Source organism: Streptomyces sp. NPDC093149, assembly GCF_044754145.1.
Taxonomy (GTDB): domain Bacteria; phylum Actinomycetota; class Actinomycetes; order Streptomycetales; family Streptomycetaceae; genus Streptomyces.
In genome coordinates this window covers 1-57205 of record NZ_JBIVON010000010.1, presented here as the reverse complement: position 1 = coordinate 57205, position 57205 = coordinate 1, and the positions used below count along the sequence as shown (strand labels likewise).

Annotated in this window: 52 protein-coding genes, 1 pseudogene and 1 riboswitch (1 of these 54 cut by a window edge); of the genes and pseudogenes, 20 read left to right on the top strand and 33 right to left on the bottom strand. The window is 68.9% G+C overall.

What is annotated here, in order from left to right; translation table 11 throughout:
• The 8 genes from ACIQCZ_RS27555 to ACIQCZ_RS27520 form a co-directional block, all read right to left on the bottom strand.
• On the bottom strand, positions 1–836 hold the 5' portion of the coding sequence (locus tag ACIQCZ_RS27555; RefSeq protein ID WP_402285766.1) for an ABC transporter substrate-binding protein. 745 nt of this gene lie to the left of the window's left edge; the window shows 836 of its 1581 coding nt (coding positions 1–836); the start codon lies at positions 834–836; its stop codon lies off the left edge, out of view.
• Positions 837–954: 118 nt separating this feature from the next.
• Positions 955–1710, bottom strand: a complete 756-nt coding sequence (locus tag ACIQCZ_RS27550; RefSeq protein ID WP_351072872.1) for an SDR family oxidoreductase — start codon at positions 1708–1710, stop codon at positions 955–957.
• Between the two features lie 20 nt (positions 1711–1730).
• Positions 1731–2492, bottom strand: coding sequence for a 3-oxoacyl-ACP reductase FabG (gene fabG, locus ACIQCZ_RS27545; RefSeq protein ID WP_402285764.1), 762 nt, complete (start codon positions 2490–2492; stop codon positions 1731–1733).
• A 236-nt stretch (positions 2493–2728) separates the two neighbouring features.
• The gene (locus ACIQCZ_RS27540; RefSeq protein WP_402285761.1) at positions 2729–3112 is read right to left on the bottom strand and encodes a DUF3037 domain-containing protein; all 384 of its coding nucleotides are present in this window, start codon (positions 3110–3112) and stop codon (positions 2729–2731) included.
• Complete coding sequence (locus tag ACIQCZ_RS27535) at positions 3109–3963, bottom strand: HipA family kinase (protein WP_402285760.1); 855 nt, start codon at positions 3961–3963, stop codon at positions 3109–3111. The genes ACIQCZ_RS27540 and ACIQCZ_RS27535 overlap by 4 nt, the downstream gene beginning before the upstream one ends.
• 604 nt (positions 3964–4567) lie before the next feature.
• Positions 4568–5389: a cytochrome c oxidase assembly protein gene (locus tag ACIQCZ_RS27530; protein WP_402285757.1), complete on the bottom strand. Its 822-nt coding sequence runs from the start codon at positions 5387–5389 to the stop codon at positions 4568–4570.
• 11 nt (positions 5390–5400) lie between these two features.
• Positions 5401–5964 carry a DUF2243 domain-containing protein gene (locus ACIQCZ_RS27525; RefSeq protein WP_402285755.1) on the bottom strand — a complete coding sequence of 188 codons (564 nt, stop codon included), beginning with the start codon at positions 5962–5964 and terminating at the stop codon, positions 5401–5403.
• A 331-nt stretch (positions 5965–6295) separates the two neighbouring features.
• On the bottom strand, positions 6296–8347 hold the full coding sequence (locus ACIQCZ_RS27520; protein WP_402285754.1) for a phosphocholine-specific phospholipase C: 2052 nt from the start codon (positions 8345–8347) through the stop codon (positions 6296–6298).
• Positions 8348–9000: 653 nt separating this feature from the next.
• On the opposite strand from ACIQCZ_RS27520, the gene ACIQCZ_RS27515 reads away from it, so the two are divergent.
• From ACIQCZ_RS27515 to ACIQCZ_RS27505, 3 genes are all read left to right on the top strand, one after another.
• Positions 9001–11067: a discoidin domain-containing protein gene (locus tag ACIQCZ_RS27515; protein ID WP_402285752.1), complete on the top strand. Its 2067-nt coding sequence runs from the start codon at positions 9001–9003 to the stop codon at positions 11065–11067.
• Between the two features lie 218 nt (positions 11068–11285).
• Complete coding sequence (locus ACIQCZ_RS27510) at positions 11286–13346, top strand: alpha-galactosidase (protein WP_402285750.1); 2061 nt, start codon at positions 11286–11288, stop codon at positions 13344–13346.
• A complete protein-coding gene (locus tag ACIQCZ_RS27505; RefSeq protein ID WP_402285748.1) occupies positions 13343–14605 on the top strand; it encodes an MFS transporter in 1263 nt (420 codons plus the stop codon). Before ACIQCZ_RS27510 ends, ACIQCZ_RS27505 begins: the two co-directional genes overlap by 4 nt.
• Before the next feature lie 78 nt (positions 14606–14683).
• Here the strand turns inward: ACIQCZ_RS27505 and ACIQCZ_RS27500 are convergent, their stop codons facing one another.
• On the bottom strand, positions 14684–15307 hold the full coding sequence (locus ACIQCZ_RS27500; RefSeq protein ID WP_402285747.1) for a TetR family transcriptional regulator: 624 nt from the start codon (positions 15305–15307) through the stop codon (positions 14684–14686).
• Positions 15308–15368: 61 nt separating this feature from the next.
• Between ACIQCZ_RS27500 and ACIQCZ_RS27495 the strand changes: the two genes are divergently transcribed.
• Positions 15369–16703, top strand: coding sequence for a GH1 family beta-glucosidase (locus tag ACIQCZ_RS27495; protein WP_402285745.1), 1335 nt, complete (start codon positions 15369–15371; stop codon positions 16701–16703).
• 764 nt (positions 16704–17467) lie between these two features.
• Here ACIQCZ_RS27495 and ACIQCZ_RS27490 read toward each other — a convergent pair.
• Positions 17468–17743 (bottom strand): annotated as a pseudogene (locus ACIQCZ_RS27490) (transposase family protein); the annotation flags it as partial.
• Positions 17744–18037: 294 nt separating this feature from the next.
• Here ACIQCZ_RS27490 and ACIQCZ_RS27485 point away from each other — a divergent pair.
• The 4 genes from ACIQCZ_RS27485 to ACIQCZ_RS27470 all read left to right on the top strand — a co-directional run bounded on the left by ACIQCZ_RS27485 (position 18038) and on the right by ACIQCZ_RS27470 (position 22732).
• The gene (locus ACIQCZ_RS27485) at positions 18038–19450 is read left to right on the top strand and encodes a family 2B encapsulin nanocompartment shell protein (RefSeq protein ID WP_402285743.1); all 1413 of its coding nucleotides are present in this window, start codon (positions 18038–18040) and stop codon (positions 19448–19450) included.
• Between the two features lie 55 nt (positions 19451–19505).
• Complete coding sequence (locus ACIQCZ_RS27480) at positions 19506–20834, top strand: family 2 encapsulin nanocompartment cargo protein terpene cyclase (protein ID WP_402285740.1); 1329 nt, start codon at positions 19506–19508, stop codon at positions 20832–20834.
• Between the two features lie 5 nt (positions 20835–20839).
• A complete protein-coding gene (locus ACIQCZ_RS27475; protein ID WP_402285738.1) occupies positions 20840–21739 on the top strand; it encodes a geranyl diphosphate 2-C-methyltransferase in 900 nt (299 codons plus the stop codon).
• A 288-nt stretch (positions 21740–22027) separates the two neighbouring features.
• Complete coding sequence (locus tag ACIQCZ_RS27470) at positions 22028–22732, top strand: TetR/AcrR family transcriptional regulator (RefSeq protein ID WP_402285737.1); 705 nt, start codon at positions 22028–22030, stop codon at positions 22730–22732.
• A 218-nt stretch (positions 22733–22950) separates the two neighbouring features.
• Here ACIQCZ_RS27470 and ACIQCZ_RS27465 read toward each other — a convergent pair whose 3' ends face one another.
• Entirely contained in the window at positions 22951–23331 is a 381-nt protein-coding gene (locus tag ACIQCZ_RS27465; RefSeq protein ID WP_402285735.1) for a hypothetical protein, read from the bottom strand.
• A gap of 647 nt (positions 23332–23978) precedes the next feature.
• Here ACIQCZ_RS27465 and ACIQCZ_RS27460 point away from each other — a divergent pair.
• On the top strand, positions 23979–24428 hold the full coding sequence (locus ACIQCZ_RS27460; RefSeq protein ID WP_402285733.1) for a Rieske (2Fe-2S) protein: 450 nt from the start codon (positions 23979–23981) through the stop codon (positions 24426–24428).
• On the opposite strand, the gene ACIQCZ_RS27455 is transcribed toward ACIQCZ_RS27460, so the two are convergent.
• Positions 24418–25065 carry a cysteine hydrolase gene (locus ACIQCZ_RS27455; RefSeq protein WP_402285730.1) on the bottom strand — a complete coding sequence of 216 codons (648 nt, stop codon included), beginning with the start codon at positions 25063–25065 and terminating at the stop codon, positions 24418–24420. The genes ACIQCZ_RS27460 and ACIQCZ_RS27455 overlap by 11 nt on opposite strands.
• Positions 25066–25176: 111 nt before the next feature.
• On the opposite strand from ACIQCZ_RS27455, the gene ACIQCZ_RS27450 reads away from it, so the two are divergent.
• A complete protein-coding gene (locus ACIQCZ_RS27450) occupies positions 25177–25653 on the top strand; it encodes a pyridoxamine 5'-phosphate oxidase family protein (protein WP_402285728.1) in 477 nt (158 codons plus the stop codon).
• A gap of 16 nt (positions 25654–25669) precedes the next feature.
• Here the strand turns inward: ACIQCZ_RS27450 and ACIQCZ_RS27445 are convergent, their stop codons facing one another.
• The gene (locus ACIQCZ_RS27445; protein WP_402285725.1) at positions 25670–26584 is read right to left on the bottom strand and encodes a LysR family transcriptional regulator; all 915 of its coding nucleotides are present in this window, start codon (positions 26582–26584) and stop codon (positions 25670–25672) included.
• Between the two features lie 74 nt (positions 26585–26658).
• On the opposite strand from ACIQCZ_RS27445, the gene ACIQCZ_RS27440 reads away from it, so the two are divergent.
• The gene (locus ACIQCZ_RS27440) at positions 26659–27690 is read left to right on the top strand and encodes a DMT family transporter (RefSeq protein WP_402285722.1); all 1032 of its coding nucleotides are present in this window, start codon (positions 26659–26661) and stop codon (positions 27688–27690) included.
• Here ACIQCZ_RS27440 and ACIQCZ_RS27435 read toward each other — a convergent pair.
• On the bottom strand, positions 27681–29012 hold the full coding sequence (locus ACIQCZ_RS27435; RefSeq protein ID WP_402285720.1) for an aminotransferase class I/II-fold pyridoxal phosphate-dependent enzyme: 1332 nt from the start codon (positions 29010–29012) through the stop codon (positions 27681–27683). The two genes, ACIQCZ_RS27440 and ACIQCZ_RS27435, sit on opposite strands and share 10 nt — an antisense overlap.
• A gap of 35 nt (positions 29013–29047) precedes the next feature.
• Between ACIQCZ_RS27435 and ACIQCZ_RS27430 the strand changes: the two genes are divergently transcribed.
• Positions 29048–29743: a pyridoxamine 5'-phosphate oxidase family protein gene (locus ACIQCZ_RS27430; RefSeq protein ID WP_402285717.1), complete on the top strand. Its 696-nt coding sequence runs from the start codon at positions 29048–29050 to the stop codon at positions 29741–29743.
• A gap of 58 nt (positions 29744–29801) precedes the next feature.
• On the opposite strand, the gene ACIQCZ_RS27425 is transcribed toward ACIQCZ_RS27430, so the two are convergent.
• The 3 genes from ACIQCZ_RS27425 to ACIQCZ_RS27415 form a co-directional block, all read right to left on the bottom strand.
• Positions 29802–30758: a DMT family transporter gene (locus ACIQCZ_RS27425; protein ID WP_402285715.1), complete on the bottom strand. Its 957-nt coding sequence runs from the start codon at positions 30756–30758 to the stop codon at positions 29802–29804.
• Between the two features lie 156 nt (positions 30759–30914).
• The gene (locus ACIQCZ_RS27420; RefSeq protein ID WP_402285713.1) at positions 30915–31943 is read right to left on the bottom strand and encodes an EamA family transporter; all 1029 of its coding nucleotides are present in this window, start codon (positions 31941–31943) and stop codon (positions 30915–30917) included.
• Between the two features lie 270 nt (positions 31944–32213).
• A complete protein-coding gene (locus ACIQCZ_RS27415) occupies positions 32214–32783 on the bottom strand; it encodes a Clp protease N-terminal domain-containing protein (protein WP_402285711.1) in 570 nt (189 codons plus the stop codon).
• 247 nt (positions 32784–33030) lie between these two features.
• Between ACIQCZ_RS27415 and ACIQCZ_RS27410 the strand changes: the two genes are divergently transcribed.
• Entirely contained in the window at positions 33031–33240 is a 210-nt protein-coding gene (locus ACIQCZ_RS27410) for a hypothetical protein (protein WP_402285709.1), read from the top strand.
• A 78-nt stretch (positions 33241–33318) separates the two neighbouring features.
• Positions 33319–33750: an SRPBCC family protein gene (locus ACIQCZ_RS27405; RefSeq protein ID WP_402285707.1), complete on the top strand. Its 432-nt coding sequence runs from the start codon at positions 33319–33321 to the stop codon at positions 33748–33750.
• 66 nt (positions 33751–33816) lie between these two features.
• Here ACIQCZ_RS27405 and ACIQCZ_RS27400 read toward each other — a convergent pair whose 3' ends face one another.
• On the bottom strand, positions 33817–34425 hold the full coding sequence (locus tag ACIQCZ_RS27400) for a PadR family transcriptional regulator (RefSeq protein ID WP_402285706.1): 609 nt from the start codon (positions 34423–34425) through the stop codon (positions 33817–33819).
• Between the two features lie 99 nt (positions 34426–34524).
• The gene (locus tag ACIQCZ_RS27395; protein ID WP_402285704.1) at positions 34525–34836 is read right to left on the bottom strand and encodes a hypothetical protein; all 312 of its coding nucleotides are present in this window, start codon (positions 34834–34836) and stop codon (positions 34525–34527) included.
• 535 nt (positions 34837–35371) lie between these two features.
• Here ACIQCZ_RS27395 and ACIQCZ_RS27390 point away from each other — a divergent pair.
• Positions 35372–35536, top strand: coding sequence for a hypothetical protein (locus tag ACIQCZ_RS27390; RefSeq protein WP_402285703.1), 165 nt, complete (start codon positions 35372–35374; stop codon positions 35534–35536).
• Between the two features lie 149 nt (positions 35537–35685).
• Here ACIQCZ_RS27390 and ACIQCZ_RS27385 read toward each other — a convergent pair whose 3' ends face one another.
• Complete coding sequence (locus ACIQCZ_RS27385; RefSeq protein ID WP_402286241.1) at positions 35686–36123, bottom strand: VOC family protein; 438 nt, start codon at positions 36121–36123, stop codon at positions 35686–35688.
• Between the two features lie 212 nt (positions 36124–36335).
• On the opposite strand from ACIQCZ_RS27385, the gene ACIQCZ_RS27380 reads away from it, so the two are divergent.
• Positions 36336–37157 carry a PhzF family phenazine biosynthesis protein gene (locus tag ACIQCZ_RS27380; RefSeq protein WP_402285701.1) on the top strand — a complete coding sequence of 274 codons (822 nt, stop codon included), beginning with the start codon at positions 36336–36338 and terminating at the stop codon, positions 37155–37157.
• Positions 37158–37351: 194 nt separating this feature from the next.
• Here the strand turns inward: ACIQCZ_RS27380 and ACIQCZ_RS27375 are convergent, their stop codons facing one another.
• Complete coding sequence (locus tag ACIQCZ_RS27375; RefSeq protein ID WP_402286240.1) at positions 37352–38146, bottom strand: CPBP family intramembrane glutamic endopeptidase; 795 nt, start codon at positions 38144–38146, stop codon at positions 37352–37354.
• Between the two features lie 169 nt (positions 38147–38315).
• Between ACIQCZ_RS27375 and ACIQCZ_RS27370 the strand changes: the two genes are divergently transcribed.
• Positions 38316–40106 carry a substrate-binding and VWA domain-containing protein gene (locus ACIQCZ_RS27370; protein WP_402285699.1) on the top strand — a complete coding sequence of 597 codons (1791 nt, stop codon included), beginning with the start codon at positions 38316–38318 and terminating at the stop codon, positions 40104–40106.
• Positions 40107–40295: 189 nt separating this feature from the next.
• Here ACIQCZ_RS27370 and ACIQCZ_RS27365 read toward each other — a convergent pair whose 3' ends face one another.
• Positions 40296–41801 (bottom strand): glutamate-cysteine ligase family protein, encoded by a 1506-nt coding sequence (locus ACIQCZ_RS27365; protein ID WP_402285696.1) that lies wholly within the window; start codon positions 41799–41801, stop codon positions 40296–40298.
• Between the two features lie 484 nt (positions 41802–42285).
• Between ACIQCZ_RS27365 and ACIQCZ_RS27360 the strand changes: the two genes are divergently transcribed.
• Both ACIQCZ_RS27360 and ACIQCZ_RS27355 read left to right on the top strand, forming a co-directional pair.
• Positions 42286–42879 (top strand): hypothetical protein, encoded by a 594-nt coding sequence (locus tag ACIQCZ_RS27360; protein ID WP_402285693.1) that lies wholly within the window; start codon positions 42286–42288, stop codon positions 42877–42879.
• A 322-nt stretch (positions 42880–43201) separates the two neighbouring features.
• Complete coding sequence (locus ACIQCZ_RS27355) at positions 43202–43408, top strand: DUF5999 family protein (RefSeq protein WP_351083398.1); 207 nt, start codon at positions 43202–43204, stop codon at positions 43406–43408.
• Positions 43409–43495: 87 nt separating this feature from the next.
• Here the strand turns inward: ACIQCZ_RS27355 and gcvP are convergent, their stop codons facing one another.
• Complete coding sequence (gcvP, locus tag ACIQCZ_RS27350; RefSeq protein WP_402285692.1) at positions 43496–46381, bottom strand: aminomethyl-transferring glycine dehydrogenase; 2886 nt, start codon at positions 46379–46381, stop codon at positions 43496–43498.
• 194 nt (positions 46382–46575) lie between these two features.
• A riboswitch (glycine riboswitch) is annotated at positions 46576–46672 on the bottom strand.
• Positions 46673–46785: 113 nt separating this feature from the next.
• On the opposite strand from gcvP, the gene ACIQCZ_RS27345 reads away from it, so the two are divergent.
• Complete coding sequence (locus tag ACIQCZ_RS27345; protein WP_402285690.1) at positions 46786–47154, top strand: PRC-barrel domain-containing protein; 369 nt, start codon at positions 46786–46788, stop codon at positions 47152–47154.
• Here ACIQCZ_RS27345 and ACIQCZ_RS27340 read toward each other — a convergent pair.
• The 10 genes from ACIQCZ_RS27340 to ACIQCZ_RS27295 form a co-directional block, all read right to left on the bottom strand.
• Positions 47079–48539: a DNA polymerase IV gene (locus tag ACIQCZ_RS27340; RefSeq protein ID WP_402285688.1), complete on the bottom strand. Its 1461-nt coding sequence runs from the start codon at positions 48537–48539 to the stop codon at positions 47079–47081. The genes ACIQCZ_RS27345 and ACIQCZ_RS27340 overlap by 76 nt on opposite strands.
• Positions 48540–48596: 57 nt before the next feature.
• Positions 48597–49142 carry a MerR family transcriptional regulator gene (locus ACIQCZ_RS27335; protein WP_376325267.1) on the bottom strand — a complete coding sequence of 182 codons (546 nt, stop codon included), beginning with the start codon at positions 49140–49142 and terminating at the stop codon, positions 48597–48599.
• Between the two features lie 240 nt (positions 49143–49382).
• Entirely contained in the window at positions 49383–49856 is a 474-nt protein-coding gene (locus ACIQCZ_RS27330) for a bifunctional nuclease family protein (protein WP_402285687.1), read from the bottom strand.
• 53 nt (positions 49857–49909) lie between these two features.
• Positions 49910–50653, bottom strand: a complete 744-nt coding sequence (locus tag ACIQCZ_RS27325) for a MerR family transcriptional regulator (RefSeq protein WP_402285686.1) — start codon at positions 50651–50653, stop codon at positions 49910–49912.
• Between the two features lie 17 nt (positions 50654–50670).
• Complete coding sequence (locus tag ACIQCZ_RS27320; RefSeq protein WP_402285683.1) at positions 50671–51459, bottom strand: FHA domain-containing protein; 789 nt, start codon at positions 51457–51459, stop codon at positions 50671–50673.
• Positions 51460–51649: 190 nt separating this feature from the next.
• Positions 51650–52438: a DUF881 domain-containing protein gene (locus ACIQCZ_RS27315; protein WP_402285680.1), complete on the bottom strand. Its 789-nt coding sequence runs from the start codon at positions 52436–52438 to the stop codon at positions 51650–51652.
• Between the two features lie 5 nt (positions 52439–52443).
• Positions 52444–52776, bottom strand: a complete 333-nt coding sequence (locus tag ACIQCZ_RS27310; protein ID WP_003970459.1) for a small basic family protein — start codon at positions 52774–52776, stop codon at positions 52444–52446.
• Positions 52773–53696: a DUF881 domain-containing protein gene (locus tag ACIQCZ_RS27305; protein ID WP_402285678.1), complete on the bottom strand. Its 924-nt coding sequence runs from the start codon at positions 53694–53696 to the stop codon at positions 52773–52775. The genes ACIQCZ_RS27310 and ACIQCZ_RS27305 overlap by 4 nt, the downstream gene beginning before the upstream one ends.
• A 98-nt stretch (positions 53697–53794) precedes the next feature.
• Positions 53795–56290 carry a sugar phosphate nucleotidyltransferase gene (locus ACIQCZ_RS27300; protein WP_402285675.1) on the bottom strand — a complete coding sequence of 832 codons (2496 nt, stop codon included), beginning with the start codon at positions 56288–56290 and terminating at the stop codon, positions 53795–53797.
• 113 nt (positions 56291–56403) lie between these two features.
• Positions 56404–57012 (bottom strand): CDP-alcohol phosphatidyltransferase family protein, encoded by a 609-nt coding sequence (locus ACIQCZ_RS27295; RefSeq protein WP_351083380.1) that lies wholly within the window; start codon positions 57010–57012, stop codon positions 56404–56406.
• Between the last annotated feature and the right edge of the window lie 193 nt (positions 57013–57205).

Here is a 57205-nt window from a genome sequence, read left to right as displayed (position 1 = left end):
TCCGCACCGACCGTCTCCACGATCTGCAGATCGCTGTCCGGGTCCTTGTTGTCCTCGAGATTGACGACCTCCTCGGCGGTGAGGCCTCGGTAGATCGCGTCGATCTCCTTCTTCTTCAGTGCCGCGACCACGGGCGCCGATTCCTTGAAGTACCGGATGGTCAAGGCGTCGTTCTTACGGTTGGCGAAGCCCTTGTAGTCCGGGTTCTTCACCAGATCGGCCCGATTCCCCGGCTTGTACGAATCAAGCAGATAGGGTCCGGAACCGGTGACCTTTCCATCGCTGCGGATCTTGTACTTCGAATAGTCACTGGGCGCCACGAGCGACATCGCGGGGGTGGCCAGGATGAAGGGAAAGGTGGCGTCCGGTTTGGTCAGATGGAAGACGACGACGTCGTCCCCCCTGGTCTCGACCCGGTCGAGCGAGCCGAGCATACCGAAGGGCCCGCCCTTGACCTTGATGTCCCTGATCCGGTCGATGGAGTACTTCACGGCCTCGGCGTCGAGTTTGTCGCCATTGGAGAATTTCAGGCCCTTGCGGAGTTTGCACCGGTAGGCCGTGCTGCTGGTATCGGTGAACGCGCACGATTCCGCGGCATCGGGCTCAGGACTGGTGCTGCCCGAGGGAAAACTCACCAGGGTCTGGAAGACATTCCGCATCAGCTCCCAGGAGTTGTCCCACGCCGCCGCCGGATCGAGGGTGGAGGGCTCACTGGTCGTACCGACGACTATTTTCTGCTCCTCTTTCGAGCTGCTGTCGGAGAGAAGTCCGCAGCCTGCCAGCAGAGAAAGGGAAGCAAGGATTGCAGCGGCCTGCACACTGGCCCGGTAGAACACGTGAACGCTCCTCGATCAGCCATGGGTCGGCAGACCTTACCGCAGTGCCCCGTCGGGTCAATCCGTAGGCCCGACAGGGCACTTGAGTCAATCAGGGCCAAAACCGCTCAGGCCGTGCTCAGCTCACGCCGGCATTCAGGAAAATCCCGCCGTCGACGACCAGGGTCTGTCCGGTGATCCATTCGGACTGGCTCGACGTGAGGAACGCGGCGGCGCCGCCGATGTCCTCGGGAGCGCCCAGTCGGCCGAGCGGATAGGCGGCGGCAGCCTCCGCCTCACGGCCCTCGTACAGTGCCCGGGCGAATTTCGTCTTCACCACCGCGGGTGCGATCGCGTTGACCCGGACGACCGGCGCGAACTCATGCGCCAACTGGAGGGTCAGATTGACCATGGCGGCCTTGCTCATGCCGTACGCGCCGACGAAAGGCGAGGCGGAGATCCCGGCGATCGAGGCGATGTTGACGATCGCCCCGCCGTTCTCCCTCTGCCAGGCCTTCCAGGTCTGCTGGGCGAAACCGAGCGCCGAGATCACATTGGTCTCGAACACCTTGCGAGCGACATTGAGATCGAGGTCCGCGATCGGACCGAAGACCGGATTCGTCCCCGCGTTGTTGACGAGGAAGTCGACCCGGCCGAACGCCTCCATGGTGCGCTCGACGGCCGCCGCCTGATGCGCCTCGTCGTGTGCCTTGCCCGCCACGCCGATGACCCGGTCGGAGCCGAGCCGCTCGACGGCCTCCTTGAGCGCCTCCTCGCCGCGTCCCGTGATGCACACCCGGTCACCGCGGGCCACGAGCGCCTCGGCGACGCCGTAGCCGATGCCCCGGCTCGCGCCCGTGATGAGCGCGACCTTCCCGCTGTCCTGCACAGTCATGACGTCCGTCTCCCTTCGGATCAGTTGAGCGGTCCGCCGGCGACGTACATCACCTGGCCGGAGACGAAGCCCGCCGCGTCGCCCGTGAAGAAGGCGATGGCGTTGGCGATGTCCTCGGGACGGCCGACGCGCTGCACCGGGATCTGCGTGGCGGCAGCGGCCTGGAACTCCTCGAAGCCCATGCCGATGCGGGCCGCGGTCTGCGCGGTCATCTCGGTGACGACGAAGCCGGGAGCGACGGCGTTGGCGGTGATGCCGAACTTGCCGAGCTCCTTGGCGAGGGTCTTCGTGAAGCCCTGCAGACCCGCCTTGACGGCGGAGTAGTTGGCCTGACCGCGGTTGCCGAGCGCCGAGGAGGAGGAGAGCGAGACGATGCGGCCGAACCCGGCGTCCACCATGTGCTTCTGGACGGCCTTGGCCATCAGGAACGCGCCCTTGAGGTGCACGTTCATGACGGTGTCCCAGTCGGACTCACTCATCTTGAAGAGCAGGTTGTCGCGGAGCACGCCCGCGTTGTTGACGAGGATCGTCGGAGCCCCGAGCTCGGCGGCGACCCGCGCGACCGCGGCTTCCACCTGGGCGCTGTCCGACACATCGCAGCCGACGGCGAGGGCGGTGCCCCCGTCGGCGGTGATCTTCTCGACGGTGTCCTTGCAGGCCGCCTCGTCGAGGTCGAGTACGGCGACGGCGCGGCCCTCGGCCGCCAGGCGTACCGCGGTGGCGGCGCCAATGCCCCGCGCCGCTCCGGTCACGATGGCGACGCGCTGCTCGGTGGTGGACATGCTTGGTTCTCCTCGCCCTTGGATCGCCGCTCAGCGGACGTCGGGGCACCCCCGGCACGCGATCCTCGTGTGCGCGGAACCTTCCCGATGACTGAGCAACCGCTTAGTACCTTCAGCAGACGAGACGCTAGAAGCCCTGGCACCCGGTGTCAACGGCCCACGGCCACAGGGATGCATGTCACACCCGACGGCGCCGCCGCCCCAGTGGTCAGGTGCGGCGCCGCAGGGCTGGAGGATCAGCGGACGAGCAGGTCGAGCAGCCGCGTGACCTCGCCTTCCGGGTCGTCCGTGAGGCCGCTGTGCACGGGGCTCGGCTGAATGACGGTGGAGCGCGGAGCGATCAGCCAGCGGAAACGGCGGCCGGCGTCGTCACCGGCTGCCTGGCCCGCGTCCGCACCACCGCGGCAGACTCCCTCCACCGCATGCAGGGCGGCCCGCACACCGACCACGTCGGCATTCGGGTCCAGGGCCTTCAGCTTGGCCTCGTCGAGATGGGTGCGGGCGGCGACGAACCCCCGCGCGCGGCAGTAGACGACCACGCCCGCGTTGAAGAACTCGCCGCGCTGCACCCGCGGCACCACGCGCAGCAGCGCGTACTCGAAGACATCGCGCTCACTCACCGCTGGCCGTCCTTGTCGTTCTTCTTGGTGGGGTGCGGCCACGGGGTGAGGTGCTCGGTGAGCCAGCCGGGGGCCTGGGAGGGCTTGGGTCCGGTGGGGGCCTCCATCGTGATGCGCTCATGGATGGTCGCGGCGCGCGGCAGCAGCGCCTCCACGTAGGCGCGGCGCAGGTCGTCCGTGGAATCGAAGCCGGGCTCGTCCACCAGCCACTCGTCGGGGACGTCGGCCGTGACCTCGGTGAGCAGTTCCTCCGTGACCAGCGGAGCGAGTTCGGCGGCGGCCGCCGCGACGTCGGGGGCGAAGGGGGCGAGCGCGTGGTCCGAGGCGTTGTACGGCTTGGCGGCGGAGGCCTGGGCTCCGGGCCAGTTGTGATGCCAGATCATGGTGGCACCGTGATCGATGAGCCACAGGTCGCCGTGCCAGATCAGCATGTTCGGATTGCGCCAGGAACGGTCGACGTTGTTGATCAGGGCGTCGAACCAGACGACCCGTCCGGCTTCCCGGGAGTCCACCTGGTAGGCGAGCGAGTCGAAGCCGATCGATCCCGGCAGGAAGTCCATCCCCAGGTTGAGCCCGCCGCTGGCCTTCAGGAGTTCCTGCACCTCCTGGTCGGGCTCGGCGAGCCCGATGACCGGGTCGAGCTGGATCTGCACCAGATCGGGGACGCGCAGACCGAGCCGGCGGCCGAGCTGTCCGCAGATGACCTCCGCGACCAGGGTCTTGCGCCCCTGTCCGGCGCCGGTGAATTTCATGACATAGGTGCCGAGGTCGTCGGCCTCGACGATTCCTGGCAACGATCCACCCTCCCGCAAGGGCGTGACGTAGCGGGTCGCTGTGACTTCGGTGAGCATTTTCCCAGGCTATACGGCTCAGATCCCTGGGGATCCATGACCGAGATCGACGCGGTGATGAGGCGGCAGTCGGCGACGGTGATCGTGGACGGCAGGACCATCACCATCACCCGCGCCCCGGCAGCACCCCACCCCGGCCACTGGAGCCCAGCACCATGCACAGGACCGCGCCGAACCTCCCACCACAGCGACGGCCCGGACGGCTTCGTCCCCGGCGCGGGGCTCGGTCTGTTCCAGTGCACCCGGCTCGCACAGTGCCTGGAGCTCATCGGTGCAGGCCGCGATCCGGGCGGCTTCGCGCAACTCGGCTTCCCGCGCGTCGGCCCCGCACGGGGTGGGAAGCCTGCTGAGACAGCACGGCCTGCCAGTCCTCAGCGCCAGGAACACTGCCGTGATCGAGGCAGTCACCACGCTCCCGCCCATCGTCATCGCCGACCTGTTCGCTTCCACCGCGGAGGCCTGGGCGAGGTGCGCGAACGACAGCTGGACCCACTACCTCGCAGCCCGGGAACGGCCCCGTGGCCAGTGGGTCCGTGCAGGAATGCCAGATCTTTCGACGGTGGCCCTGAACGTGCGACCTGTGGCGGTGAGGCGGTTCGGGTACTCAGGCGGACGCTGCCGATCGCCGTGAAGCAGGCAGGTCGCCGGCCACGCGGCGACGGGAGTCGGGGCGCCACGTGGCGACCAGGGCAGCGGCCAGCAGCAGTTCGGCGATGTCGCCGCCGTAGTACATGATCTCCGCGCCTTCCTGGACCTGAGAGATAGGGGCATGGATGTCGACCCAGAAGCCGCCGTACATCAGCTGGGCGATCACCGCGTGCGCCGCGATCGCGACACCGAGGCAGACCAGCCGGGCAGGCGCGCCCGGCCGGGAGGGGGCGGGGTCGGGGCCGGCGATGACGTAGGCGAACAAGCATCCGGACAGCAGGAAGTGCGCGTGCAGCAGCCAGTGCGCGCCCGGGTTGCCCATGGTCGCGTTGTAGAGGGGGGTGAAGTAGAGGGCCGCGAGGCTACCGGCGGACAGAGCCAGCGCGACCACAGGATGAGCGATCACCCGGGCGGGTGGGCTGTGCAGAACGGCGGTCAGCTGCCGTCCCCGCGCCGCGGGCAAGGTACGCAGCAGGAGGGTGACCGGGGCGGCGAGGACGAGCGCGAGGGGCGCGTACATGCCGATGAGCATGTGCTGGGCCATGTGGCCGCGGAAGTCATGCGCGAAGGAGGCCACGGGCGGCAACAGCGCCGCGCCGAGCAGGACGATGCCCGTCAGGAACCATGCGGTCCGCCACCGGCTCCAGCCCAGGGCGGGATTGCGGTGGCGGGCCCGGCGAGCGAGCAGCAGGTAGGCGCCGACGGCGGCCGGCAGGACGAGTGCGGGCAGCAGCCACCCGAGAAGGCTGCTGCCCGCGTCGTGTCCGTGTGCGGGCATGTCGAGATCCATCAGGCGTGCCGACTTTCACGCCGCCCGACCGGGGCGTTCGGGTCGAAGGGCCGGCCACTGCGCTGGAGCAGGTAGCCGCCCGCGACCAGCAGGGCGCCCAGGACGAGGAAGCCGATGTCCCACCACACCTGGCCATCTCCGGCGTAGACGTGGTGGATGCCGAGGATGTGGTGGTCCAGGACGCCCTCGACCAGGTTGAACAGGCCCCAGCCCACCAGCATCCAGCCCCACAGCACCCGTGAAGTCCATACCCGCAGCCGGTTGTGGGTGACCCTTGAGTACAGGATGGCGAGCCCGAGCAGTACCGCCAGCCAGCACACGGTGTGGAAGATGCCGTCCCACAGGGTGTTCATCTCCAGGCCGGAGACCGTGTCGGGGTTGTAGTACTTCACCCCGATGTGGTCCTGGTTGGTGCTGGAGAGCATGTGGTGCCACTGGAGCAGTTGATGCAGCACGATGCCGTCGACGAACCCGCCCATCCCCACCCCGAGCACGATGCCCGGCAACTGGATACTCCTCGGCTGCGAGAGACCCGCCCGCGTCTCGCCCATCGTGGTGGCCATCGCTCGTCTCCGCTCCTGCTGGAAGATGCCTCAGCCGCAGGTTCCCCTCTCCACGGCACTCACGCCGCGCGCATGCCCCCATCCGGAGCAATGGCTGTATCGAACCGCCTCCGCTCACGGCGTTCGGGCCGGGGAACATACGCACACCGGCCCCGCCGGTCGCCGAACGGACGGCGGGCGAGTCACCCCCGCTCGTGGACCAAGCAGAACGGTCGGCAGGGGTGAGGTGGGATTGGTCGTGGTGGAGCAGTACTCCGGCTCCCGGCCAGCTGAAGCCTCGTCACCCGCCGAGTGTGTGCCACTCCGCCCGCCGGGTGGTGGGGTGCGGGTCTCACACGGTTGCGATGCCCGGGTCACTCACGCCGGCTTGGCCGTTCTCGACGTGCCCGGCCAGGCGCCGCAGGTATCCGGCGTTGCCCTCGACGACGACCGTCAGGTCGTACCAGCGCTTGGTGGCGCGCAGGTCGATGCTCTGCTCGACGGTGGCGCCGGCGCGGACCATGTAGGTTTGGCGCTCGCCGCCGTACGCGTTGGTCACGGTGAGGTGTGCGTCGACGGCCGACAGGTTGGTCAGGGTGAGCTTCAGGTTGCCGGCGTCGTGGCGTGCCGTCACCTCCGGCTCGGCGGCTTTGTTGTTGCCCTTGAAGGTGCGCAGGAAGCCGTTGGGGCCGTGGACCGTGAGGTCGTAACTTCCGCCGGAGTACACCGAGTTCCAGCTGTCGGAAACGGGCTTCCCGGCTGCCGCGGTGTACGTCCACGGGCCGTCGGTGCGCTTCTGCGAGCGCACCTGGAAGGCGGCGCCCGCCTGGTCCCCTGCGCTGAACGTCAGCTTGTACTTGCCGGTGGTGAGGTCAGCGGCCCCGTCGACGTAGGGAACGTAGGAGAGCGGGCGGCTCGGCCGCGCCCCGGCCTCTTGCCGAGGCAGGGTGCCCTGGGCGGGTGGCCTCGGTACGTAGCTGTTGTGGCGGTCGCGGTCCGGCGGGGCATAGCCTGCGGTGTCCGGCAGGTCAGCCGGGTCTGTGATCTTGAGGGAGAAGTCGAAGGCGGATGTGAGGTCACCGCAGATGGCGCGCCGCCATGGCGAGATGTTGGTCTCCCTCACTCCGAACCGGTTCTCCATGAAGCGCAGGATCGAGGTGTGGTCGAAGGTCTCGGAGCAGACGTATCCGCCGGTGGACCATGGCGAGACGACGATCATCGGGACGCGCTGTCCGAGGCCGTAGGGGCCTGCGGCGTATCCGATACTCCCCTTGTAGTGGTCGAGTGTGGTGTCGACTGTGGACAGGCCTTGGCTGGCGGAGGCCGGCGGGTAGGGCGGCACGATGTGGTCGAAGTAGCCGTCGTTCTCGTCGTACGTGATGAACAGGGCGGTCCTGCTCCATACGTCGGGGTTCGAGGTGAGCGCGTCGAGGACGTGCGAGATGTACCAAGCACCGTAGTTTGCCGGCCAGTTGGGGTGTTCGGAGAACGCTTCGGGGGCGGCGATCCAGGAGATCTGCGGCAGTCTTGCGGCCTTGACGTCGGCTTTGAGGATGTCGAAGTATCCGTCTCCTGCCTTGGCGTTCGTGCCGGTGCGGGCCTTTTCGTACAGGGGGTCGCCGGGCTTGGCGTTGCGGTAGTTGTTGAAGTACAGCAGGGAGTTGTCGCCGTAGTTGCCGCGATATGCGTCGTTGATCCAGCCCCAGCCGCCGGCCGCGTCGAGGCCGTCGCCGATGTCCTGGTACACCTTCCAGGAGATGCCCGCCCTCTCGAGGCGTTCGGCGTATGTAGTCCAGCCGTAGCCCGCTTCCTGGTTGCCGAGGACCGGGCCGCCGCCGGTGCCGTCGTTGCCGACGTGTCCGGAGAGCATGTAGTAGCGGTTCGGGTCGGTCGCACCGATGAACGAGCAGTGGTAGTCGTCGCAGATGGTGAATTTGTCGGCGAGGGCGTAGTGGAACGGGATGTCGTCCCGTGTCAGGTACGCCATGGTGCCGGTGCCTTTGGCGGGGATCCAGTTGTCGTACTTGCCGTTGTTGAAGGCGCTGTGGCCACCGGCCCAGTCGTGGTCGAGGCCCGCGATGAACTGCATGCCCAGGTCGTCGGCGTCCGGGTGGTAGGGCAGGGTTTCCTTGCCGCCGCTTGTCTGGTGCCATACCGGTTTGCCGCTGGGCAGTGTCACCGGGCGGGGGTCTCCGAAGCCCCTGACGCCCTTCATCGACCCGAAGTAATGATCGAAGGAACGATTCTCCTGCATGAGAACGACGATGTGTTCGATGTCCTTGACGGTTCCGCTGCGGCGCGCCGCGGGGATGGCTGCGGCGCGGTCGATGGAGCCGGACAGGGCGGCGAACCCCGAGGTGGCTCCGGCGATTTGAAGGAAGCGACGCCGATTGATTTCGGTCATGGGTGTGGGAGTCCTCCTGCCACGTCGGTGATGTCCGTCCACGAAGGGGGCAGACGGAGTATTCAAGAGGACCCGGGCTTGAGGAAAGTGGGCCGAGGTGACGGTCGCGCAAAGAGTGGGTGGTTGGTGTGCGGGCCGAGCGCGAGATCCTGCGGCGGTCAGCCGCCTGTTTCGCCCGGGAGGTGAAGTTCGCCGCGGCCCACGCGGTGGATGCAGACCACGCGGGCAACACCGTCGGCGGCCGCGGTTCCCAGCCGTCGTGGGGCGGCGCCGGGGCGGGAGGGTTTCGGCGCTCGGGCCGGGCAGGGGGTGTTCGGGCGGATGCGTCGAAAATTGCGGGGGGACACGGGCGGGTGTGAGCCGGTCCGGCGGGCTCGGTTTCTCCCACGACCTTCAAAGACCTCGGACGATGGATCACGGCACAGCGGCTCAGGTGGGCGCAACTGCTGCCCGCACAGCGGTCACACCCGTCATGTCCGAGGCACCCGTACGCACCGTGATCTCGACAGCAGGCGTGCGGGCACCTCGTTTCCGATGAGGTGCCCTTCCTCGCCTTTCCCGGCGAAGACCCCGTCAGGGGGTTGGCGTTGCGGGCCCGGGTCCCTAAGTTATGAGCAGAACATGAGTCCCGCTCATATTTAAGGATCTACGCGATGGCCATGCTTCAACCACCGCGCCGCAGACTCGGATCCCTCACGGTGGTGTCACTGCTCCTCGCCGTGATGGCCCTGGCGCTCGGCCCGATGCCCAGCTCCGCGGCGGAACCCAACTGGTGGGATCCGACCGCCCGGCCCATACCCGACGCGCAGATCGACGTCACGGGCGAGCCCTTCAAAGGCACCGACGCCCAGGGGCGTGTAAGGGGCTTCGTCGACGCCCACGACCACATCATGTCCAACGAGGGCTTCGGCGGCCGGCTGATCTGCGGCAAGCCGTTCTCGGAGCAGGGCGTCGCCGATGCGCTCAAGGACTGCCCCGAGCACTACCCCGACGGCACGGGCGCAGTCTTCGACTTCATCACCAAGGGCGGCGACGGCAAGCACGACCCCAACGGGTGGCCCACGTTCAAGGACTGGCCCGCCCACGACTCGCTGACCCACCAGCAGAACTACTACGCCTGGATCGAGCGGGCATGGCGCGGCGGCCAGCGGGTGCTGGTCAACGACCTGGTCACCAACGGCGTCATCTGCTCGGTCTACTTCTTCAAGGACCGCAGCTGCGACGAGATGACCGCCATCCGCCTGGAGGCGCAGAAGTCGTACGACATGCAGGCCTTCATCGACAAGATGTACGGCGGCCCGGGCAAGGGCTGGTTCCGGATCGTCACCGACAGCGCGCAGGCCCGTGAGGTCATCAAGCAGGGCAAGCTGGCCGTCGTCCTGGGGGTCGAGACCTCCGAGCCGTTCGGCTGCAAGCAGGTCCTGGACATCGCGCAGTGCAGCAAGGCGGACATCGACCGCGGCCTGGACGAGCTGTACGAACTGGGCGTGCGCAGCATGTTCCTGTGCCACAAGTTCGACAACGCCCTGTGCGGGGTGCGCTACGACTCCGGCGCCCTCGGTACGGCCATCAACGTGGGCCAGTTCCTGTCGACCGGCACCTTCTGGAAGACGGAGACCTGCCGCGGCCCGCAGCACGACAACCCCATCGGCAACGCGAAGGCACCCGCGGCGGAGAAGCAGCTGCCGGCGGGGGTGGCCGTCCCTTCGTACGCCTCTGACGCGCAGTGCAACACCCGCGGGCTGACCGGCCTGGGTGCGTACGCGGTGCGCGGCATGATGAAACGCCACATGATGCTGGAGCTCGACCACATGAGTGTCAAGGCCGCGGATCAGGCCTTCGACATCCTCGAGTCCGAGTCGTACCCGGGCGTCATCTCCTCGCACAGCTGGATGGACCTGGGCTGGACCGAACGGCTCTACAGGCTCGGCGGGTTCATCGCGCAGTACATGAGCGGCTCCGAGGCGTTCAGCGCGGAGGCCAAGCGCACGGACGCGCTGCGCGAGAAGTACAAGGTCGGCTACGGCTACGGCACCGACATGAACGGTGTCGGCGGCTGGCCGGGCCCGCGGGGCGGGGACACCCCGAACCCGGTCACGTATCCCTTCCGCAGCACTGACGGCGGCTCGCTGATCGACAAGCAGACCACCGGCGAACGCAGATGGGACTTCAACACCGATGGCGCCGCGCACTACGGCATGGTCCCGGACTGGATCGAGGACATCCGGATCGTCGGCGGCCAGGAGGTCGTGGACGACCTCTTCTCCGGCGCCGAGTCCTACCTCCACACCTGGGGCAACACCGAGAAGCACGAGTCCGGGGCGAACCTGGCCTCGGGTGCCACCGCCTCGGCGTCCTCATCGGAGTGGTGGAACCCGGTCGTCAGCTTTGCGCCCGGCAAGGCCGTGGACGGCGACAACGACACCCGCTGGGCCAGCGAGTGGAACAACGACCAGTGGCTGCGGATCGACCTCGGATCCGTGAACCCGGTCAAGCGCGTCACCCTCGACTGGGAGGCGGCGTACGGAAAGTCGTACCGTGTCGAGCTGTCGGAAGACGGCACGAACTGGAAGGCGGTCTGGTCCACGGCCGCCGGTGACGGCGGCCTGGACACGGCACGTTTCGCCGGAACTCGGGCGCGCTACGTACGCATCACGGGGCTGGAGCGCGGCACCCAGTGGGGCTACTCACTTCGCGAGGTCGGCGTCTACGCCAGCTGACGCACCCGTGAGGCGGTGTCCAGGGCCGGGGCCGACCGAATCAGCTCTCCCGATCCGGCCGGCCCCGGCCGACTTTCCGGCGCATTCGACGACCGAGCCGCGCAGAGCGCGGGGAACCACGCGCCACGAAATTCGATAGCCCCCGTCAGGGGCTTGGCGTTACGGGCCTGCGTGCCTGACGAGAAGACCATGAGCCCTACTCACGTTTGAGGATTTGCGTGATCACTCACCACTCCGAAGCCCGCCTCTGGCTTCTGAGCACTCCCGGCACCTCTTACGCCTTCCAGCTGGACGCCGACGACGCCCCCCGGCACGTTCACTGGGGCCGGCCGCTGACCCTGGAGCAGGCCGTCGTGATCGCGGCCGACCTGCCCACCGAAGACCCTGCCGGCGACGATCCCGGTGGTGAGGAGTACGCGGTCGAGGGCGGCCTGCGCTTCGGGATGCCGTCGCTGACCGTCCGCTTCGACGACGCCGTCCGCGGCTTCGAGTGGCGGTTCCTCTCGCACACGGTCGACGACGACCTGCTCACGCTCTCCTTCACCGACCGTGTCCGCTCCCTCGGTCTCGAACTGAACTACCGGATCCGGGACGGCCATGACCAGATCGAGCGCTGGGCCGTCCTCACCGCGGGCGAGCCGGTGGACGTCCTGCGATTCGACTCCGCCGCCTGGACACTGCCCGCCCGCGACGACTACCGGGTCAGCCATGTGGTGGGGGAATGGGGCCGGGAGTTCCAACTCCAGCGCGACCGGGTGCCCGTCGGGGAGACCGTGTTCACCAGCCGTCTCGGGATCACGGGACAGCACGCCGGGCCGTGGCTGATGCTCGACGCGCAGGACGCCGCCGAGGAGCACGGCGAGGTCTGGAGCGCGGCCCTGGCCTGGAGCGGCAGCCGCCGGATCACCCTGCGCCGCACCCCCTACGGCCGCGCCTCCTGGACGGGCGGTTTCGGGCACGAGGGGCTGGTCTGGAAACTGCGCCCCGGCGAGCGCCTGGAGACCCCTGTCTTCACCGGGCTGTATGCCCCCGACGGCTTCGGCGGCACCAGCCGCCGCTGGCATGCCTACGTCGAACGTCAGGTGCTTCCCGCCCGCCCTGACGAGCGCCCTTTGATCTTCAACTCCTGGGAGGCGACCGAGTTCGACATCACCGAGAAGCAGCAGACCGAACTGGCCGAGCTGGCCGCGGATCTCGGCGTCGAGGTCTTCGTCGTGGACGACGCCTGGTTCGGCGCCCGCACCAGCGACATGGCCGGGCTCGGCGACTGGTGGCCCAACCCCGACCGCTTCCCGAACGGCCTGGATCCGCTCGCCGGCCACGTCCGCGCACTGGGCATGGGCTTCGGCCTGTGGGTCGAGCCCGAGGCGGTCAACCCCGACAGCGATCTCTTCCGTGCGCACCCTGACTGGATCCTCTGCCAGGACGGTCGTACCCGCACGCAGCGCCGCCACCAGCACGTGCTGAACTTCGCCCGCCACGACGTCCGGGAATGGGCGGTCGATTGGCTGGTCAGGACCGTCACCGAGCTGGACGTGGTCTTCCTCAAATGGGACATGAACCGGCCCTTCAGCGAGGCAGGGCAGCCTGGGGCCGTCGACCCCGACCGGGTCTGGATCGAGCACACGCGCGGGGTCTACGAGGTGATGGACCGGCTGCGCGCCGCCCGTCCCGGCCTGTACCTGGAGGCGTGCGCCGGTGGCGGCGGCCGGGCCGACCTGGGCGTGCTCGCCCGCGCCGACCAGATCTGGACCTCGGACAACACAGACGCCGCCGACCGTGTCGCCATCCAGCACGGCCACTGCCAGCTGCTGCCCGCCCGAACCATGGGTGCCTGGGTCACCGACAGCCCGCACGGCTTCACCGCCCGCCCGACCTCGGTCCGGTACCGCTTCCACGTCTCGATGACTGGGGCGATGGGCATCGGCGGCAACCTGAGGAACTGGAGCGAGGAGGATCTGGCCTGGGCCCGGATGCTGGTCGAGCAGTACAAGCGGATCCGGCCCGTGGTGCACGGCGGCGTCCAGTACCGCCTGGGTCACGACGCCGTGCAGTACCTCACCGAGGACGAGGTCGTCGTCTTCCAGTTCCAGCCGTCCGCGCTGACCCGCTCGGTCGCCCGTACCCGGCTGAAGGGCCTCGCCCCCGACGCCCGCTACCGGGATGAGACCACCGGCGCCGTCCACGAGGGAGCCGTCCTGCTCAGCCACGGTCTCCCGCCGCTGCTGTCCTTCGACTGGACGAGCGAGCTCGTCCACCTCAAGAAAGTGCCCCGATGAGTCTCGCCCCCGAGCGGCCCGAGGCCCTCACCGAGCCGGCCCGTAAAGTCGGCCCCGGCTGGGTCGCCCTGTACGTCCTGGCCAACGTCGGAATGTTCATTCCCATGCAGGCGCCGACCACGTTCCTGATGCCCGAGCAGATCGCCCAGATCGACCCGGTGGGGAAGGTCGGCAGCTACGCCTGGGTCAGCATGATGGGCGCGATCTCGGGAATCGTCCTCGCGCCACTGGCCGGCGCCCTCAGCGACCGCACCACCGGCCGGTTCGGCCGCCGTCGGCCGTGGATGATCGGCGGCTCACTGGTCTGCATGGCGGCACTGGCCTGCATCGGCATCCAGACGACCGTCGCCGGGGTCGCGCTCGGCTCCCTCGTGCTGTCCGCCGCCTTCATGATCATCGGTGCCGGACTCTCCCCGGTTGTGCCCGACCAGGTCCCGGTCGCCCAGCGCGGTGTGGTGCTGGGCTGGGCCATGGTCCCGCAGGCCGGCAGCATGATCGCGGGCGGGCTACTGCTCGGGCTGGTCACCGGCTTCTCCGCGCAGTACACGCTGATGGCCGCTCTGCCGCTGCTGATATTGCTCTTCGCAACCACCATGAAGGATCCACCGCTTCCCACTCGGCACCGCGAGCCGTTCTCGCTGCGTACCTTCCTGGACGGCTACCGGATCGACCCGCGCGAGCACCCCGACTTCATCTGGGCGATGAGCTCCCGGTTCATCATGGGGCTGGGCTATGGGATGGGCACGCTCTACCTGCCGTACTTCCTGGACGACGCACTGCACTACGAGCAGTTGTTCCCCGGCAGGTCGACCGAGGACGGCCTGCTCATCGTGATCGGCGTCAACTGCCTGGCCACGATCTCGACGGTCGTCCTCAGCGGCTGGCTCTCCGACAAGCTGGGCAAGCGGCGCATGCCGGCCTTCCTCGGCGGTGTCACGATGGCCGTCGCCGCGGTCCCACTCGCACTGTCGCCCACATGGACCATGACGCTCGTCGCAGCCGTCATCCTGGGCCTGGGTTACGGCGTGTACCTGGCCGTCGACACCGCCCTGGTCACCGAAGTGCTCCCTGCCTCGGCGGACCGCGGCAAGGACATGGCCCTGGCCAACCTGATGACTTCCCTGCCCTACGTTCTCGTTCCCCCGATCGCCTCGGTCGTGCTCGGCAGTCCGGGGGGCTACCGGTCGCTCTTCCTCTGCTCCGCGGCCATGTCCGCGCTGGGCGCGGTATTGGTCTGGAAGGTCAAGGCCGTCCGCTGAGGGCTGTCGTCTGCCGCGCGGCTCCGGTCATTCGCACCTCCGGCCGCGAAGCACGCCTTGACCACTACTGGTTGCCGGTCACCGGAGCCGATCGTTCAGATAGCTGTTGAGGACTCGCTTGCACTCAGCGATCAGCTGGGCGTCGCCCTGTGGATCGGTACGGAAGGCAAGTTTCAGCACGCTGTCCGCGCACTCCAGGGCCACCCGCACCGCGATCTCGAATTCGGCGTTGTCCTGGGCCCCGGTCAGGGAGGTGGTCAGTGAGCGCAGCCTTCCGGCTACCGCGGTGTTGTTGTCCAGGGTCGGCTCCAGGATGTGGTCCTGTCCCACCGCACCGAAGTCGACCACGCCGAAACCGGTGATCGTCCGGCGCATGGTGACGAACTCGTCGACGGTCACATCCACGATGCCCGAGATGCCTTCGGGCTCCTCCCGCTCCACACGGTCCGCGACCCGCCCCAAGAAGGACTCCAGATTGCGGGCGGCGAGCGCGCCGATCAGCCCCTCCCTGTCGGAGAAGAACTGGTAGAGGGTGCCGATGGGCACCTCGGCCCTGCGAGCCACCTCCTTGGTGGTCAGCGCTGCATAGCCGACCTCGTGCAGGAGTTCGGCGCAAGCGTCCAGCAGCCGTTCGAAGCGTTCGGCGCTGCGCTTCTGCACCGGCAGTCGGCGCAGCGTCCCTGCGATGCGATCTTGATTCACGCTTCCATCATCCCACCGAACAGGCTAACGTGAGCCATGCTCATGTTTCAGGAGGTTAGACGTGACACTGGATCATCTGCCCGCGGACTTCATCTGGGGCGCCTCGACGGCGTCGTATCAGATCGAGGGCGCCACCGAGGAGGACGGCCGCGGCCCCTCAATATGGGACACCTTCACCGCCCGGCCCGGCACAGTCCGTGACGGGCACACCGGCGATGTGGCGTGCGACCACTACCACCGGTACGAGGAGGACATCGCGCTGATGGCCGAGGCGGGCCTCACCGGCTACCGCTTCTCCATCGCCTGGCCCCGGATCCAGCCGACCGGCGCAGGTGAGGTCAATCCTCGGGGTCTGGACTTCTATGACCGACTGGTCGACGGCCTGCTCGCTCACAGCATCGAACCTGTCCCGACCCTGTTCCACTGGGACCTTCCGCAGGGCCTCGAGGACAGCGGCGGCTGGCTGAACCGCGACACCGCACACCGCTTCGCCGAGTACGCCGCCATCATGGCCGACAGGCTGGGCGACCGCGTCCAGAAGTGGATCACACTCAACGAGCCGTTCATCCACATGGTCTGGGGCTACGGTCTCGGCACTCATGCACCGGGCCGCGCCCTGTTCCTGGACTGCCTGCCGGTCGCCCACCATCAGTTGCTCGGCCATGGCCTGGCACTGAGGGAGCTGCGGGCGCGCGGCCTCCAGGTGATGATCGCCAACAACTGCACCCCGGTCTGGCCCGCTTCGGACGCTCCCGCCGACCGCGCCGCCGCACGAGCCTATGACAACCTGCACAACCGCCTGTTCAACGACCCGATCCTCACGGGGAGCTACCCGGACCTGTCGGCCTTCGGCGCGGACGCGGCCCTCGGCGGCTCCGTCCAAGACGGCGATCTCGAACTGATCTCGGCCCCCTTGAGCGCGCTCGGCATCAACTACTACAACCCGACCCGGATCCAGGCGCCGACGTCCGAGGGGCTGCCGTTCGACGAGGCCCCCGTCGAGGGCTACCGCCGCACCGCCTTCGACTGGCCCGTCGTTCCCGACGGCCTACGGGAACTGCTCGTCGACCTCAAGGAGCGTTACCCGGCACTCCCACCGATTTACATCACGGAGAACGGCTGCTCCACCGAGGACGTCGTCAACGCGGACGGCACCGTCCTCGACCCGGACCGCATCGACTATTTGGACACCCACCTCCAGGCCGTCGACGCCTCCGTGGCCCAGGGCGTGGACGTGCGCGGCTACTTCACCTGGACGCTGATGGACAACTTCGAATGGGCCGAGGGCTTCCACCAGCGCTTCGGTCTCGTCCACGTCGACCACGACACCCAGGTCCGCACCCCGAAGGCGTCCTTCGCGTGGTACCGCGACCTCATCCGCGCTCAACGCGGATGAATCGGGGCAGGAGCATCACATCCCTCTGCCTCGAGGCGACGTCAGGTGGGAATTGTCAGCCGGAACGTCGAAGACTCCGTCGGGCTGGTCGGCCGGCGAGCGACGGGGGCGGCCGAGCCAATGGCGGGCCGACCCGTCTCCATTCGATCGAACAGGCAGTGGAAGGTCGTCCGCGACTGCATCACCGACCGCGGACCCTCCAGTTCCCTGGCCCATCAGCGTCCGCAGGATCTCCACCACCCATGCATCCAACGGGCCCTGGACGAGGCGTCACGGCCTTGACGTCGTCCGCACCGGTGAACCCGCTGTCGGCTCGTTGAGGATCACCAGCGCCGTTCCGGTGTTTGTCCCACAGGACCAGCATGTCCGGCCGCAGCAGATGCAGTAGCCGTGAGGCGTAACGGGTTTCGCCGCCGGTCGGCGGCCCGAACACCGCGCCCATGAGCGCTCTGGTCCCGGTCTCGACCAGCGTCATCGATTCCATGGCCGGATAGCCGCGGCGAGACGTCCGCCCCCGCCGGACGCGGTGCCGCTCGGAGTCGGCGACCTTCTCTGAACTGCACCCGTCGAACGACACCGTCCGGAACGGACCGGATCGCACCCCCGGTGTCGTCGGCCGGGCCGGCGGACCGGCCAGCACCTCGAACAGTGCCCGAACCGGTGCGACTCCAAGCCGACGGCGCAGATCACGCAGGGCCTTCGGCGTCCGACCGTCCACCGAAACCCCGTCCAGGCCCGCCGCCGACCTGCCCCGGACCAACCGGTCTCCGACCTCGGGGAACAGGCACATCGCGGACCTGGATCCCGGTGGCATCCAGATGCAACTCAATGCCCTCGGTCTGGGCATATGCGAACACATCCGCCACGGTCCGCAGGCGCAGACCAGGACGGTCGGGAACCGCACATCCCCGCCGGACGAGCCGCCCCCGCATCTCGCCGATCGCGCGAGTGATCGCGGAGCGGTCGACACCGAACAGCAGCCCCAGTAGTGAATGCGGAAGGTCGTGCCGCAGATGGACCGGATCGGCCACAGGCCGGTCGGCAGCCGGCGTGTCCGCCCGATACCTCCGCCAGGAGTTCCCAGGCGACGGCGGCGCGCATCGCACGCGCTGCCGACCATGTCGGAGCACCGTCGACCGGCCGGGCAAACCTCGCGGCGGGCAAGATCATCGCATCGAGCTAATGTCAGCGGCTTCTCAGGGCCGATCGGGTGCCCCGGCCTTTACTGTTTCCCGGGATCTGGACGGATTCCCAGATGTTTGCCCCCACTTTTCCTCTTTCCCGGTGACGCGCACGCACGCCGACCACAGCCCTGACGAAGGAGAGCCCGCCCGATGTCTGTTGACACCAGCCCGGAAGCACCGCTGGAGCCGCCGCAGCAGTCCAGCCTGAGCACGGCGGCTGCCCGTAACCTCGCCACCACGACCAAGTCCGCCCCGCAGATGCAGGAGATCACCTCTCGCTGGCTGCTGCGGACGCTCCCCTGGGTGGAGGCCAAGGGTGGCGCCTACCGGGTGAACCGTCGGCTGAGCTACACCGTCGGCGACGGCCGTGTGGAGTTCGTTCAGGACGGTGCCGACGTCCGGGTGATCCCCCGCGAGCTCGGCGAACTGGCCCTGCTGCGCGGCTTCGAGGACGTGGAGGTGCTGACGGCGATCGCCGGCCGGTGCGTCCAGCGCGATTTCCGTGCCGGCGAAACGCTGGTCGAGCGCGGTACGCCCGCCGAACAGATCCACCTGATCGCCCACGGCCGCATCAGCCAGACCTCCGTCGGCAAGTACGGTGACGAGGTCGCCGTCGCCGTACTCGCCGACGGCGACCGGTTCGGTGAGAACGCTCTGCTGGACGCGGACGCCCGGTGGGACTACACGGCCACCGCCGATACCGCCGGCACCCTGCTCACCCTGTCCCGCGGCGACTTCGCCGCCGTGCTGTCCACAGCACCGAGCCTCCAGGCCCATATCCAGCAGTTCAGCTCACTGCCCCAGCAGCGGCAGAACCGTCACGGCGAGGCCGAGATCGCCATGTCGGCCGACCACACCGGCGAGCCCGAACTGCCCGGCGCGTTCGTCGACTACGAACTGAAGCCGCGCGAGTACGAGCTCTCCGTCGCGCAGACCATTCTGCGGGTCCACACGAGGGTCGCCGACCTCTACAACGGGCCGATGAACCAGACCGAGGAGCAACTCCGGCTCACCATCGAGGCGTTGCGCGAGCGCCAGGAGCACGAGCTGATCAACAACAGGGAGTTCGGTCTGCTCCACAACGCCGACTTCAAGCAGCGCATCCAGACCCACTCCGGCCCGCCCACGCCGGACGACCTCGACGAGCTGCTCTGCCGCCGCCGCGGTTCCAAGCTCTTCCTCGCCCACCCCAGGACGATCGCGGCGATCGGGCGTGAGTTCAACTCCCGCGGGCTCTACCCGGACCACGTCGACCTCGGCGGGCAGCAGGTCCCGGCCTGGCGCGGGGTGCCGATCCTGCCCTGCAACAAGATCCCCATCACCAAGGAGAACACCAGCTCGATCCTTGTCATGCGTACCGGGGAGGACAACCAGGGCGTCATCGGCCTGCACCAGACCGGTCTGCCCGAGGAGTACGAACCGGGCCTGTCGGTGCGCTTCATGGGCATCGACGAGCGGTCGATCATCTCCTACCTCGTCACCACCTACTACTCCGCCGCCGTCCTCGTGCCGGACGCGCTCGGCGTGTTGGAGAACGTGCAGATCGCCCGCAGGCACGACTAGACGATCCGCCCTGGCCGGCGGCTACGACCGTCCGGACCGTCCGGGCCGGCCGAGCGTGCCTGGGTCCGGGGCAGCCGCCCATCCCACCAAGGAGCCATGGATGCCCGCCCCTGAGTCTTCCCCAGCGCAGTCGAGTCTGCCTGCGTCCGCTTCCCACTTCGGGACGTATGTTCTCGCCAACGCCGCCCGCGCCTGCGACATCGGGGCCGCTACCGGCGACCGACCCGTGCTGCCTTCCCTGCCGACTCCGTCTCCTGTCGATGTCCCTGCCGTCGAGGTGCGGACACCGAGCCCCGGCCTGGAACGGATCCTTCGTGGTCCCAGTGGCCTGGGTACGGCGAGTCTGCACCTGACCCGTCGCGAGGAGCCGTCGCCTCCGCCGGAGCCACCGACGGCTCCGGCGGAGGGCAACCCGATCCCGGGCCTCTATCACCACCCGGTGCCGGAGCCCCATCCCGGACGAGTGCAGGAGGTCAGCCTCAGGATCAAGGCCTGGGCGCTGGACGAGGTCGATCTGTACCCCGAGGACTGGGAGGACCAGTTCGACGGTTTCTCCGTGGGGCGGTACATGGTCGCCTGCCATCCGGACGCTCCCACCGTCGACCATCTGATGCTCGCCACGCGCCTGATGGTCGCCGAGAACGCGGTGGACGACTGCTACTGCGAGGACCACGGAGGCTCCCCGGTCGGCCTCGGCGAACGCCTCCTGCTGGCCCACACCGCCCTCGACCCCCTGCACACGACGAAGGAGTACCAGCCGCAGTGGGCGGAGTCGCTCCATTCGGACGCGCCTCGACGCGCCTACCGCTCGGCCATGGAGTACTTCCTCCAGCAGGCCAGTCCGTCCCAGGCCGACCGGCTCCGGCACGACATGGCCCGTCTGCACATGGGGTACCTCGCCGAGGCCGCGTGGGCCCAGGCGGACCACGTCCCCGAGGTGTGGGAGTACCTGGCGATGCGCCAGTTCAACAACTTCCGCCCCTGCCCCACCATCACCGACACCGTCGGCGGCTACGAACTGCCGGCCGACCTGCACGCTCAACCCGCCATGCAGCGGGTCATCGCGCTCGCGGGCAACGCCACCACCATCGTGAACGACCTCTACTCGTACACCAAGGAGCTCGCCTCCCCCGGCCGGCACCTGAATCTGCCCGTGGTGATCGCCGAACGTGAGGCCGTCTCCGACCGTGAGGCCTACCTGAAGGCGGTCGAGGTCCACAACGACCTCATGCACGACTTCGAGGCCGAGGCCGCAGCCCTGGCCGCCGCCTGCCCCGTCCCGAGCGTGCAGCGCTTCCTGCGGGGCGTGGCCGTCTGGGTCGACGGCAACCACTACTGGCACCAGACCAATACCTATCGCTACAGCCTGCCCGATTTCTGGTAAGAAGAATGGATTTATCTGTGACCAGCAACGAGCTCACCACCGTCGCCACCTCCACTCCTGTGTTCATCCCCTCCCCGGCAACGCCGTACCAGGGGGACATCGCCCGCTACTGGGACGGCGAGGCCAGGCCCGTGAACCTCCGTCTCGGCGATGTCGACGGCCTTTACCACCACCACTACGGCATCGGCGACGTCGATCACGCCGCCCTCGGCGACGCCGACGACAGCGAACACGAGAAGAAGCTGATCGCCGAGCTCCACCGCCTGGAGTCCGCGCAGGCCGAGCTCCTCCTCGACCACCTCGGCCCGATCGAGCGCGACGATCTGGTCGTGGACGCCGGCTGCGGCCGCGGCGGCTCGATGGTCATGGCCCACCAGCGCTTCGGGTGCAGGGCCGAGGGCGTCACACTGTCGGCCAAGCAGGCCGACTTCGCCAACCAGCGCGCCCGCGAACTCGGCATCGAGGACCACGTCCACGCCCGTGTCTGCAACATGCTCGGCATGCCCTTCGAGACCGGCCGGGCCGCGGCCTCGTGGAACAACGAGTCGAGCATGTACGTCGACCTGCACGACCTCTTCGCCGAGCACTCCCGCATCCTCGCGGTCGGCGGCCGCTACGTGACCATCACCGGCTGCTGGAACCCGCGTTACGGTCAGCCCTCGAAGTGGGTCTCGCAGATCAACGCCCACTTCGAGTGCAACATCCACTCCCGCCGGGAGTACCTGCGCGCCATGGCGGACAATCGCCTCGTACCGCAGGCCGTCATCGACCTCACGCCCGCAACCCTTCCCTACTGGGAGCTGCGGGCCACGTCCTCGCTGGTGACAGGCATTGAAGAAGCGTTCATCAACTCCTACAAGGACGAGTCCTTCCAGTACCTCCTGATCGCAGCCGACCGCATCTGACCGCCTGCCGACCGAAAGAGTCTCGTCCGTCACCGACGGACACAGCTGGTCGGTACGGTTCCTGACGCTGCATCGGCCCTCAAGACCTGGTGGTGGTCTTGAGGGCCGACGTCGTCGTACGGGGAGGGTGTCGATGCCATGCGTCTCGACACGTCCGGCTCCATCGAAGACCGACCCGATGACGGGCGCAGCGGTGCGGAGCGGAATCCGCGGAGGCCATGAAGCCTTCCGGGCGCCGGGCGCACCTCTCGGTTGATTATTGGTCGCACACTCAATAGCATGGACCTCATGTCGTCAAGCATCCAGCGGAAGCGTGTTCGAAAATCGCCGTCGGATCGACGCATGGAGATCGTCGACGCGGCTGCCGCCATTGCTCTGGCCGAAGGCCTGGAGGGCATCACGTTGCGCCGGATCGGCGAGCAACTCGGCGTCCGACCAGGCCTCATCAGCCACTACTTCCCCGCGGTGGAGGATCTCGTGGCCGAGGCGTTCGGCACCGCGGCCGGAGCCGAACTGGACACCCTTCTGCCGACGGACCGGGCGGCGGGAACACCCACCGAACACCTCGCACGCTTCTTCTCACTCGCGACGGGCACCGCGTACGACGAGATCAGCCGGCTCTGGATCAACGCCCGGCACCTCAGTCGCTACCGCCCCGCCCTGCGCGACAGGGTCGGCCGTCAGGAGGCCATGTGGCGCGGCCGCCTGGAGAGTCTCATCCGTGAGGGCGTCGACCGCGGGGAGTTCCGCACCGACGACCCGTATGTGACGACCATTCAGATCCTCGTGGTCATCGACGGCCTCGGCGCGCACGCCAACACTCATACCGACGACCGGCCCGACGCGGTGACGAGGATGGCCGTGACCACGGCCGAACGCGAACTCGGCCTGGAGAGCGGCACACTCCTGGACCACGCCGGTGCGCTCGGGGCCGGGGGACGTCAGCCGTCCGGGACCGACCCGGCCGACGTCGACGCAGGCACCGGGGACTGAGCCGGTACGGTCCGCGGCCCGCCGCGGACCGTGGCCGTCACTGCGACGCAAGGCGTCCACCGCTCCGCCCGAGCGCTCGAACGCGACATCCGCGCCTGACCCTCCGACCGGTAGCCGGACCGGACGCCTCTCTTCGCCCGGCTGCGCGCGGGAGCACCGGTCTTTCGCGGGAGCGACACGACAGCCGGATGACCCGCTTCGTCACTGCGGGGCGGCCCTCAGGAACGCAGCACTGCCAGGACCCGGCCGCGGAGCAGCTCGTACTCCTCACGGAGTCGCACGATCTGCGCCGGCCGTTCGATCACGTCGCCGCCGACGACCATCTCGTCGGGTCCGAACTGCTCGCGCGTGAGGTCGACTTCTATCCCCATGCCCAGACGGTTCCACCAGTGGTAGTCCACTCGCTCACCGTTGACATGGACCTCGCCACGGATCAGCACCCCGCCCAACAGATCGTGCACCACCAGGGCAGTGACACCGCACTGGTCGCGCGCCGGGTTGTCCGCTGTCCAGTTCGGTCGGTGCTCCGGCGTCGTGGTGTCCGCGCCCCAGGAATCGCGAATGGCCTGCTCAAGATCGTTCAGGTTGCTCGGTGTCATGCCTCTCAGCCTGGCAGACGCCTCTGACAGTCCCGCGACGCATCGTGTCCGCTCGGGTCGGGCCGTCGTCGCCTGGGGCCGGTGACCGCCCCATGGTCGCGGCATTCCGTGACGTGGGGCGGGAGGCCCGGGAGAAGTCGGCGTACGGGGAACGGCTGACCGCCGCGCCGGAGGACCGGATCGACGCGCCGCGGGCAGCCGTCGCCCGGTCTCCCGCGCTGGACCCGACACGCGTCGCGATACGCGGCCGGTCGTTCGACACGTATCTCGCGGCTGCCGCCGCGCCACCTCATCGGGAGTGCTCCGAGCGGCAGCGGCCGGCGGCGCACCGACCGGCCGACGGCTCCACGACACCCATTGGGAGGAACGACCCCTCGGCCACCTGGAGGCAATCCCGGAGAACCACGAGCTCCGGGGCGGGCCATCCGGTCACCCGGGAGGAGGCGGCGAACAATCCGTCGCCGCCGGAGAGGGACTTCCTCAAGAAGTCCCTCGGACGGGAATTCGGGGAAGCCGACGCGCGCACCCCGGTCCGGCACAGAAGGCGCGAAAACCGCAATCATGAACAAATAAGCCATGAGTGCCGAAGTCGAGAACTCCGGCATCGTGCAGATCGACGTCATGAACATCACGGAAGGGAAGCCGGCATGAGTGCTTCGCAGGACCAGGAGATCCGTCCCGGGCGTAGGGCCGTGGTCGCAGCAGCCGGGGCCGCCTCGGTGGCTGCCGTACTCACCGCGTGCGGCAGCCAGAAGGATTCCGGCCGTTCGGGTACGGCCAAGCCGGCCGATGACGGAACGGACGGCGGCGGCGCACTGGCGAGGACCGCCGACATCCCCAAGGGCGGCGGGAAGATCTTCGCCGACCGGGGTGTCGTGGTGACACAGCCCGAGACGGGCGAGTTCAAGGCTTTCTCGTCGAAGTGCACCCATCAGGGCTGTGCGGTGTCCAGCGTGTCGGACGGCACCATCAACTGCCCTTGTCACGGGAGCAAGTTCGACATCTCGACGGGCGAAGTGGCGGCGGGCCCGGCCGGCCGGCCCCTGCCCGCCAAATCGATCACGGTGAAGGACGGCTCGATCACGCTCACGTCCTAGTCCTCCCCCGGCTGCGCCAGCAGCCGAGCACATCATCGGTGGTCGTGACGGTGGCGACGAGGGACAGGGTGTTGCGGATCATCGCGGGCGTGTAGTCGGCCGGCACTCCCGCGATGGCATCGGACGGCACCACCGCCGTGTATCCGAGGTTCACCGCGTCGAACACGGCGTTGGGGACGGCGACATTGGCCGAGACTCCGGTGACGACGAGCGTCCGGCAGCCGAGGTTGCGCAGCAGCGCGTCCACGTCCGTTCCGGCGATGGGCGAGAGGCCGTGCAGCCTGCGCACGACGAGGTCCTCGTCCGCCACCTCGATGGGCTCGGCGATCCGTACGGCCGTGGTGCCCGAGTGCTGCTGTACGGGCAACCGTCCGGCAGCCCGGAAGAGGCGGGCGTTGTGGTTGGCACCGCGCCCGTCCGGGCGTCGTTCGGCCACCGCGTGCAGTACCTGGACCCCGGCCTCGTGGGCGGCCGCGACCAGCCGGGCGACACGGTGGAGCGCCCCGGAGGACCTGGCCTCGGCGGCAAGTTCCGGCAGCGCGCTCTCGGCTCCCACCACACCTTGCTGGCATTCGACCGTCAACAGCACGGTGGTGGCGGGATCGAGCTGCTCGGCGAGCTGTTCCTTCGACGGCACGGCGGCCCCTTTCGGTGGCGGATCGGGCGCGCGAGGCTAATCGCCATTGCGTGGCAGCGGAAGAGGCCCCATGATTTCTGACACATAGTCAGCTATCGGGAGGGGCGCCCCATGGCCGCCATTCAGCGACGGGGCCGTCGGATCATGATGACGGACGCCGAACGCGACACCTATCTCGCCGAGCAGCGCACCTGCCGCGTCGCCACCGTGTCCACCGACGGCCGCCCGCACGTCGGTGCCCTGTGGTTCACCTGGGACGGCTCCTCGCTCTGGCTGTACTCGATCACCCGCAGCCTGCGCTGGTCCCAGCTGCGAGAGGACCCGAGGGTCGCGGTGGTCGTGGACGACGGGGTGGAGTACACGGATCTGCGCGGCGTAGAACTCTCCGGCCGGGCCGTCACCGTCGGCGAAGCGCCCCGCATCGGCGACGCTTGCCCCGAACTGCACTTGCCGGAGAGGCTGTTCGCGGCGAAGTACTTCGGGATGGACACCATGCCGCACGACGGCCGGCACGCCTGGCTCCGACTCACCCCGGAGGCCATCACGTCCTGGGACTTCCGCAAGCTGTCAGGACCGTCCGCGGCCTGAGCAGACCGCTGCCGGCCTACGTCAGGGGCGCTTCCATCTCCCGACCGACCGCCCGGAGCGCCGCCACCGCCGCCCTGATGGACGGGCGGCGATCCGCGTCGGTACGCCACACGGCGTGGACATGCCGTCGCATCTTCTGCCGCACCGGAACGAGCCGCACCCCGTCGGGTACCGGTCCGCGCCCCAGCCGGGGCGCCACGCAAACGCCCAGCCCGGCGGCGATCAGGGCGAGTTGGGTGTGGTGCTCGCCGGCCAGATGCGCGATGCGCGGTTCGATGCCCTTGGAGCGCAGGGTGAACATCAGCCAGTCGTAGCAGAACTCGCCTTCCGGCCAGGACACCCAGTCGTCCTCGGCGAATTCCTCCAGGTCCACCTCCGCCCGGTCCGCGAGTCGGTGGCCGGCCGGCATCGCGATGTCCGGTGCGTCGTCCAGGAGTCCGGCCACGGCGAGGCCACCGGGGACGGGCAGCCGCTTGTTGCTCCAGTCCAGCACCACTGCCAGGTCGATGTCGCCCCTGATGACCGCACGGATTCCGTCCTCGGGTTCGAGTTCCCGTGTGAACACGCGCAGTTCCGGGTGGTCGGAGCGCAGCGCGGCGAGCGCCGCGGGGAAGAGCCCGCGCGCCGCGGTCGGAAAGGCGGAGAGCCGGATCTCGCCCACCACCTCACCGCGCTGCGCCTCGATGTCGGCCTGGGCGAGCTCGACCTGGGACAGGATCCGGGCGGCATGGTCGGCGAGCAGGCGGCCGGCGTCGGTGAGCCGGACCCCGCGACCGTTCTTGGCGAGGAGCTGCTGACCCACCTCCCGCTCCAGCTTCGACATCTGCTGGGAGACCGCCGAAGTGGTGACATGCAGCCCCTCGGCGGCTCCGCTGACCGAACCGTGCCGGGCGAGGGCGTCCAGGGTGCGCAGGCGCTCCAGATTCAACATGTAAGCAATGCTACGTGGATCGCCATACAAAATCTCACTTGTCCTACGTGATTCTCTTGGTCATCGTGGACCCCATGAGCGCGCCCGCGACATCGAGAAACACCCCATCGACAGCCACTCCTCCCGCCGATCCCCCGGCTACCGCCCTGCCGGGCGGGGCGACCACTCCGCATGCGCCCCCCGACCCGGTGTCCGCCGCGCGCCCGAAGCTGGACTGGCGGATCCGCTTCGGGGCCCTCTCGCTCATCTGGGGCTTCAGCTTCCTTCTGATCAAGGTCGGCACCGAGGGATACGCACCGTTCCAGGTCACGCTCGGCCGCCTCCTGTCGGGCACGGCGGTGCTGGCCGTCGCGATGGCGGTACGGCGGGAACGGCCGCCGCGCGGCGCCCGGACCTGGGGGCATCTGGCCGTCGCCGCGTTCCTCCTGAACGCGCTGCCGTTCTCGCTCTTCGCCTACGCCGAGCTGAGCATCCCGTCGACGCTGGCCGGCATCTGCAATGCGACCTCACCCCTCTGGGGCATGGCACTGTCGCTCGTCGCGCTCTCCGAGGACCGGCCGACCCGTCGCCGCGTAGCCGGGCTCGGGCTCGGCTTTCTCGGCGTACTCACCGTCCTGGGAGCCTGGCAGGGCTTCTCCGGGCTGGACTTCAGCGGTACGGCCATGGCCCTGCTCGCCTCCCTCAGCTATCCGATCGGCTGGATATACGTCCGCAGGACGCTGGCGGGCAGCGGTTCGTCCGCACTCTCCCTGACAGGCGGCCAGCTCTTCCTCGGCACGGTGCAGATCGCTCTGGTCACCCCGGTGTTCACCTCGTTCCCCGGCGGCTTCCCGCTGCTCCCGACCCTGGCCGTGGTCGCCCTGGGGGCGCTCGGCACGGGCTTCGCGGTGCTGGTGCAGTACGGGCTGGTGGCCGAGGTCGGACCGACGACCGCGCAGATGGTCACCTATTTCATCCCGGTCATCGCCACCACGGCCGGCGTCGTCGTGCTCGGTGAGCGGCTGAGCTGGAACACTCCGGTCGGCGCGCTCGTGGTCCTGGCCGGCGCCGCTCTCACCCAGAGCAGGAGGCACAGCACCGGGTCCGGATCCGAGGCTCAGCCGTAGTTCAGCGGCTTCGCCGGCCCCGCCGCCCCCGCGACCGCGTCGGCCAGTGGCCCGATGTCGGCCTCGGTGAGCGGTGAGACGGTGAGCCGGATCCCCTGGGGCGCGGCCATCCGGAACCGCGCCCCGGGCGCCACCGCCCAGCCCGCGTGCAACAGCCGTGCCACGGCCCAGGTCTCGTCGCTGACCGGCACCCACACGTTCATGCCACTGCGGCCGTGCGCCTCCACTCCTCGCTCCCCCAGAGCCCGCACGAGTGCGTCGCGCCGCCGCGCGTACGCCTGCGCCACCTCTGCCGGGTCGACCGCGTCCGACGTCCACAGATACGCCACGGCTCGTTGCAGCAGCCTGCTGACCCAGCCGGGGCCGAGCAGCTGCCGGCCGGAGACCCGGTCGACCGTGACCGGGTCTCCGGTCAGTACGGCGACACGCAGGTCCGGCCCGTACGCCTTGGCCACGGACCGCACGAACGCCCACCGGTCCGTGGCACCCGCCAGCGGGTACAGCGGCAGATCGACGATGCCGTGCCCGTGGTCGTCCTCGATCAGGAGGACGTCCCGGTGTCCGGCGAGGACACCCCGCAGCTCGAAGGCACGCCCGCCGGTGATCGCGGCGCCGGTCGGATTCTGCGCCCGGTCCGTGACCACGAGGGCACGGGCACCGGCGTTCAGCGCGCGCTCGACGGCGTCGGGCAGCGGCCCCTCGTCGTCGAGCGCCACGGGCACGGGACGCAGCCCCAACGCCGGTACGAGGTCCAGCAAGCTGCCCCACCCGGGGTCCTCGACGGCCACCGCGTCGCCCGGTTTGAGATGTGCGACCAGTACCCGCTCGATCGCGTCCAGCGATCCGGAGGTCGCCACCACCGCACCGGCCGGCAGCCCGTCGGCGTCCAGCGCGGCACGCGCGAGTGCGGCGAACTCCGGATCCACCGGCGCCTGCCCGTACATCCCGGGCTGTTGCGCGTACTCGCCCGTGACCGCCGCGAACGCCTCTCCCAATGGGGGCAGCAGGGCCGGATCGGGATTCCCCTCCCCCAGATCCCGCACTCCGGGCGGGGCCTCGACCCGGAGCGAGCCGCGCGCCGTGCTCGCGGGGCGCGGCCGGACTCTGCTGCCCCGACGCCCGGCCGTCTCGATCACCCCGCGCTCCCGGAGCGTGCGGTAGGCGGCCGCCACCGTATTGGGGTTCACTCCCAGATGATCCGCCAACTCCCGCATGGGCGGCAGCACTTGTCCAGGCGCGAGGTCACCCGAACCGACCCCGAGCTCCACGCTCGCGGCAATCTCCGATGCACGCCGCCCGACGATCCGATACTCTCCTAGCACAAACAAGATTATGCACTAGTGCAATGGAGTACGCAATGTCGGACACCGCATCGCCACAGGCCACGGGCACGGACGCCGGGACCGCATACCAGCCGACCGGGCGCACCGTCCCGACCCGTTCCCGCGACCGCGCGGCGTACGACCGGGAACTGGTCCACTCGATACTCGACGAGGCATATGTCTGCCATCTCGGTTTCGTCCGTGACGGCGCGCCGGTCGTCCTGCCGACGCTCTTCGGACGGATCGGCGAGCGCCTGTACGTACACGGCTCGACCGGCTCCCGCCCCCTGCGGGAGTCCGGCCGGACCGACCCCGGACTGCCCGTCTGTCTGACGGTGACGCATGTCGACGGACTGGTGCTGGCGCGCTCCGCCTTCCACCACTCGATCAACTACCGCTCCGTGGTGGTCCACGGCATCGCGCGCACGGTGACGGACCCCCAGGAGCGGCGGACCGCTCTCGACGCGATCGTCGACCACGTGGTGCCGGGGCGGTCCGCCGACTCCCGGCCCGCCGACGAGAAGGAACTCGCCGCGACCGCGGTGATCCGGCTGGACCTCCAGGAGGTCTCCGCCAAGATCCGCACCGGCGGCCCCAACGACGAGCCCCGCGACCTCGGACTCCCCCACTGGGCGGGCGTCGTCCCACTCGCCCACGGCTATGCGACGCCGCTCCCTTCGGACGACCTCGACCCCGCCATCGCACTGCCGGACTACATCACCGCGCTGTGAGCCGCCTCGGGGTGGACGGGCCCACCGCCGGGGACACGGGCCACGCCCACCCCGGCGGTCAGGCCGGTGCCGCCGCCCGGCGGCGGGCGTGCGCGGCGCCGCGCGCCTCGGCGAGCGCCAGCCCCGCCACGGCCACGAGGAGCAGCAGCGTCCCGACGACAGTGGCTGCGGTGAGCCGCTCACGGAGCACCACGACGGCGATGACCGCCGCGCTGACCGGTTCGAGCAGCATGATCACGGACACCGTCGCGGCACGCACCGCAGCGGCGCCCGCGAAGTAGAGCGCATAGGCGAGCGCGGTCGGCACCGCCGCCACATACACCAGGAGCGTCACCACCTGCGTCGGCTGAGCGGTGTGGGGTACGAGCCCTTCGGCCGCGGCCATCGGCAGCAGTCCGACAGCTCCGATCCCGAAGGCCCAGGCGCTGGTGGCGAGGGAGTCGGTGGCGCCGCCGTCACGGCCGAGCCATCGGGTCAGCAGAGTGATCGTCGCGTAGCCGGCCGCGGAGAGCAGGGCCAGGACGACTCCGGCAGGCCGTACCGTCGCCCCGTCGCCGCCGAGCACCAGCACGGCGAGCCCGGCCAGCGCACCCGTCACAGCGGCCGACCCGCCGCGCCCCAGCCGTTCCCCCATGGCCAGCCGCGCACCGACCGCGATGAGCACCGGTCCCGCCCCGAGCGTGACAACGGTCCCGACCGCCAGTCCGGTCGCCTCGACGGCTGCGAAGTACGCGCTCTGGAAGACGGTGAGGCCCGCGCTGGTACCCAGGACGCGCAGCACCCGACGGCCGCGTGGTTCGGCCGGAGCTGCTGCGCGTCGGGGCCGCAGCGCCAGAGCGGCAAGCAGGAGTACAAGGCCGCCCGCACAGCGCCAGAAGGACAGGGCGAGCGGTCCCAGATCGCTGACCTCGAAGATCAGCGAAGCGGCGGCCCCGGCAGTTCCCCAGGCCACACCGGCGACGATCAGATAGATGAGGCTCCGCCCGACGGGCAGGCCGGAAGCAGGGTTCGACATGTGACTTCTCCGGATGAAGACGGAACGGTGGTCGCTCGGCTCCGCACGGGCAGCGACGATCCGCTCGGGAACTGCCCGAGCCCGGTCTTCGTCAGGAGTGGCCGCCCGCGCTAGGCGGCGGGCGGCGAAAGCACGGTCGAATTCATGATCAGCAGGCTACGTCGCAGCGCGGCCCGCGGACAACTCCCCCTCGGCCGCGGCTCGGCCTGCGCCCGGCCTCTCGGCGTGCGCCTCGCCCGTTCCCGAGGCAACGGGGCCGGAGGGCGTCCTCGGCGTCGCCGACTGGGCGATGAAGGCACCGATCAGCACCATGCAACCGCCGATGAGCTGCGGCGCCGACAGATGCTCGCCGAGCAGCACCCACGCGAGCACGGTCGCGATGACCGCCTCCAGGCAGGCGACGACGCCCGCGACCGCGGGAGAGAGCAGCCGCACCGAGATCACCCCGGTGACATAGGCGACCACCGTCGCCACCAGCACGATCCAGACGATCAGCAGCCAGGCGGGCACGTCCGTACCGTCCATGGACGCGCTGCCGCCGAGGACCGCCCAGTCCATCTTCCAGGGCCTTGCGACCAGGGTGAGGACCACCGTACCGATCAGCAGTCCGTACGCGATGACACCGACCGGATGGGGCGGTTCGACGCCTTCCGCCCGGTCCGCGCTCCCCTGGTCCGACAGGACGAAGTAGCCGACCTGACAGCAGGCGGCACCGAGCGCGAGCAGCAGCCCGGCCACGTCGAAGCTCAGCCCGGACCAGACCTCGACCACGCAGGCGAGTCCCGCGACGGCGAGCACCACACCGACCGCGGCACCCCGAGTGACCGGACGGCGCTGGACGAAGCGGACCCAGCCCAGGACGAGCGCGGGCGCCAGATACTCGACGAGGAGCGCGACACCGACGGGTACACGGGAGATCGCGGCGAAGTAGCAGGCCTGCACACCCGCGACGGCGAGCAGCCCGAACCCCAGCAGCAGGACCGGCCGACTGCGGACGAGGTCCCGGTGACGCCAGGCGACAGGCAGCATGACGAGGGCGGCACCCGCCACCCGCAGCCACACCACATGGAGCGGATCGAGCCCCGCCTCGATGAGCGGCTTGGCCGCCACCCCTGAACCACCGAATGCGAACGCCGAGGCCAGGGCGAGTCCCAGGCCGGCGCTTCTCCCCTGAGACGCGTGCATCGGCACATCATGACAGCTGCGGTCAGGAGCGTCACCCCGGTGATCACTGACACACCTCCCCGTCAGGCGCTCGGATCGATCACGCCCGTACGCACCACGCCCGGGACCGACCGCGGCGCTGTCGGCAATCGACCGCTCCGTGCCGCGGGCAGCCCCGTGTCGTCGTCGACCGGTCGGCGTCATCCCGGCGGCAACTGCCGCGATGCACAGCCCTGACCGCGGGACGCCGAACGAACTGCCGCGCCCATTCAGCACCGTTGTGCCGGGCGCTCAGCCCCCGGCCCCGCGCCGCCCCTGGTCGGAGGCTCCCATGATCCGGGCGGCGAGTTGCTCGGCGTCGACACCGGCCCGCTCCAGCACCTCGACGGCCCTGCACTCGTGATCCATGGCCAGCGCCGCGAGCAGGTCGAGCCCTCCGGCCCGCACATCGCCGCGCAGCGCCGCCCGCTCGTGCGCTTCGGCCATGGCCGAAGCGGCCGAGGGTGACCAGCCCTCCACTCCCACGTCCCGCGCGGCGGAATCCGGATCCCTGACGACCGGAACAGCGCCGGAGTCCTCCACCGAGCCCTGCCATCGGAGCCCGTATCCGATACTGCGCTGGACGAGATAGCCGAGCACCTTCGCCAGCTGAGGTCCACCCTCGAAGGCCGACCTCACCTCGGGGTCCGATTCGATGAGGGAGTGCAGCAAGTGCGCCGTATCGATCTGCCGGTCGCCGTCCCGCAGCGCGCGCCTGCGGGCGCCCGTCACCACAACGGCCAGCTCCACAGTGAGTCTGGCGTCGAACTCAGCACGGTTCGGTGCGGGCTGCTGAGGGATCCGCGGCGTCCGGTTTTGCACACCTCTTACCCCATCAGTCCCACGGCCCCGGGGCATCGCCGGAGGGGCCCATTTAGGCATCCCACGCAAGTTGGGCACATCAGAGCACCCTCTCCTCCTTACGGATGAGATCTCGCCATTCCGGGACCCGATCCGGAAAAACGGCGCGCGCCGCCTTGCGCCGCGCTCCCGGAGCAACCGGGAACCGCCCCCCGTACGTCCCACAGGCCACACCATCCATACGGCAGCCGGAAGGGAGTGCGCGGACGTGTCCTGGTTGGTCGCCCTGCCGGCGCTGGACGGACAGGAATACGTGTACCTGGTCCACGCACCGGCGGACGCCCTGCTCGCCGATCTCTTCTGGGCCGCGTTCCACTGCCATGACGACGGCCCGCACCCGCGCGCCTGCGACCGTTTCGACGCGGCTCTGATCTGGCAGGCGGGAGCGGAGGAAAAGGAGCGGAGTCCAAAGATCTGACGGTTCATCAGTATTGAATGTTCACGTCGGTGCGACTACGTTCCGCGACACCGAAACCCGCCGAGAAGGGGTGGTCGCATGGCCGAAGTCAGTGCAGAGGCTCGCATCGCAGCACCGGCCGAGAAGGTCTGGGCCCAGCTGACGGACTTCACCGCGTACGGCCAGTGGAACGCCACCCACACCAGCTTCCCCAAGGGCGGCCCGGCAGCACTCGAAATCGCGGCCACGTACGAGGAGAACATGAAGCTCATGGGCTTCCCCGCCGAGGTGACCTGGACGGTGGCGGAGCTGGAGACCGCACGCCTGCTGACCACCAGGGGCAAGGGACCGATGGGCGTCAACCTCGCCATGCGCTACTCGCTGACACCCGACGGGGATGCGACCACGGTACGCATCGACGGGGAGTTCACCGGCGCCGCGGTCTCCTTGATGGCGGGCAAGCTCAAGGACTCCGCGACCGCCGCCCTGGTCGAGTCGCTGCGCAAGCTGGGCGGGCTCGTCGCCGCCTGAGACCACCGGGACGACGGAAAGGGCCTCGCGGCTCGGCCGCGAGGCCCTCGGCGCCCCACCCACGGGTCAGTGCTCGTCGGCAAGGATCAGATAGAGCTTCTTCCGGGCGTCGTTGATGACCGTGAGCGCCTTCTGGCGCTGATCGGCCGAGCCGGTCTTCCAGACCTGGCCGAACGCCTCCATCAGGCCGAAGCCGGCCTGCCGGATCTCGTTGACGCTCTCCCAGTCGACCCCACGCCCGGCTTCCTCCCAGGGCGCGTCGGGACCGGACTCGGCCTCGGTGCGACCGGCGTCGGTGAGCGTGAACAGCTTCTTGCCACCCTCGCTCGCGCTGACGATCAGGCCCTCGTCCTCCAGCAGCTGAAGAGTCGGGTAGACCGAACCCGGACTGGGCCGCCAGGCGCCGCCGCTGCGGTCGCCGATCTCCTGGATCATCTCGTACCCGTGCATCGGCCGGTCCTTCAGCAGCGCCAGGATCGACGCACGCACGTCACCGCGGCGCGCCCTCCCTCGGCCGCCCCGGCCACGCCCCCCACCGAAGGGGCCACCACCGAACGGCGGACCGAACGGCCCGAAGGCGGCCCGACGCCCCTCGAAGTCACCCCGACCCGGATGACCGGGCCCGCAATGCCCGTGTCCATGCCCGTGCTCATGCTCATGTCCGCGTGAACGCATCGTTGCATTCCTTTCATCTTTGATCTGTCGCGATGCTTCAACGATATATCGGAACCGATCGCTTGACAAACATCGCGGTCACGCCCCGGATGTGCTCTCTCACGTCCGGGCGGGGCGGCCTCCGATCTCACGTCCGGCAACCGTGATCGAGAGCGCGGTCACTCGCCGAGGTGACTCATGTCCCCGCACGGCATACGGCCTGTCCCACGGCTCCGCGATGGTCAGGCCATGGGTGCGGTACGGGCTCTGCGGGACGGGGCCCCGCAAGAGGTGCCGTACTTCGATGAGGCTCGGCCGGATCGCGGTGAAGAGGTAGGCGAGCCGTCGGGGGTACGCGGCGGTGGCCTTCGACGTGGGGCGGCCTTCTTCGCGCGGGCGGTGAACGGGGCCGGGCAGGTGGTGGACTGCCACCCGACGGACCACATCGACGCACGGTCCGCGGCGGCGTTCGCCGCGATGCGCCGCGCGTACGAACAGCCGGGATGGGCCTGTCGGTTGACGGGGAGATCGATGCCGTGGGGAGGGCGAAGCCGCGTCGGCCGGCCGACTGCCGCCACCCCCGTCACGGGGAGTCGAAGGGTCTCGATGCGGCGGTGGCCACGTCCTTCGCCGTCCCAGCACCGCTGGTGGCCCAGGCCGCGTCCGTCGGCGCCCCCTTCAGGTTCCGCCGGTGGTGTTCCATCCGCTTTCGGGCACTGGTCCGGCACCACCACGATCCGCACCTGGGCCCCGAGCCGCTATCGCCTCGTGCGGGACGAGCCTGTCGCTCACAGAACCCGCAACTCCACTGAGCACCCTCTCCGCCGGACTTCATCGCCCCTCGGACCGGCCCGTCGTGCGCGATCAACCCGTCGGCGGGAGCGGCGTCGCTCCGGGCGCCACTGCTCCCGGACCGGCCCCCAGATCCACCGCCGGGTTGTCGGCGCGCTGCTCCGGAGTCGCCCGTGTGACAGAGCCCTTCTACCTTGCGGCGGCCCGGAAGTCGTACGACACGGTCGCCGCCCCCTGCACGGAACTCGTGAAGTCCCCGGCGGAGTTGGATCCGCTGTCACGCGCGATGCCGGCCGCGCTCGTCGAACTCGCGCGGGAAGGCCGACCGCGGGCACCGTGACCACAGACGCGTCTCGGGACGGCCGGCACGAGGCATGGCCCGGAGCACCGTCAAGGGGCGCCGGGGCTCCGACCGGGCGCCGCGGCTCAGCGTCACCGGCCCTCCGCGACGAATCGAAGCACGACCGGCATCCGGATCGAAGAGCGCCGTCAGACCAGGCAGAACTCGTTTCCCTCCGGGTCGGCCATCAGCACGTGATCGGGTCTGCCCTGCAGCTCGTACTCACGGACCACGGTCGCCCCCGCGGCGGTCAGCCGCTCGACCGCCCGGACCACACGGGGCCACCTGACCTCCCAGGGAGTGTCACGACCGCCGCCGACCTGCACGTCCAGGTGCAAGCGGTTCTTCACCACCTTCGACTCCGGCACCTGCAGGAAGGACAGCGCGGGGCCCTCCCCGTCCGGATCGGCGAGGTACGCGCCCTGGTCCCACTCGTCCGGTGGGACCTCGTGATGAGAGAACCATTCCTCCCAGCTCTCGAACCCCGCGGGCGGGGGCTTGGGCGTGTAGTCCAGCGCCAGTGCCCAGAACTCGGCCAGCTTCGCCGGGTGCGCGCAGTCGATCGTCAAAGTCCACTTGGTCGCCATGAGGCTCTCCTCGGTCCGGTCCACGGACCGTACCGTGTGCCGCTGACACCCTCCGGCCCGCCGTTTCACGCGCGGCTCTCGACGCCCGGCGCTCGGGACAACACCGGGGCAGCCGGCACATGGTCGAGACGCTGCCGACCGCCGGACGTTTCGGTCCAGCGACACGGAACTGGCCTTGGTCCGCCGCTCCGCACCGCGCGTACGGTCGCGTCATGAGGATCCGAATCGTCGATACGTTCACCGACCGCCCCTTCACCGGCAATCCGGCAGGAGTCCTGCTGCTGGAGTCCGGCGCCTTTCCCGACGACGCGCGACTCCAGCGGGTCGCCATGGAACTGAACCTCTCCGAGACCGCCTTCGCCCACCCGCTGCCGCCTGGCGGCGAGGCGGACTGGGCGCTGCGCTGGTTCACGCCGACCACCGAGGTCGACATGTGCGGGCACGCCACACTCGCCACCGCGCACATCCTGCACACCACACGGACTGCGAGCGGCACAGTGCGCTTCGCGGCGCGCTGCGGAATCCTCGGCGCGACGGTGCACGAGGACGGCACGATCACGCTCGACTTCCCCACCGCCCCGTTGACACCCGAGACCGCCCCGGCCGGTCTGGCGGCCGCCCTGGGCGCGGAGCCGCTCTCCGTCCACGACACCGGTCCGCACATCGGCGACCTGGTCGTCGAACTGGCCGACGAGACGACGGTGCGAGGGCTGACCCCGGACCTCGCCGCAGTGGCCCGCCTCTCGCGGCGGGGCATCGTCGCCACGGCCGCAGCGCAGGACCCCGCCCGCGGCTACGACTTCGTCTCCCGCGGCTTCTTCCCAGGCGTCGGGATCGATGAGGACCCGGTGACCGGCAGCGCCCACACCGCACTGGCCCCCTTCTGGTCGGCGCGTTTCGACCGTGCCGAACTGACCGGACTCCAGGCCTCCGCCCGTTCCGGTCTGGTCCGCACGTCGCTGCGCGGCGACCGTACCCTGCTGACCGGCAACGCCGTCACGGTCATCGACGGCGAGCTGCTCGCGGCACTCTGAGCCTTCCGACGACGCCGTCGAGGGCGTACGGGAGCACTCCGTACGCCCTCAGCACCGCATCACCCGGGCTTCGCCACCCCGCCCCGGCACGTCCAGGCACGACTCAGACGTGCCTCGGACCAAAGTCATGGACCACCATGCGCACCTCCACGCGTCCCACGGGCCGCAACCGGCCATCGGCCGCGCCACGGCGCTCACGGCGTGGGCAGCCAACCCACCTTCCCAGCCAGCAGGGCGTATCCGACGAACGCCCCGATGTCGAGCAGTGCATGTGCCGCCACCAGCGGACCGACCCTCCCCCAACGCCGGTACAGAATCACGAAGACCACACCCATGACCATGTTGCCGATGAAGCCGCCGATCCCCTGATACAGGTGGTACGAGCCGCGCAGCACCGAACTCGCCACCAGAGCGGCCATCGGTGTCCATCCCAACTGCCCGAGTCTGCGCAGCAGATAGCCGACGACGATCACTTCCTCCACCACGGAGTTCTGCAGCGCGGACAGGATCAGGACCGGGAATTTCCACCACACGTCGGGCAGCGACTCCGGGACCACGGTCAGGTTGAATCCGGCAGCACGCGCCACCAGATAGAAGGCGAGCCCGGCGCTTCCGATCCCCGCCGCCACCATCACGCCGCGCCCCAGATCCGGCCACGGCCTGGTCCGGTCGAAGCCGATGGCGCGCAGGCCGGAGCCCTCCCTGATCAGCAGATGCGCGACAAGGGCGACGGGCACCAGAGCTGTCGCGATACCGAAGAGCTGCCAGGCGAGATCCAGCCATGGGCGCCCCGGCGCGTGCGAGCTGTTGAGTATCGCGGCCTGTTCCTTCAAACCCCCTGGTTTCGTCAGCGATCCGACAAAACTGATCAGGGCAGACACCCCGCTGGCCCCCAACGAGAGAGCCAGTACCAACATCGTTTCGGACCGCAGGATCCGTCGCGACACAGCCTCTTGAGGGAAAGAACCAGCCACGTACCCCGCCTCCATCTGTACACCTGCCTTGAGTTGTGCATTCACGCCCCGGACCGCTCCCCGTCCCGCTAGGGTCTCGAATGCAGGTACGAAGATCATGCGCGACAGGCCGGGGGACGACCACCATTGGCAATGGTGTGGTCCCCCTTTTCCTTGTTCATCCTCAAGGAGGGGCACCACCGACATGGGACGTCACAGCTTGCCCGACGACTACGCGACCGATGGCAGCGGGTACGGTCCCCCGCCGCGACGTCGGCGCACCGTCGCGATCGCGACCACGCTCGTGCTCACCGTGGCGGCGGGCACGGCGGTCGCGGCGCAGGGTGGTCTGCTGTCGTTCTCGAAGTCCTGCGAGGACTCCGCCGTACGCCTCTCCATGGTGGCCTCACCGGACATCGCCCCCGCCATGCGTGCGGTCGCCGACAAGGCGCGCAAGGACGACGTCAGATCCGACGGCCGCTGCCTGTACGTACAGGTGGTCGCCCGCGATTCCTACAAGGTCGCCGGTGCCCTCTCCTCCGGGACGGGTACCCCCGACTACCAGATCTGGCTGCCCGACTCCGATCTCTGGCTCGACCGGGTCAAGGGCTCCGGTGACGGCATCCCGATCACACCGGGCGATTCCATCGCCTCCTCCCCCGTCACCCTGGCCATGGTGCCGTCGGCGGCCAAGGGGCTCGGCTGGCCGAAGAAGAACTACACCTGGGCCGAATTGACGGCCGCGGCCATGGACTCGGACAAGGTGCGCCTGGGTTCGGCCGATCCCGCGCGCAGTGCCACCGGTCTGCTGGCACTCTTCAGCATCGGCGCGTCCTCCGAGAAGCAGGGCGGCGACAGCGACACCCGCGTCGCGGCCACCGCCAAACTGCTTGCGCAGCGCATGTCCGACGGTGACACCCAGGTGCTGGATACGCTGGCGCAGAACGATTCGGGCGCGAAGCAGGGCAATCCGGCGCACAATAAGGCGGTGCTCCTCTCCGAGCAGGCCGCGTTCGCGCACAATGCGGAGTCGACCGGCGGCGGGCGGCTCGATCTCTTCTATCCCAAGGACGGCTCCCCGCTGCTCGACTACCCCTACACGCTGGTCGACGAGACAAAGATGAGTACGTCCGAAGGCCGGGCGGCGCTCCGGTTCATGACGCTGCTCAACGAGCCCGGTGCGCAGTCCACCCTGCGGAAGTACGGCTTCAGGGACGTCGACGGGAAAGCCGAGGATTCCGTGGTCGCGTCGGCGGGCGGCAAAAAGCCTCAGCCGTACGCCACCGCGGCCGCCGCCGCGCCGTCCGCCGAGGAGCTCCAGCAGACGCTCGGGATGTGGACCATCACGGTGCAGAGCGCGCGGTTGACGACAGTCGTCGACGCGTCGGGTTCGATGGCCACGATCGTGCCGGGGCGCAACCAGTCCCGGATGGACGTCACCAAGGCGTCCCTCATCCAGGCGCTCGACCAGTTCACGTCGAACGACGAGATCGGGCTCTGGGAGTTCGCCACCACACTCGACGGCGACAAGGACTACCGCAGGCTGGTGCCGACGGGCCGGCTCGGCGACCCGGCCAAGGGCGGCGGTACGCATCGCGAGAAGCTCGCCGCGGCCTTCGCCGCGCTGCAGCCGGTGCCGGGCGGTGCGACCGGTCTGTACGACACCGCTCTGGCCGCGTACAAGGACGCCCAGGCGACCTATGTGAAGGGCAAGTTCAACGCTGTGGTGATCCTCACAGACGGCTCCAACCAGGACAATCACTCCCTCTCGCGCAGCGCCCTGATCGCGGAGCTGAAGCGGATCGCCGACCCGGAGCGTCCGGTGCCGCTCCTCGCCATCGCGGTCGGCCCCGAGGCCGACCGCGAGGAGGTCGACGAGATGGCGAAGGTGACCGGCGGCGGGGGCTACCAGGTCACCGACCCTGCCGACATCCAGGCCGTGATCCTGCAGGCCGTCATGACGGCCGGACAGAGCAACCACACCGCCCAGGAGTAGCGCGCCGCCCGGCGACGGGAGGCCACAGCACCCGCCGGCGCAGGCCACGACGCGGTCGCGGCACGAGGACGACGCCGGGCGTCGGCGCCCGCGACAACGGGGTCGCGGCGTAGGACGCAGCGGACATCGATGCCCGCCACGACGAAGTCCCACCACGCGGAAACGAGACGGACGCCCGCCACGACGGGCTCACGGCGCGGGGACACCCGTCGGCCAGCTGTGCACAGGTTCACCACTGTGCATCAGTTCCGCGTACCGGCGGGTCGTCGCGGCCAGTGCCGCGCGCCGTCCGAGCCCGGCCTCCCGGGCCCGGTGATAGGTGTCCACCTGCCAGGACGCTCCGTTCACGCGCCGCCTGCACCGCTCCTCGATGACCCCGAGGTAGCGGTCACGGTCCGCGGGCTCGATGTTCCAGGCATCGAGCCCAGCTGCCGCCAGCGGCAGCAGTTCGTCCCGTACGAGCTTGACGGCCGGCACCCGGGTCAGCCCGCCCGATCGGCCCGGCCGGGGCCAGATCAGCTCCGCGTCGATGCCGTGCCGGCAGGCGGTGTCGAAATTCTCCGCCGCGGCGGAGAACGGGAGCCTGGTCCACACCGGCCGGGACTCCTCGGCGAGCGCCCGTACGAGTCCGTAGTAGAGCGCGGCATTGGCGATCACATCGGTGACGGTGGGACCGGCGGGCAGGACCCGGTTCTCCACCCGTAGGTGGGGTACGCCGGCGGCCAGCCCGTACACGGGACGGTTCCAGCGGTAGACCGTACCGTTGTGGAGCACGAGCTCCTGCAACCCCGGTACCCCTCCCTCGTCGAGCACCCGCAGCGGTTCCTCCTCTTCACGGATCGGCAGCAGCGGCGGGAAATAGCGCAGGTTCTCCTCGAAGAGCTCGTACGCCGATCCGACCCATCGCTCGCCGAACCAGGTCCTGGGCCGCACCCCCTGGTTCTGCAGTTCGGGCGGTCTGGTGTCCGTGGCCTGCTGGAAGAGCGGCGGCCTCGATTCCCTCCACAGCTCCTTGCCGAACAGGAAGGGCGAGTTGGCGCCGAGGGCGATCTGAACCCCGGCAATGGCCTGGGCCGCGTTCCATACGGCCGCGAATCGTGCCGGCGTCACCTGCAGATGCAGCTGGACCGAGGTGCAGGCGGCCTCGGGGGTGATCGACGAAGAGGTGGAGATCATCCGCTCCACCCCCTGGATATCAAGGAAGAAATCCTCGCCGCGCGCAGCCACCATTTGATCGTTCAGCAGTGTGTAGCGGTCCGCGACCGAGAGGTTCGCCGCAACGAGGTCCGCGTGGCCCAGGGTGGGAAGAATTCCGATCATCACGATCCCGGCATCGACCTCACTCGCCTTCCGATGGGCATATCCGAGGCCGGTCCTGAGCTCTTCAGCCAGTTGATCGAAAACGCGTCCTTCCAGACGGTGCGGGACTATGTTCACTTCCAAATTGAACATCCCGAGTTCGGTCTGGAAATCACGGCTCGCGATGCGCGGGAGCACCTCGCCATTCATCATCTTCGGCATGCCGTCGACGCCGGCCAGATTCAGCTCGATCTCCATGCCCATGAGATTGCGCGGTCGGTCGAACCTCCGCTCCGCCAGGAGCCTCTCCAGCCCCTCCAGGCACTGATGAAGCTTCCTCCGGTACCTCTGCCGATCGGACAGGTCAAAGGCGCCCGACACGACCTTCTCCCCCATCGAAGCGTCCCTCCCTCAAGTGGGCGGCCCGCGGCCCAGGCCGCTCGCGTCACGATCGATAATGCCCAGGCCGGGTGATCCATAACGCCCCCGCGAACGCCGCACACCCAGTAATCTGAACGCGGCCGCCGGGGGCACATTCCCTCGGCATGAAGCAGTTTGCAGTTTCGTTCGGCCGACAGGCGGCGAAAACGCCGAAGCGTTTCGGCCGTCCGCGTCCGGGGAAAAATCCCTGGCGGCGGCTGCGCCGCTGACGTCAAATCAGCAGAATCTCCGCATAATAAAGTCTTGATACCGCCTTGTCTGCGACACCTGCGACGGCTAGTGGAATCACTGAGTGAACACGTGTCGTATAAACTTCGCGGACGAGGCAGAGAGTTGATGCACCGGCCCAGTCACCGGCCTCCTCTGGCCCCGCATGCCGACAGCGCCGTCTGCACCCGCCCACGCACCACCGTGTCTCCGAAGTGAGAGGCGACCCACTATGCCGCTGCATGTTCCCCCGGCCCCCGCGCCCGCTCTGCGCAGCGTTCTCGCGGCACTCGGTTCACCCACCGCAGTCCGCGAGGCCCGCACACCTGCTCTGCGATCGGCGCAGGGACAGCTGAGCCCCGAACTCCCGCTCCCGGTCCATGTACTGGACCGGATCGGGCCGGGCGGGCTGGCACCCGCCACCCGGCTCGCCGCGTGGCGGTTCCTGATCCGTACCTCGGAACAGGCAGTCGCCGCGGCGGACACCATGCTCACTCCGGACGGCTGGGCCTTCTCGCACTTCTTCGAGGGCCCCTACATCGCCTCGACCGAGCTCGCCCTGCGCCAGGCCGAGACGGTGACACCGCACTACCAGCCGCGGCTGCTGTCCATTCCGGAGCTGTACATGCTGGCGCTGTGGCTGCATGCCGACCCCGACGCCGACGCGTCCGGCGGAGCACTCGCCCCCACCGATCTGCTGGTACCACTGGCACCCGCGCCGCCCGGCATCGCGGCCCATCGCCCTCACCGGGTCGCCGATCTGCTCCGCGTGATGACGCTGCGCATCACCCCCGGCCCCGGCCCCCTGCTCGGGTCACCGGCCTGACGACGGACGCATCCCGCACATCAGCGCACTGTGCCCCGCCACCGCTCCGGGTGGCGGGGCACAGTGCTGCGGGGCGCACTCGGTGCCCATCCGGACTAGCCCGGTCCGACCACCCCGAACCACCCGAAGGGACAGTGCAGTTGCGGTGAACCGTCCGGCCGGGTGACGCGTCATCGGAGTAAGGAGAAGTGCTGCTGCGAAATCCCTGCGGATTGACGCCCGTAGGGCAACACTGGGACCGGACCGATCGATACGGGGGGCGGCCATGAACACCTCGTCAAGCCGCAGGACATTCACTACAACGCAGCGAAAGAACCCTTCCATGTGCCAGCACCAGCCACCATGCCCGACCGCCGACTCAGCCGACCGGGAGGCCGCCCGCCTTACGGCACACCATCCGGAACAGGGCTGGAGCCTGCTGTGCAACGGCGTCCTGCTCTTCGAGGACACCGGTGAGCTGCTCCCGGACGGGCAGATCATCGCCCCGCACCGGCCCCTGGGAACGGGCCGGGCCGTGAAGGCCGCCTGACCCCGACCGGTACGAACGGGGGCCGGCCCGGAGAATGCTCCGCACCGGCCCCGACGCATGCCCGCGTCACATCGTGTCGCTCATGCCTCAGTTGTCGTACTCGTCCAGCGGCGGGCAGGAGCAGACGAGGTTGCGGTCACCGAAAGCACCATCGATCCGGCGCACCGGCGGCCAGTACTTGTCGGCGGCCGAGACGCCGGCCGGGAAGACCGCCACCTCACGGCTGTATTCGTGCTTCCACTCCCCACCCAGCATCGCCGCGGTGTGCGGAGCGTTGCTCAGCGGGTTGTCGTCCGCGCCCCACTCGCCCGACGCCACCTTCTCGACCTCGCCGCGTATGGCGATCATCGTGTCGCAGAAGCGGTCGAGCTCCGCGAGGTTCTCGCTCTCCGTCGGCTCGATCATCAGCGTTCCGGCGACCGGGAACGACATGGTCGGGGAGTGGAAACCGTAGTCGATCAGGCGCTTGGCGATGTCGTCGACGCTGACGCCGGTGGACTTGGAGATCGGCCGCAGGTCCACGATGCATTCGTGCGCGACCAGCCCGGCCGGGCCGTTGTACAGGATCGGGTAGTGCGGTTCGAGGCGCTTGGCGATGTAGTTGGCGGCGAGTACGGCGACCTGCGTCGCGCGCTTCAGCCCCTCGCCGCCCATCAGGCGCACGTACGCCCAGGAGATGGGAAGAATGCCGGCCGAGCCCCACGGAGCGGCCGAGATCGGCCCGACGCCGGTCTCGGGACCCGCCGCGGGCTGCAGCGGATGGTTCGGAAGGTACGGCGCGAGGTGCGCACGCACGCCGACCGGGCCGACGCCGGGGCCGCCGCCGCCGTGCGGGATGCAGAAGGTCTTGTGCAGGTTCAGGTGCGAGACGTCGCCGCCGAAGCGGCCCGGCTTCGCGAGGCCGACCAGGGCGTTGAGGTTGGCGCCGTCGACGTACACCTGCCCGCCGGCGTCGTGCACCTCGGCGCAGATGTCCGCGACGTGCTCCTCGAACACACCGTGCGTCGACGGGTACGTGATCATGAGCACCGCGAGCTCGTCGCGATGCTTCTCGATCTTGGCGCGGAGGTCCTCGATGTCGACCTCGCCGTCGTCGGCCGTCTTCACCACCACGACCTTCATGCCGGCCATCACGGCGCTGGCCGCGTTGGTGCCGTGCGCGGAGGACGGGATGAGGCAGACGGTCCGCTGATCGTCGCCGTTGGCCCGGTGGTACGCACGCACCGCCAGGAGGCCTGCGAACTCGCCCTGCGATCCGGCGTTCGGCTGGATCGAGACCGCGTCGTACCCGGTGACCTCGGCGAGGCGCTCCTCCAGCTCACGGATGAGGGTGAGGAAGCCCTGTGCCTGCTCGGCCGGCGCGAAGGGATGCAGCGCGCCGAACTCGGGCCAGGTGATCGACTCCATCTCGGTGGTCGCGTTCAGCTTCATGGTGCAGGAGCCGAGCGGGATCATGCCCCGGTCCAGGGCATAGTCCCGGTCGGCGAGCTTGCGCAGATAGCGCAGCATCGCCGTCTCGGAACGGTGCTGGTGGAAGACCGGGTGGGTGAGGATCTCGTCGGTGCGCAGCAGGGCCTCGGGCAGCGCGTCCGCGGCGGCCGCGTCCAGCGCCTCGATGTCCCCGTCGGCGCCGAAGGCGGCCCAGACTGCGGCGATCTGCGTACGGGTGGTCGTCTCGTCGCAGGCGAGGGAGACCAGGTCGGCGTCGACGAGCCGGAGGTTGACACCTCGTTCGCGAGCCGCGGCCACGATGTCGGCGGCCTTCCCCGGGACACGGACGGTGAGGGTGTCGAAGTAGGCGCCCGTCACCACCTCGACGCCCGAGGCGCGCAGCCCCTCGGCCAGGATCGCCGCGTAGCGGTGGGTGCGCTGAGCGATCGTCCGCAGCCCGTCCGGGCCGTGGTAGACGGCGTACATCCCGGCCATGACGGCGAGCAGCACCTGAGCCGTACAGATGTTGCTGGTGGCCTTCTCACGGCGGATGTGCTGCTCGCGGGTCTGCAGGGCCAGCCGGTAGGCCTTGGTGCCGTCCACGTCGACGGAGACGCCGACGAGGCGGCCGGGCAGGCTGCGTGCGAACTGCTCGCGTACGGCCATGAACCCGGCGTGCGGTCCGCCGAAGCCCATCGGCACACCGAAACGCTGCGTGGTGCCGACCGCGATGTCCGCGCCCAGGTCACCCGGTGAGGTGAGCAGGGTCAGGGCCAGCAGGTCGGCGGCGACCGTGACGATCGCACCGAGGCCGTGGGCCTGCTCGATGACGGGCTGGATGTCGCGCACCGCTCCGGAGGCACCGGGGTACTGCACCAGGACACCGAAGACACCGCGCTCGGCGATCTCTGCCGGGATGCCGTCGGAGAGGTCGGCGACGACGACCTCGACGCCGGTCGGCTCGGCGCGGGTCTCGATGACGGCGATCGTCTGCGGCAGGGCATCGGCGTCGACCAGGAAGACGCCGTTCTTGACCTTGCCGACGCGCCGCGAGAGCGCCATGGCCTCGGCGGCCGCGGTGCCCTCGTCGAGCAGGGAGGCGCCGGAGGTGGGCAGCCCGGTCAGCTCGGCGACCATCGTCTGGAAGTTGAGGAGCGCCTCCAGGCGGCCCTGCGAGATCTCCGGCTGGTACGGCGTGTAGGCCGTGTACCAGGCGGGGTTTTCCATGACGTTGCGGAGGATCACCGGCGGGGTGAAGGTGCCGTAGTAGCCGAGCCCGATCATCGGGGCCAGCACCTGGTTGCGGTCGGCGAGGGCGCGCAGCTCCGCGAGGACCTCGGCCTCGGTGCGAGCGGTCGGCAGCCGGAGTGCCTCCGTGCTCTTGATGACATCGGGCACGGCTGCCGCGGTGAGCTCGTCCAGCGAGCCGTAGCCGACCTGGGCGAGCATCTTCGACTGTGCTTCGGCATCGGGACCGATGTGGCGCTGCTCGAACGGAATGCCCTGCTCCAGCTGGGAGAGCGGAGTGCGGCGGGGGGTCATGGTGGAGGCCTCCTGGTCTGTCACGACCTGCGAGGGGCACCACGGCGCGGGTGCCCGAACGGCCTCCCCCTCTGTCATCTCAACCTGAGAGCTTCACCGGCGCACCCTGCGGCGCACCGGCTTTCACCGTCGGTGAGGGAAGGAGCCGCATCGGCACTCGGCCGCACAGAACCCGCCCTGCTTTCCAGAGTGACCTCGTCCGTGCGGTACGGGGGCCTGAGAGATTCCGGGGAGGATTTGCTCCTTCGGCGCCTTCGGATCAGCTCCAAAGGACTCTCCCGCACGGGGTCAGCGGCCAGTACCAGCCTACCAGCGGGGTCGGTGGCGCCATTCTCGAGTGGCCAACCCCCCGGATCTGCACTTTTGTAGTGCTTGTGGAGTAGCCGCGACCCGTGGGAGGGACCGTGCAGACCGACATCGATCCGCGCAGCCTGATCGGCCGCAAGGCGTTCGACCGCAAGGGCACCAAGATCGGAACCGTGGACGAGGTGTACCTCGACGACGCGACCGGTGTCCCCGAGTGGGCGGCCGTACGCACCGGACTCTTCAGCCGGGACGCGTTCGTCCCGCTGGAACCCAGCGAATTCGTGGAGGACACGCTCCGCGTCCCCTTCGACCGTGCGCTGATCAAGGACGCACCGGACTTCGGCGTCGGCCGCCATCTCTCGCCCGAGCAGGAGCTCCAGCTCTACCGGCACTACGGCCTGGACTCTGCGTTCGAGGAGACCGGCCCGGACAGGGACTTCGGCAGACTGGCCGGCCAGGACGAGTAGTCCACCGGGTTCCGGACCAACGGCAACGGCTCGGCCGGCTGCAGGGCCGGATCGTCGACCCGGAACGTCCGCACCCGGCCGGGCGCCGACTCCGGTTCCTCGAACCGCACCGTCACCCGGCCGACACCGCTGCCCTGCACCCAGCCATGGCCGTATGTGTCGTGGCGTACGTCGTGTCCGGCGGTCCAGCTCCGTGCGGCCGGCTGCTCTGCGCTCCCCGGGGACTCCTCCGGCGCACCGCTCCCCGGCTCCTCCCCACGGCCTCCCGCCGTCGTTTCCTCCTCGGCCGCTTCCCCGGTCGCGGCCCGCTCACCGGCGGCCTGTGCGAAGAGATCCTCCTGCGTGTAATCGGCGAGCCCCGTGACGCCCACACCGAGGAGCCGTACCCCTCCGGTGGTGTCCACGGCCTCCAGGAGCCGTGCGGCGGCCTCCCGGACCACCGTGGGGTCGTCCGTGGGCCCACGCAGCGTCTCCGACCGTGTGAGCGTGGAGAAGTCGTACCGGCGCACCTTCAGCACCACCGTCCGACCGGACCGCCCCGCCCCCCGCAGCCGCTGGACACATCGGTCGGCCAACCGCTCCACCTCCGTCCTGACCCGCACCCGGTCGTGCAGGTCCGCATCGAAGGTGTCCTCCACCGACACCGATTTGGCGTCCCGCTCCGCGACCACGGGCCGGTCGTCGTACCCGAGCGCCATGCGATGGAGCGAGCCTCCGTGCGCCCTCCCCAGCAGGCGTACGAGCTCCGCCTCACCCGCCTCGACGAGGTCGTCCACCGTCGTCATCCCGGCGCGGCGCAGATGGTCCGCCGTCGCGGGTCCGACGCCGGGGAGGATCCGTACCGGCATGGGTGCGAGCAGCTCCCGCTCCGTGCCCGGTTCGATGAGCAGCAGCCCGTTCGGCTTGGCCTCCTCCGAAGCGATCTTGGCAAGCATCTTGGAACCGGCGAGCCCGACCGAACCGGTGAGCCCGGTGACCGCTTTGATGGCCGTACGCAGCTGCTCGCCGACCTCCCGCGCGGAAGCCGAGTCGTCGGCCGCCCCGCCCGCCTCCAGGTCCACGAAGGCCTCGTCGAGGCTGAGCGGCTCCACCAGCGGGGAGAGCCGCCCCAGCAGCTCCATCACCTGGTCGCTGACCGTCCGGTACAGGAGGAAGCGCGGCACCAGGTAGGCCGCGTTGGGGGCCAGCCTCCGCGCCTGCGCCATGGGCATCGCCGAGTGCACCCCGAAGCGCCGCGCCTCGTACGAGGCGGTGGCGACGACTCCGCGGGGCCCCAGCCCACCCACCACGACCGGTTTGCCGCGCAGGCTGGGCTTCGACGCCTGCTCGGCGGAGGCGTAGAAGGCATCCATGTCGAGATGCAGGATGGTGGGCGCGGCTCTCACATCAATCGATGCTGCCCTACGGCACCGACAATCGCCGCGCCCGATTCCGCTACGGGGTCAGCCGGCGCGGTTGCGTCGCCGCGCGAGTTCATCGGTGGGATTGTTCCCGATCAGTGTCTCGCCGGTGTCCACCCGCTCACCGTGCAGCTGTGACAGCGCCGCATCCACGTCCTGCCACACCACGCCCACAGCGATACCGAAGACCCCCTGGCCGCCCTGGAGCAGACTGACGACCTCGTCCGGCGAAGAGCACTCGTAGACCGTCGCGCCGTCGCTCATCAGCGTCATCCGCTCAAGATCCTGGAATCCGCGGGCCCTCAGGTGTTGAACCGTGGTGCGGATGTTCTGCAGCGCGACGCCCGTGTCCAGGAATCGCTTCACGATCTTCAGCAGGACGACGTCCCGGAAGCTGTAGAGCCGCTGCGTGCCCGAGCCGTATGCGGGGCGCACGCTCGGCTCGACCAGCCCCGTACGGGCCCAGTAGTCGAGCTGCCGATAAGTGATCCCCGCAGCCGCGCAAGCCGTCGGCCCGCGATAACCGATGTCGTCGGCCGATGCCACGCCGCCCCCCGCCACCGCCGCCGGTTGAACCGGTTGCCTGATGGTGTGGCCGGCTGTATTCCCCTGCTGCGGATACGGCCCACCCGCTGCCGTACCGTCGCCGCTGCTTCTCACGCCGACCTCCGTCCTTGTCCTGCCATCTCGAAGGTAGGCAGTCACTCGGGGTGCGTCAACGATCGCCACACTCGGCACGCCGAGTGATAATCACCCTGAGGGTGGTTTCACGTGACGTGCGAGCGGGAAAGGCTTGTCGGATGCGCTGACGGCGGTCCCGCAGAACGGTCACGGACTGTTGGTACCGAAGTCCTCCGGTGAGATCTGGTCGAGGAACTCGCGGAACTTCTCCACTTCGTCCTCCTGCTCGTCCGGGATGGCGATACCCGCGTCGTCCAGCACCCCGTCACTGCCGTAGATCGGCGTTCCGGTGCGCAGGGCGAGCGCTATGGCGTCGGACGGCCGCGCGCTCACCTCGACCCCGCTGGCGAAGACCAGCTCCGCGTAGAAAACCCCTTCCCGCAGGTCCGTGATACGGACCTCGGTGAGCTCCTGGCCGACGGCCTCGAGCACATCCTTGAAGAGGTCATGGGTCAGCGGCCTGGCCGGTGCCATGCCCTGCTGGGCAAAGGCGATCGCGGTCGCCTCACCAGGACCGATCCAAATGGGGAGGTACCGATCGCCTCCCACTTCACGCAGGAGCACGATCGGTTGGTTGGAGGGCATTTCCACCCGGACACCCACAACGTCGAGCTCGTTCACACAGCAACCCTAGGACGTGCTCGGCAGGTTTGGGTAGTCGGGCACCGACGCGATCAGTGGAACCGGACCCGCAGAGCCGCCTGCACCAGGGCCGAATGAAGCCGTACGGACAGCTCTCCGAGCTCCCGCGCGGTGGCCTCCGCGTGTGCCCTGGTCTGCGGATTCCGGTGTCGGCGCAGGGGCGCGACCACCTGCTCGACAAGTCCGGCCTCACGGTCCGCGGCCGCTCGCATGGCGCGCAGGTGACGGGGTTCCAGACCGAATCGGCCCAGATCCGCCACAAGCTTGGCCACCGTGACCATCTCGGCGTCGTATCCACCCTCGGAGGCCGGAACGACCAGGCCGTACGACTCCCACTCGGCGAGGTCACTCTCGGTGACCTCGGCGGCCGCGAGCAGTTCGGCTCTGCCGATCCGGGCTGCGGTAGCCCGTCCGGGCTCCGCCTCCCAGCTGCCGTCGGTCAGATCCCGGGGACCGCCTCCGGACGGCAGGGCGGACCTCTCACCGCGGGCAAGGGCCTCCAGATGTTCCCGGATGACCTTCAGCGGCAGATAGTGGTCCCGCTGCATACGCAGCACCTGAGCCAGCCGCTCCACGTCGGCCCCACGGAACTTGCGGTAGCCGGAGGGGGTCCGCTGCGGCTCGACGAGCCCTTCGGCCTCCAGAAAGCGGATCTTGGAGATCGTCACCTCGGGAAACTCGTCCCGCAGCTGCAGGAGCACCGTACCGATGCTCATCGGGCGGTCGTCGGCCGTGGCGGTGCCGTTACCGGCACCGCCCGTCGGTGTTCTCAGCATGGACCTTCCCTGACGGGTCAGATGCCCCGCTGGCTCGCGTAGAAGACCAGCCGGTACTTGCCGATCTGCACTTCGTCGCCGTTGGACAGTGCGACGGAGTCGATGCGCTCGCGATTGACATAGGTGCCGTTCAGGCTGCCGACGTCCCCGACCGTGAAGCTGCCGTCAGGCATCCTGTGGAACTCCACATGCCGCCGCGACACCGTCACGTCGTCGAGGAAGATGTCGCTCTGCGGGTGGCGGCCGGCCGTGGTCAGCTCCCCGTCGAGCAGGAAACGGCTGCCGGAGTTCGGACCACGTCGCACCACCAGGAGCGCCGAGCCGAGCGGGAGAGCGTCGACAGCTGCCTGTGCCTCGGGCGAGAGGGAAGGTACGGGCGTCTGCCCGGTGGCCTCCGCCTCGTACGCCTCCAGACCGGAGATGGAGATGGTCGAGGTCGTCTCCGAGGCACGCTCGGGAATTCCGCCCCTCAGCGGCGCACCGCAGTTGGAGCAGAAACGACTGGCCTCGGTGTTGCGATGCCCGCACCTCGTACAGACCGGCATGGACGCACCCTCCTGCCTCGGGCTGAACCCTCCACCCGTACTTGAGGTTGACGGTTCCCCGAAACCTATGCGGCCGGCACCGGCAGGGTCAACGGACGACGCGCCGGAAACTCCCGAATTGTCACCGCTCGAACCGGATACCTGATCGCGGTAGAGCGGGCGCTCCGAGCCCTGCTCGTCCGCCTGGCCATGGCGTGGTGCGCGATGGCGGGCAGCCTCATCGCGAGCGCTCTTGCCGAACAACTTCCCAAACAACTTCACGGGCGATTCCCCTTGACCGAAATAGACCCGCCCGTGGGGCAGGACGAACCCTGAATGAACACACCTGCCGACCCGGACATCTTCACAACGTCCGTATCCACTCGACAGTTTCCACCACGCACCACCTTTACGATGCGCCGACCCCCCGCAACCTCCCGCCCGTGTCCTTCGACCCCTCCGCGTCGCCGCCTCACCGGGTCGACGACCGAGCGTAGTCAGGCCGCTTCGCCGGTCGCAAGACATCCACGACGATGTCGTCCGCCTGCTCCACATGCACAGTGGCCTGCTCCTTCTCCAGTGTCTGCACCACACCCCCGGGGATGTTCAGGGCCGGCTCCAGATCCTGGGGCTTGCCGATCACCTTGAACACATACGGCGCGGTGATCTTACGATCGTCAACCTTGACATGGCCGCCGTCACCGGAAAAGTAGGTATTGGCCACCACCCTCACCCCGTTGACCTCGATCGCCTCGGCGCCCGCCGCGCGCAACTCCTGGAGCGCATCGAGCAGCATGTCCGCCTTGACACCGTTCCCGGGGTCATTGACCGTGAGCGTGATCCCTGGACCGTGTGCTGCGACGGTGCCCGCGAGGATACCGAGTTGCCGCTCCTTCTCGACCGTCTGCTTGCGCGCCTCCTCGGCCTGGTCGGAGCTGTTCTCCAACTCCGTGCGCTGGGCGTCGAGGCGCTGCTTCTCGTCCTCCAGACGCTGCGTACGGTCGTCCAGCTCGTCGAGGATGCGGACCAGGTCCTCCTGACGGGCACCACGCAGAGCGCTGTTGTCGCTGTTCGAGCGCACCTGAATGGCCAGCCCGAGACCGAGGACGAACAGCAGCAGCGCGACGACGAGTTGGGCCCTTGTCACCCGTGGCGGCCACAGCCCGGCGATCAGCCGCTGACGCCCGGTGAGCTCCTTGGCGGCACCGGCAGCCTGCTCGCCGGTACGCTCCTTGTCGCTGGGAAGTTCTTCGTTGGTCATCGGCCTCAAGCCCGGAAGACGTGCCGTCGGATGGCCGCGGCATTGGAGAAGATCCGGATCCCGAGCACGACCACGACACCGGTCGAGAGCTGCGCTCCGACGCCCAGCTTGTCGCCCAGGAAGACGATCAGCGCGGCCACCACGACGTTCGACAGGAACGACACGACGAAGACCTTGTCGACAAAGATTCCGTCGAGCATGGCCCGCAGACCGCCGAAGACTGCGTCCAGGGCAGCCACGACGGCGATCGGAAGATAGGGCTCGACCACCGCCGGCACCTCGGGCCGGACCAACAGTCCGACCACGACTCCCACGACGAGGCCCAGTACGGCGATCACGATGTGCCCTTCCTTGTGTCTGCCGCACCACTGCCGGTGTCTGCGGCCTTATACGGCTCTGCTGTTCGTACGATCAGGCTCGGCGCGACCGGGAGACTCACCTTCTGCTGCACGGACATGCTCGTCCGGATGTCGAAGGTGTCCTTGAGCGCCTGCAGATACTGGCCGTCGGCACTGGCCTGGAATGCGCTGCTGAGCGGCTTTCCGTCCCCCGCCGCCAGCACCGTGTACGGCGGCACGAGCGGTCTGTTGTCGACCAGTATGGCGTCGCCGGCCGCACGGATCGCCGACAGTGCCGTCAGCCGCTGCCCGTTGATCGAGATCGCTTCCGCGCCGGACTGCCACAGGCCGTTGACGACCCGCTGCAGGTCCCGGTCGCGAACCCGCCCGGTGTCGGTGAATCCGCTGGTCTCCCTGGGCCCGCCGCCACCTTGATCGGTGCCCTCGGCATCGTCGACCACGAGCTTCACGCCGGGCCCTACCACCGGCGTCGCCCCGGCAAGCAGCGCCACCAGCTCTCCCTGGTCCCCGCCGTGCTTCTCCAGGGCCTTGCGCTGACGTCTGCCCACATCGTCGCGGAGCTTGTCGACCTGCGCCTCAAGGGTGTCGGCCGTCGCCGTCTCTCCGTCGATACGGTCGATCAGTTCCTCGCGTTCCTTGGCGAGGACCGGCGCGGAGACACGTGCCTGCGCGGCCCCGAGCGTGACGACGAGGGCAGCGAGAACCAGACATGCCGCGAGACCCAGTTTCGACTTGAGCGTGCGGGGCAAACCCGCGCTTCCGTCGGCCTGGCGACGTGCCGACGCCTCGGCGTATCCGTCGTCCAGGCTGTGGTCCATCACGTTGGTCAGCAGCGACATGGACGCGTCGGGGCGCGCTCGTGGCGGGGCGATACTCCGATCGGGGGTCTGCTGCGACATGCCGCACATCGTCGCACGTCGCCACCGCTACCGCCGAATGGCCCCACCGGTGCGCCCGGAGACGCCGCAGAGCGCCACCGGGCTCACCGATGAAACCCTCACTGACCTGCGCTGTCCACGACTCCGGCCCATTCGTCCAGCAATGCCTGCGCGGAGGCGTCGTCCGGGCCCTCGGCCCACAAATGGGTGACAGCCTCGGCCGGGTCCGGCAGCACCATCACCCATCGCCCGTCGGCCTCCACGACCCGCACACCGTCGGTCGTGTCGACGCTGCGGTCCCCGGCAGCCTCGACGACCCGCCGCATGACCATGCCCTTCACCGCCCAGGGTGTGGCCAGATCACGTCGCAGTACGTGGGCACGGGGAATACGGGCATCGATCTGGCTCAGGGTGAGCTGGGTCCTGGCGACGAGCCCGAGAAGCCTCACGAAGGCGGCGGATCCGTCGAAGACGCTGCTGAATTCCGGAACGATGAAGCCGCCGCGGCCGTCTCCACCGAAGATGGTGCCTTCCTCGCGTCCCACGCGCGTCAGATCGTCGGGCGACGTCGTCGTCCACTCGACCTGCGTGCCGTGGTAAGCCGCGACCTGCTCGGCGACCCGGGTCGTGGTCACCGGCAGCGCCACCCGCCCGCTGCGCCGCTCGGCCGCCACGAGGTCCAGCATCACCAGCAGCGCCCGGTCGTCCTCCACGATCCTGCCTCGTTCGTCGACCAGGGAGAGCCGCTCGCCGACCGGATCGAAGCGCACACCGAACGCGGCTCGCGCCGAGGAAACGATCTCGCCCAGCCGCACCAGCCCCGACCGCCGGGTTTCGGCGGACTCGGTGGGCCGTGCCTCGTCGAGCCCTGGGTTGATCGTCAACGAGTCCACACCGAGCCGCCCCAGCAGGCTGGGCAGAACAAGGCCCGCACTGCCGTTGGAGGCGTCGACGACCACCTTGAGACCCGCGTCGGCGATCCCAGCGGTGTCCACGTTGCGCAGCAGCGAGCCCGTGTACGAGTCGAAGACGCTGGACGGGAAGTGCAGATCCCCGATCTCTCCGGGAAACGCCCTGCGGTACTCCTGACGTGCGTACACCCGGTCCAGCTTCCGCTGCCGTGCCTGGGAGAGATCGGCGCCCCGCTCGTCGAAGAACATGATGTCGACCGAATCGGGCACACCGGGAGATGTACGGATCATGATGCCGCCGGCGCTGCCCCGCGCCGTCTGCTGGCGCGCGACGGGCATCGGTACGTTCTCCAGGTCCCGTACGTCGATGGCACTGGCCTGAAGCGCAGAGATCACCGCTCTCTTCAGCGCACGCGCACCGCGGGAGTGGTCACGCGCGGTGGTGACCGTCGAACCCTTCTTCAGAGTCGTGGCGTAGGCTCCCGCAAGCCGGACCGCCAGCTCCGGCGTGATCTCGACGTTCAGAATCCCGGACACCCCGCGGGCTCCGAAGAGATGGGCCTGTCCACGCGATTCCCAGATCACCGAGGTGTTGACGAAAGCTCCGGCCTCGATGGTCTTGAACGGGTACACGCGAACATTTCCCTGAATGATCGATTCCTCACCGATCAGACACTCGTCCCCGATGACCGCGCCGTCCTCGATGCGGGCGGCCCGCATGACGTCGGTGTTCTTACCGATCACGCACCCGCGCAGATTGCTGTGCTGCCCGATATAGACGTTGTCGTGCACCACGGCTTTGTGCAGGAAGGCTCCACTCTTGACGACCACATTCGACCCGATGACCGTGTGCTCACGAATCTCCACCCCGGCTTCGACTTTCGCGTAGTCGCCGATGTACAGGGGACCCCGCAATACCGCGTCGGGATGCACCTCCGCCCCTTCTGCGACCCACACACCCGGCGAGATCTCGAAGCCGTCGATCTCGACGTCGACCTTCCGCTCAAGGACGTCGGCCTGGGCCTTCACATAGCTCTCGTGGGTACCGACGTCCTCCCAGTAGCCCTCGGCGACATAGCCGTAGATCGGCTTGCCTTCCTTCATGAGCTGCGGGAAGACATCACCGGACCAGTCCACCGAGACATCGGCTTCGACATAGTCGAACACCTCGGGTTCCATCACATAGATGCCCGTGTTGACCGTGTCCGAGAAGACCTGACCCCAGGTGGGCTTCTCCAGGAAGCGCTCGACCTGGCCCGCCTCGTCCACGATGGTGATGCCGAATTCCAGAGGATTCGGCACGCGGGTCAGGCACACCGTCACCAGACCGCCCTTTTCCTTGTGGAAGGCGATGAGGTCGGTGAGATCGAAGTCGGTGAGCGCGTCACCCGAAATAACGAGGAAGGTGTCGTCCTTCAGTGCTTCCTCGGCATTCTTCACGCTCCCCGCGGTGCCGAGCGGCTTCTCCTCGTTGGCGTAACTGAGCTCCATCCCGAGCTCTTCGCCGTCCCCGAAGTAGTTCTTGACCAGCGAGGCGAGAAATTGGACCGTCACGACGGTCTCGTTGAGCCCGTGCCGCTTGAGCAGCCGAAGCACATGCTCCATGATCGGCCGATTGGCGACGGGCAGAAGCGGCTTGGGCATGCTTGAGGTCATGGGGCGAAGACGAGTACCTTCGCCACCAGCCATCACGACGGCCTTCATGTCGGAAACGTCCTCCTTGAAGAGACGACGGTCAAGCCGACTTCGCCCGTCGGGGCGCCATCCGGGTCATCAGCGGCGGGTCGGCCACACTGCGCGACACCGCGTCAACGAGCTCAATCGGCTACTGCATCCGCCTTGACGAGTCGGCGGACCTGAACCACGTAGAGGATCCCTGCCCACCAATAGAGCGTTGTACCCCAACCTGCGAACGCCCATCCGAAAATGGCAGCCAGCGAAGCAAGCCAACCACTTCCGTCACTGAGCAGCAACAAGGGGAACGCGTACATCAGGTTGAACGTGGCAGCCTTCCCCAGGAAGTTCACCTGGGGCGGCGGATAGCCGTGCCGTCGAAGAATTCCCACCATCACGAGGAGCATGAGTTCGCGTGCCAGAAGGGCTGCGGTGAGCCACAGTGGCAGAATCTCCCGCCAGGTCAGCCCGACGAGGGTGGAAAGGATGTAGAGGCGGTCCGCAGCAGGGTCCAGAAGCCGGCCGAGGCTGCTGATCTGGTTCCACCGGCGGGCGAGCTTACCGTCGAGGTAGTCGCTGATCCCGCTCAGCATCAGCACCAACAGGGCCCAGCCATCGCTTTTCGGACCGCCGAACTCGGGGCGAAGAATCAACCACAGGAAGAGCGGAACCCCGACAAGGCGCGCCATGCTGAGGATGTTGGGGATGGTGAGCACCCGGTCCGTCTGAACCCGAGTCTCCTGGACCTCCACCCGGGGGCCTCCTGTGTGAAGAACGTGCCAATGATGCCCCCTGACCCTACCGTCAGCCGCCATCAGCAGGCACACGGGGGTGACGCAGGCATCTCGTGAACGCGGAAAAGCCCCGTGCCACAAGGACACGGGGCTTCCCGTAAAAGGAGTTCGGCGGCGTCCTACTCTCCCACAGGGTCCCCCCTGCAGTACC

Excerpts from the sequence above, each read along its gene's own strand:
- ACIQCZ_RS27325 (WP_402285686.1), bottom strand. The coding sequence starts at position 50,653 with ATGCTGAGAACACCGACGGGCGGTGCCGGTAACGGCACCGCCACGGCC.
- ACIQCZ_RS27385 (WP_402286241.1), bottom strand. The coding sequence starts at position 36,123 with ATGGCGACCAAGTGGACTTTGACGATCGACTGCGCGCACCCGGCGAAG.
- ACIQCZ_RS27380 (WP_402285701.1), top strand. The coding sequence starts at position 36,336 with ATGAGGATCCGAATCGTCGATACGTTCACCGACCGCCCCTTCACCGGC.
- ACIQCZ_RS27400 (WP_402285706.1), bottom strand. The coding sequence starts at position 34,425 with ATGCGTTCACGCGGACATGAGCATGAGCACGGGCATGGACACGGGCAT.
- ACIQCZ_RS27365 (WP_402285696.1), bottom strand. The coding sequence starts at position 41,801 with ATGGGGGAGAAGGTCGTGTCGGGCGCCTTTGACCTGTCCGATCGGCAG.
- ACIQCZ_RS27405 (WP_402285707.1), top strand. The coding sequence starts at position 33,319 with ATGGCCGAAGTCAGTGCAGAGGCTCGCATCGCAGCACCGGCCGAGAAG.
- gcvP (WP_402285692.1), bottom strand. The coding sequence starts at position 46,381 with ATGACCCCCCGCCGCACTCCGCTCTCCCAGCTGGAGCAGGGCATTCCG.
- ACIQCZ_RS27430 (WP_402285717.1), top strand. The coding sequence starts at position 29,048 with ATGTCGGACACCGCATCGCCACAGGCCACGGGCACGGACGCCGGGACC.
- ACIQCZ_RS27485 (WP_402285743.1), top strand. The coding sequence starts at position 18,038 with ATGTCTGTTGACACCAGCCCGGAAGCACCGCTGGAGCCGCCGCAGCAG.
- ACIQCZ_RS27420 (WP_402285713.1), bottom strand. The coding sequence starts at position 31,943 with ATGCACGCGTCTCAGGGGAGAAGCGCCGGCCTGGGACTCGCCCTGGCC.
- ACIQCZ_RS27445 (WP_402285725.1), bottom strand. The coding sequence starts at position 26,584 with ATGTTGAATCTGGAGCGCCTGCGCACCCTGGACGCCCTCGCCCGGCAC.
- ACIQCZ_RS27530 (WP_402285757.1), bottom strand. The coding sequence starts at position 5,389 with ATGCCCGCACACGGACACGACGCGGGCAGCAGCCTTCTCGGGTGGCTG.
- ACIQCZ_RS27465 (WP_402285735.1), bottom strand. The coding sequence starts at position 23,331 with ATGACACCGAGCAACCTGAACGATCTTGAGCAGGCCATTCGCGATTCC.
- ACIQCZ_RS27505 (WP_402285748.1), top strand. The coding sequence starts at position 13,343 with ATGAGTCTCGCCCCCGAGCGGCCCGAGGCCCTCACCGAGCCGGCCCGT.
- ACIQCZ_RS27520 (WP_402285754.1), bottom strand. The coding sequence starts at position 8,347 with ATGACCGAAATCAATCGGCGTCGCTTCCTTCAAATCGCCGGAGCCACC.
- ACIQCZ_RS27470 (WP_402285737.1), top strand. The coding sequence starts at position 22,028 with ATGTCGTCAAGCATCCAGCGGAAGCGTGTTCGAAAATCGCCGTCGGAT.
- ACIQCZ_RS27315 (WP_402285680.1), bottom strand. The coding sequence starts at position 52,438 with ATGACCAACGAAGAACTTCCCAGCGACAAGGAGCGTACCGGCGAGCAG.
- fabG (WP_402285764.1), bottom strand. The coding sequence starts at position 2,492 with ATGTCCACCACCGAGCAGCGCGTCGCCATCGTGACCGGAGCGGCGCGG.
- ACIQCZ_RS27550 (WP_351072872.1), bottom strand. The coding sequence starts at position 1,710 with ATGACTGTGCAGGACAGCGGGAAGGTCGCGCTCATCACGGGCGCGAGC.
- ACIQCZ_RS27300 (WP_402285675.1), bottom strand. The coding sequence starts at position 56,290 with ATGAAGGCCGTCGTGATGGCTGGTGGCGAAGGTACTCGTCTTCGCCCC.
- ACIQCZ_RS27440 (WP_402285722.1), top strand. The coding sequence starts at position 26,659 with ATGAGCGCGCCCGCGACATCGAGAAACACCCCATCGACAGCCACTCCT.
- ACIQCZ_RS27375 (WP_402286240.1), bottom strand. The coding sequence starts at position 38,146 with ATGGAGGCGGGGTACGTGGCTGGTTCTTTCCCTCAAGAGGCTGTGTCG.
- ACIQCZ_RS27525 (WP_402285755.1), bottom strand. The coding sequence starts at position 5,964 with ATGGCCACCACGATGGGCGAGACGCGGGCGGGTCTCTCGCAGCCGAGG.
- ACIQCZ_RS27515 (WP_402285752.1), top strand. The coding sequence starts at position 9,001 with ATGGCCATGCTTCAACCACCGCGCCGCAGACTCGGATCCCTCACGGTG.
- ACIQCZ_RS27355 (WP_351083398.1), top strand. The coding sequence starts at position 43,202 with ATGTGCCAGCACCAGCCACCATGCCCGACCGCCGACTCAGCCGACCGG.
- ACIQCZ_RS27450 (WP_402285728.1), top strand. The coding sequence starts at position 25,177 with ATGGCCGCCATTCAGCGACGGGGCCGTCGGATCATGATGACGGACGCC.
- ACIQCZ_RS27425 (WP_402285715.1), bottom strand. The coding sequence starts at position 30,758 with ATGTCGAACCCTGCTTCCGGCCTGCCCGTCGGGCGGAGCCTCATCTAT.
- ACIQCZ_RS27475 (WP_402285738.1), top strand. The coding sequence starts at position 20,840 with ATGGATTTATCTGTGACCAGCAACGAGCTCACCACCGTCGCCACCTCC.
- ACIQCZ_RS27535 (WP_402285760.1), bottom strand. The coding sequence starts at position 3,963 with ATGCTCACCGAAGTCACAGCGACCCGCTACGTCACGCCCTTGCGGGAG.
- ACIQCZ_RS27370 (WP_402285699.1), top strand. The coding sequence starts at position 38,316 with ATGGGACGTCACAGCTTGCCCGACGACTACGCGACCGATGGCAGCGGG.
- ACIQCZ_RS27460 (WP_402285733.1), top strand. The coding sequence starts at position 23,979 with ATGAGTGCTTCGCAGGACCAGGAGATCCGTCCCGGGCGTAGGGCCGTG.
- ACIQCZ_RS27305 (WP_402285678.1), bottom strand. The coding sequence starts at position 53,696 with ATGTCGCAGCAGACCCCCGATCGGAGTATCGCCCCGCCACGAGCGCGC.
- ACIQCZ_RS27360 (WP_402285693.1), top strand. The coding sequence starts at position 42,286 with ATGCCGCTGCATGTTCCCCCGGCCCCCGCGCCCGCTCTGCGCAGCGTT.